A 57,671-nucleotide genomic window follows, 5' to 3' on the forward strand; every position below is an offset into this window, starting at 1 on the left:
CGTGGATGCCCACCACGATCCGCGGGCGTTACTTTTACTGGTACATGATGAAAGATGTCTACAGCCGCAAGCTGGTGGCCAACGAGGTGTGGGAGGTCGAATCGGGCGAGCACGCGAGCGCGTTGCTGACCAAAGGATGTCTGATTGAAGGCACGGCGGGTCGCCCGCTCGTGCTGCATTCGGACAACGGCAGCGTGATGAAGGATGCCCTGATGCGCGCAACCATGACCGAGTTGAGTGTGGAATCGTCGTTCAGTCGGCCGCGGGTGAGCAACGACAACGCGTACGCCGAGGCGCTGTTCCGCACGGCCAAGTACTGTCCGATGTGGCCCGAACGCCCGTTTGACACGGTCGAGCAGGCGCGTGTCTGGGTGCAGACGTTTGTGGCTTGGTACAACGATGAGCATTGTCACAGCGGGTTGAAGTACTTGACGCCGAACCAGCGTCACAACGGACACGCCGACGAGTTGCTGGTCAAACGGCGTGCTGTGTACGAGCTCGCCAAGGCGCAAAACCCCACCCGCTGGACTCGCGAGACCCGCAACTGGGATCTTGCAGACGCGGTTTATTTAAACCCTGAAAAGACCGACGAATCGGCTGCGCAATACAAAGAAGCTGCGTAGCGGTGCGCGCGACAACTTGTATGATTTCTTTGTGGCGGATCCGATGGTGTAAGGGGATCGGTTTCGCTCAGCAGTTCTTGGGGGGCACCCCAGGATCGAGCGGCTGGATGCCTGCGACAACTTTGGCCTTGAGCCAGCAAGGTAGATCTTTGCAGCAGCCGCTCACCCTCCGAAACAGATCGGACAGTATCTTTGGCCCGGCTTGGCCGGCAGCCCGCATTTACAAGGTAGATCATCAGAGGATGTTGCATGCAATCGTTTCATTGCGGAATTGACGTCGCCAAAGCCAAGCTCGACTGCGCGCTGCGCTTGGTAAACGGAAAGTACAAAAACAAAGTATTCGAGAATAATCAGAACGGCTTCAATGCATTAGTCGAGTGGCTGGACAAGCATGGAGCCTCGGATGCACATATGTGCATGGAGGCCACCGGCGTTTATTGGGAAGCGGTTGCCGAGTATCTGACCGCCAAAGACATGACGGTGAGCGTGACCAATCCTGCGCAAATCAAGGCATTCGGCGCCTCCCGCCTGGCACGCAGTAAGACAGATCGCGGCGATGCTCAATTGATTGCAGAATTCTGTTTCGAACGCCGTCCAACAACGTGGCAGGCTCCGTCACCTGCAGAACAGGCTTTGCGGGCCTCGGTGTTGCGCCTCGAGGCACTGCAAACCATGCGTACGCAAGAGAGCAACCGCCTTGAGGTGGCGCGTGATGTTGTTGCAGAAGACATTGTCGGCCATATTCAATGGCTCGATACCGAGATCAAGAAGCTGCTCAAAAAGATTCGTGATCAAATTGACGGCGACCCGGACATGAAAGGAAAGCAGATGCTACTCGATAGCATTCCAGGTTTGGGCGAGCGCACTATCGCGGTGCTGCTGGCCTTTTGTATGCACCCCGGACGCTTTGCCAACGCCCGGCAGGCGGCGGCCTTTGCCGGTCTCGATCCGCGACAGCATGAATCCGGCAGCAGCGTCAAAGGCAGGCCTCGTATGTCAAAAGTCGGTCACGCCTTTTTGCGTAAAGCGCTTTATATGCCTGCCATGACAACGCTCTATAAAACTCACTGGGGAAAGCGCTTTCGCGAACGTCTGGCGGCTTCCGGCAAGCCTGCCAAACTCATCATCGGTGCGATGATGCGCAAGCTCGTTCACGTCGCTTTCGGTGTTATCAGGTCAGGCAAGTGCTTCGATCCCAAACTGCAAAATGCTTGACGGGGATCACAGTATCTACCTTGACACACGCCGCTTTGGACAAAGAAACGACGTGCTGCCACGCACAGTGGCTAATAGTGATAAAAAATACAGCTAACTCCCGCAGACCACTAACACCGAAAGCAGCGCCCCGGCATAAACCCCCAACCACTACCCCTAAAACCGCCCAAACCCGTCCACCGGCGCGAGCGAACCCTTAGTTGTTGCATCGTTCCTCGAGCGCATCGATAAACGCGCGGTCCCACTTGCCCTCTCTCATGGCCTGCATGGTGCGCGCTTCAGCCGCCAGCACCGCGTGCGCCTTTTCGATCACCGTTGCGGCGTCTTCCTGAGGAATCGCGAGCACGCCGTCCTGGTCGCCGACCACGATATCACCGGGATTCACCACCATGCCGCCGACGGAGACCGTCACATTGATCTCGCCCGGACCGTCCTTATACGGGCCACGGTGCGTAACGCCCCGGGCATAGACCGGAAACACGCGACTGCGGATTTCGGCCACATCACGGATGGCGCCGTCGATCACAATACCCGCCAGGCCAATACTCGCCGCATAGAACGAGAGAATGCCGCCGACGACCGCGTTGTTCAGGTCGCCGCCCGCGTCGATGACCAGCACGTCGCCCGCGCGGCAAAACTCAAGGGCGCGCAAATACGTCAGGTTATCGCCGCCGCGGGAGCGCACGGTGACGGCTGTTCCGGCCATCGTCTGCGAGACCGGTTGATGGTAGGGCGTAAGACCCGTCGTGCCGATATTGCGATGCATGTTGTCGCTCAATGCCGACACGGGAATGTCGCGCAACGACTCGATGATGGCGGCATCAGCCTGGCTGGCTGAAGGATTCTTGCGGATGGCTTTGTAAGTGGACATGACTTGATCGATGAAAACGGTTGAATGGTTCGCCGACGTCGCTTAGCTCAGTGCCTTTACTGCGGTAGCAATGCGGCGACAGCCTTCCTCGAGCACATCGAGCGACGTCGCGATTGAAAGCCGGAAGTAGGGCGACAAGCCGTAAGCCACGCCCGCGACGACCGCGACGCCGACACTGTCGAGCAGATACATCACCACGTCAGTGTCATTGGCAATGACCTTGCCTTCAGGCGTGCTCTTGCCGAGCAACGCCGCACAGTTGATGTAGAGATAGAACGCACCGTCGGGTTGACGGCAGCTCAAGCCCGGAATGGCGTTGATCATTTCGAGCGTCACGTCACGCCGTTTTTTATAGACCGCCGTGCTTTCGGTCACGAAGCTTTGATCGCCGTTGAGCGCGGCCGTCGCAGCGGCCTGGCTGATCGAGCAGCAATTACCGGAGGACTGGGAAAGCAGCGTGTCGAGCGCGACGATCAGGTCTCGCGGGCCCGCCACGTAGCCAATTCGCCAGCCTGTCATGGCATAAGTCTTCGACACGCCGTTGATCGCGAGCGTCCGGTCGCGCAGTTCCGGCGCGGCCTGCAGGAAGTGGGGCGTGCTTTTGCCGTCGTAGCGCAGGTGCTCGTAGATGTCGTCCGTCATGACGAGCACGTGAGGATGGCCGGCCAGTACATCGGCCAAAGCGCGGTACTCGGCGAGCGTGTAGCTGGCCCCGGTCGGGTTGCTCGGCGAGTTGATCAACAGCCAGCGAGTGCGGGGCGTGATTGCAGCCTCGAGTTGCGAAGGCGTGATCTTGAAGCCGTTTTCTTCCGGGCATGCAACTGTTACCGGCGTCCCGTCGCAGGCGAGCACCATGTCAGGGTATGAGACCCAGTAGGGCGCCGGCACGATGACTTCATCGCCGGGTTCGAGCGTGATGGAAAATGCGCTATAGATCGCGCTTTTCGCGCCATTCGTGACAATGATTTCGTTCGGCGCATAGGTCAGGCCGTTTTCGCGAGCCAGCTTCGCCACAATGGCTTCACGAAGTTCGAGCTTGCCGGCCATCAGCGTGTACCGGGTGTCGCCTTTGTCCATGGCGGCAGCGGCGGCTTCGCGAATATGTTTCGGGGTATCGAAATCGGGTTCACCGACCACGAGATTGACGATTGACTTGCCCTGGCGACGCAATTCGTTGGCGCGGTCTGCCGCGGACGTGCTCGGAGACGGCTTGATGCGCCGCACCCGGGCGGCGATTCGGGAGGTGCTCACGGAATTCCTTGCAGCGGCTGTGGGATTACCCATAACAGTAGAAGCGAAGGAAAATTTAAGCCAAGACGGTTTTGGTCTCGCGTGAGAAGAAACGCTTATGGCATGGTTCGATCCGGTCACCCGCCTAGCCTGTAATGTGGTACTCGATAAATAGATTCGATGGCACAAGACGGCTGATTCGTTGATCGGTTGAGCGCCCCGGCTCCTACAATTGGCTCTGGCAACGGCTGAATAACGGTGAGCGGGAAATGGCGAAAAAATCAATGCTGGTGGTCAGCGCGCACAGCGCCGACTTTGTCTGGCGAGCAGGTGGCGCGATCGCGCTGCACAAACAAAACGGATATCGGGTCAAGGTGGTATGTCTGTCCTTTGGTGAGCGCGGAGAGTCGGCGAAGCTCTGGCGCAAGGGCGAGATGACCGTGGAAAAGGTCAAGGCGGCGCGCCAGGAGGAGTCGGAGCGCGCGGCAGACATCCTTGGCGCCGAAGTGGACTTTTTTGATCTTGGCGATTATCCGTTGCGCGTGTCGGACGAAGCGCTAATGCGGCTTGTCGATGTTTATCGGGAAGTGCAGCCGGCATTCGTGCTGAGTCACTCTCCAAAAGACCCCTACAATTTCGATCATCCGCTCGCGATGCATGTCGCGCAGGAAGCCCGAATCATCGCGCAGGCCGAGGGCCACAATCCTGGGCAGAAGATCGTCGGCGCACCACCGGTATACGCTTTCGAGCCCCATCAGACGGAACAATGCGAGTGGACGCCCAACACGTTCCTCGACATCACCGAGGTGTGGGACGTCAAACGGCGTGCAATCGAATGCATGGCCGGTCAGGAGCACCTGTGGGACTACTACACGCGGGTTGCACTGCAGCGCGGTGTGCAGGCCAAGCGCAACATTGGCATTACGGCGACCCTCGACATCAAATACGCTGAAGGCTATATGCGACTGACGCCCGCAGTGACGGGAGACCTGGCATGAAACGCGGCGTGGTGGTGACAAACATTGCGCGCGCCGATGCGCACGACATCGCGGTGCTGCAACAGGCAGGCGCTGCGACCGTGCACGAAGCACAAAGCCGGCTCGGCCTGCTGGCCTCGTATATGCGTCCGATTTACCCAGGCGCGACCATCGCCGGATCAGCCATCACCGTGCTCGTGCCGCCATCGGACAACTGGATGCTGCACGTCGCAGTCGAGCAGTGTCGTGAGGGCGATGTGCTGGTTGTCGCGCCCACATCGCCCTGCGAAGACGGATACTTCGGAGAGCTACTTGCTACCTCGCTGGTGGCGCGCGGGGTGCGCGGTCTCATCATCGATGCCGGGTGTCGCGACGTGCGCGCATTGAAAGAGATGAATTTCCCGGTCTGGTCTAAAGCGGTCTCCGCGCAAGGCACGGTCAAGGAAACGCTTGGTTCGGTCAACATCCCGTTGGTGTGCGCACAGCAGATCGTGCATCCGGGCGACGTGATCGTGGCCGATGACGACGGCGTCGTGGTGGTCCCGTTCGCCACGGTGCCGCGCGTGGCCGAGGCTTCGCAAGCACGCTTGGCCAAGGAAGAGAAAACGCGTGCTGTGCTAGCCGGCGGCACGCTTGGGCTCGACTATTACGCCATGCGCGAGCGGCTTGCGGAGAAAGGCCTGCGCTACGTCGAGTCCGCGTCGGACGCTTGAAGGAAGGAGGGTACCGATGTCCGCAACGGCACTTAGCAGCCAGGCCCGCATTCCATGCATGATGATGCGCGGCGGCACGTCAAAGGGCGCCTATTTTCTCGCCTCGGACCTGCCCGCCGATCCCGCCGCACGTGATCGCGTGCTGCTTGCCGTAATGGGCTCGCCCGACCCGCGTCAGATCGATGGTATCGGCGGTGCCGATCCTTTGACGAGCAAGGTTGCGATCGTCTCTCGTTCTACGCGCAACGACGCCGACGTCGACTACCTGTTCGCCCAGGTCGTAGTCAATGAAGCGCGGGTCGACTTCGGGCAGAACTGCGGCAATATTCTGGCGGGTGTCGGTCCCTTTGCGATCGAGCGCGGGCTCGTCGATGCGAGGCAGGCAAGCACGCAGGTTGCAATCCATATGCTGAACACAGGGCAGATCGCAGTGGCGACTGTGCCGACGCCCGACGGCCGCGTGATGTACGAAGGGGACGCGAGGATCGACGGCGTGCCAGGCACCGCTGCCGCCATCCCGCTCAAGTTCCGGGATACCGCAGGCTCGACTTGCGGTTCCTTGCTGCCGACAGGACGTCTGATGGACACAATCAATGGTGTCGACGTGACCTGCATCGATAACGGTATGCCGCTTGTGCTAATGCGCGCAAGCGATCTGGGCCGCACCGGCTACGAGACACGCGAGCAGCTCGACGCGGATGACGAGTTGAAGGCGCGTATCGAGGCAATTCGCCTTGTGGTTGGGCCGCTGATGAATCTCGGTGACGTAAGCGGGCGCACGGTGCCGAAGATGTGCCTCGTCGCCGCACCGCGCAACGAGGGAACAATTTGCACGCGCAGCTTCATTCCGCACCGGTGCCACGCATCGATCGGCGTATTGGGTGCAGTAAGCGTCGCGACGGCTGCCGTGCTGCCCGGCACAGTCTGCGAAGGCATTGCCAATGTGAAACCGGAGGGCGAGCACCTGCGGGTATCCGTCGAACATCCGACCGGTGAGTTCACGGTGGAGCTTGTGCTCGGTGGCGATACCATGAAGCCTGAAGTGCTGAGCGCAGCCCTGCTTCGCACCGCCCGATGGCTGTTCGATGGAGTCGTGGGTATTCCCCCCTCCGCGTTCAACGGCCAGTCCTCTCAAACGGCTTGATGCGGCTCCGCGCGCCGGGATAAATGTCCCGCGGTTTGGGTTGCGCGAGCCACGTCGGCTACCGCCAGCCGGATTGCATCGATTAACGCACGCGCCGCAGGAGAGGGCGTGCCCTCTGCGCGCACGATGAGCCCGATATCACGCCGCGTGTTGTGCAACGCAATGTCGAGGGCAGTGAGCTGACCCGACTCGCACTCGTAATACAACTGCTGGGCCGACAGTGCTGCCACCATGTCTGTCCCCGACAGCAACCCGCGAATGATCGCGAGGTCCGCCGTTTCGACGGTCGGCATGGGCGGCTTCAGCTTCGCGCGCCGGAACTGGGCTTCGAAGAGACCGCGTGCGGGAGCCTGACTGCGAGGCAGAATCCATTGAGCATTGCGCAAGTCAGCGATCGTCAGTCCACGCACATTCGCGAGGGGATGATCGCGGCGAGCGAGCACAACCATGTCTTCCGACATCAGCCGCTCGTTCTGCAGGCCGCTCGCTGCGTCGTTGCTGCGCAATGCGCCCAGGATGAAATCGATATCCCCCGCTCGCAGACCGGCCACGAGCGTTTCATAGGCACTCTCGTCGGTCACCACGCGCACGCCGGGATGCTGCGCGCTCATGCGGGCGATCGCGTCGGGAAGGATCAGTGTCCGGCCGAGCGGCAGCGCGCCGACCGTCACCGCACCCTGGATATTTCCGTGCTGCGCGGCAATGTCGTCCGGCACATGGCGCAATTCATTCAATGCACGACGCACATGCAGCAAGAAGCTTTCACCTTCGGTGGTAAGCAGGATGCCGCGCGGGCTGCGATGGAAAAGGCCCAGGCCCGACCCGCTTTCGAGAACGCGGATAGCGCTGCTGACGGCCGGCTGGCTGATGCCAAACGCACTCGCAGCCGTCGGCATGTGGCGGTGGCGCGCTAGCGCGACGAACATCTGGAGCCGTCGTGTATTGAGCAGATAGGCCGGCAGTGAGCCTTCCGCAAGGGCACGCCGGCGTACCTGCCTTACCGCGCACCACTGCGCGAGTTCTTCGAGTTCAGCAAAGATTCGCTCGCAACGCTCAAGTACGGCGCGGCCGGTCGGTGTGGGCAACATGCCGGACGGTTTGCGCTCGAAGAGGGATTCACCAAGCGCAGATTCGAGTTCCTGCACGGAACGCGTGACCGCGGATTGCGCGCGAAAGAGCTCAGCGGCGGCACGTGTCGCGCTGCCTGTATCGGCCACGAGTTTGAACGCCCGCAGATGGGCGAGGTTGAGAAGTTCGCTGTTGCTCACAGATGGAGTCGTGGTGAATGGCGCGCGATGGTTGAGAGGGGGCATGAGGCCGGCGTCATGCTGCCCCGGCAATCAGATGAAGCCTGGAAGACGAGAAGTTGAGGCTTTCCTTCGAAATATTCGTATGCTCCTTCATCAAGGCTTCCACCCGCGCACCTTCACCATTCAAAAGTGCTCCCACGATCGCATGATGCTGACGGTGCGCGTACATCAGCATCACGAACTGACGCTCTCTCGCAGTTTCGTCGAAGACGACCGTGGATGGAGAGACGAACGGAATCCTGTCATTCAGCCTGAGCGCAGCGCTGGCTGCGGTATTCTGCGCAGCATCGACGATGAGCTGGTGGAAGCGTCCATTCATTGCCGCATATCGCGTTTCATCGTCATCCCTCAGGCGGCCGGCGCTGAAAATTGCGTCGCCTTCCCGCAGGCATTCTTCAAGCGCTCGCGCAAGTTCAGTGTCGACCCCTCGTTCGGCAACGCAACGGGCGGCGAGTCCTTCGAGCGCTCCGCGCACATCGATTGCATCCAGGACGTCGCGTACGCCAAAGCGCCGCACGACGTAGCCGCGCGCGCCTGACCGTTCAAGCAGTCCTTCAGATGACAGCACGCTGAGCGCGTAACGCAGCGGCGTGCGCGACACGCCGAGCCATTGCGCAGCCTGCGCTTCCACGAGGCGCTGCCCCGGTTCCAGCTCGCCGGAAAGGATCTTTTCGCGCAGCGTCTGAACAATTGCCTGCTGGGTGGTTTCGTTCATGTCTACCTGTCTCACTTGCCAGAAGTATAGGGGCATGCGAACCGCCGCACAACGCGCGCAGAGGGGATTGCGAGTTTGTTATTTTGCCATCTGATTAGGTTATGACCTGTAGATTGATCAGTGCGACGAACACGTCTCTGTCGCGGATTCGGGATACCAAATAGTCCTTACGCAACGTGGCTTTCGGGCGGCTTCAATTCCAGAAATAGAACGAAAAATAGCTGTAGGATGCGATTTCATCAAGTTATGTCAGGTTAACCCGTACTTTTTGAAAGCATCACTTTTATATATCTTCGTATCCCAACAGGCCTCTGATCGTACCCTATGTAAGTAGGCGGCCTATTCAATCTACGCGCTCGAAAAAACGGGCGGAAGCAACCGAAGGCATCGATATGGCAAGGATAGTAGGCGGGATCGGCACGTCCCACGTACCCACGATAGGCATGGCGTACGACAAGGGAAAGCAGAACGATCCCGCATGGGCGCCTCTCTTCAAAGGCTACGAACCGGTGGCGAAGTGGCTGGCGGAGCGCAAGCCGGACGTGATGGTGATGTTCTACAACGATCACGCAAACAGCTTCTTCTTCGACTGCTATCCGACGTTCGCACTGGGTGTTTCTCCGAACCACGAATTCGCGGACGAGGGCGCGGGCAAACGTCCACTGCCGGACATCGCCGGCCACCCGGATCTCGCGATCCACATCGCCGAGCAACTGGTCTCGGACGAGTTCGACCTGACGATCTTTCAGGACCGGCCGCTGGACCATGGCTGCAACTCGCCGCTGTCGCTGATGTTGCCGCACGAGGGCGGTTGGCCATTGGCGCTCGTGCCGCTTGAAGTCAACGTTCTGCAATATCCGCTGCCGACCGCGAACCGCTGCTATCGCCTTGGTCAGGCGTTGCGCCGCGCGATCGAGTCGTATGAGCAGGATCTCGATGTGGTGGTGGTCGGTACCGGAGGTCTGTCGCACCAGGTTCATGGAGAGCGAAGCGGCTTCAACAACACGGACTGGGACACGGAGTTCCTTGACCTGATCGTCCATGATCCCCAGCGGCTGGCGGCAATGAAGCACGTCGACTATGTGCGCCTCGGTGGCGCCGAGAGCGTCGAAACCATCATGTGGCTGGCGATGCGCGGCGCACTGGGACCCAGGGTCCGCGAACTTCATCGCAGCTACTACCTCGCGACCAGTACCGCGATGGCGGTGACGATCTATGAAGACGAGGTGACGCAATGAACCCTCAACTGATCGGCATCGAAGAACTGACCGGTACCTATCCGTTCGATATTCGCCAGAGCATCAAGGCGATGCGTCTGAACCGCTTTTTCTGGCAGATGCGCGAGCCGCAGCCGCGAGCGCTCTGGCTCGAAGACCGCGCATCTGCATACGACGCAGCAGGCTTGACCGAGGAGGAGCGGGCACTGGTCGACAACACAGACTGGCTTGGCCTAATCCGCTACGGTGTGTGCTTCTTCGTGCTCGAGAAATTTGCCCGGGTGGTGAAGATTACGAACCTGGGCATGTACGCCAGCATGCGGGGAGAGACGCTCGAAGCGTTTCTCAAGACACGCAGGGTGCCAGGGGCGGTTTGACGTTATGAAGCTGACGGGTTAGCCGTTAGCTGCTTTTCTCTTGCATGGAAATATAACCCCGGAGTCGACAGAACCCGGGGCGGGGAATCTTTTTTCTGGAGACGCGTATGAAACTTGCAGAATCGGTCGACATCAAGGCGTTCATCGACGCACGCAAGATGTCGGGGTATCAGTGGCTGGTACTCGTTCTATGTTTTCTCATCGTCATGATGGACGGTCTGGACACCGCCGTGATGGGTTTCGTGGCGCCCCTCGTCATGCATGACTGGAGCGTGAGCCGTGCTGCGTTCGGTCCTGTGATGAGTGCCGCAATGTTCGGGCTGGCGATCGGCGCGCTCGTCGCGGGGCCCGCTGCCGACCGCATAGGACGCAAGAAAGTCCTTATCGGGTCGGTATTCTGCTTCGGGCTGTTCAGCCTGTTGTGCGCATTTGCCGAATCTCCCACCCAACTGATGATTCTGCGCTTCCTGACGGGTCTTGGGCTTGGCGCCGCCATGCCGAATTCGACGACCTTGCTGTCCGAATATGTGCCGTCGCGCAGCCGCTCGCTGCTGGTCACGATCATGTTCACCGGCTTTAACTTCGGGTCCGGCGGCGGAGGTTTTGTTGCAGCTGCCCTGATTCCTCATTTCGGCTGGCGCGCCGTGTTCATGGTCGGCGGCATCCTGCCGCTCCTGAGTGTGCCATTGCTTCTGTGGCTTCTCCCGGAATCCGCCCGCCTGATGCTTGTGCGCAAGGTGGCAGACACCCGTATCGCCAAGACCCTGGGGCGGGTTTGCGGCCACGCCTTTGATCGCGATGTGAGGTTTACCGCGCCGGAGCCGGTGGTTTCTGCCAAGGCGCCCGTACGGATGCTGTTCGCGGATGGTTACGCCTTCAGTACGCTCATGCTTTGGCTCACGTACTTCATGGGACTGCTGATCATCTATCTGCTGACCGGCTGGTTGCCGACGCTGATCAAGGACGCAGGCTTGCCCGTTGAACGGGCGGCGGCGATCACCGGGATGTTCCAGCTTGGCGGCACGGTGGGTGCGATCGTGGTCGGGTTTGCGATGGACCGGATGGACCGCAACGGAGTGATCGGCGCTGCTTATTTGCTGGGAGGCGTGTTTATCTTTGCGCTGGGAATGGGCACGCTCAAGTCGAGTCTTCTCCCGATCCTCGTGACTTGCGCGGGCTTTTTCATGAGCGGCGCCCAGACCGGTCTGAACGCACTTGCCCCCACTTGTTATCCGACGCGCGCCCGGGCAACCGGCGTGAGCTGGATGCTGGGGTTCGGCCGGCTCGGAGGCATTCTCGGTTCGCTCGTCGGCGGTGCGTTGTTGTCCCTTGGGTTTAGTTTTTCCGTCGTGTTCTCAGTGCTCGCGGTTCCGGCAATCATCGCTGCGGTGGCCATCGTGATGAATCGCCTCGCGTTGCGGTTCATTACCAGTCCGATGGCCGATGCGTGAGCTCGTTCAAAGCAGTCTTGCACGTCAAGTGGTGTGGTCCATCAGCGTCATATGAGGTTTTTTGAGGAGAGAGACATGGGCAGCAATATAAGCATGAGCGATAAAGATCTCGACAACGGATTGACGTCCGGGGTTTCCGACAAACCGAGTCGCGAAGCGATCATTCGCGCAGGAGTGGCCGGAGGACTGGCTGGAGCCTTGATCATCTGGATTTACGAGGCCCTTATTTGGGTAGGGGCGCAACACCTGATGCCCTTGGCGGGCATCCCACGCAACGCAACGGGCCTGGTATTCGGCAAGGGTGTGCAAGAGTCGATCGGGATATGGGCGTATGTCGTGGGCACGGGGATCCACTTCGTCTTCGCGATTGGGTGGGGCATTCTCTTCGCCACAATTTGGCCCTACTTTCGCCGGCGCGGGTACGAGGCCACTTTCGTGGCGTTGTTCTACGCCATATTGGCGTGGATCGTGATGCATGTGGCGATCATGATCGCCTCCGACAACCACCCGAATTATTACGATCCTGTCGTGATCATTGGCGGGTTCATGTCTCACTTCTGCTTTACCGTTCCGCTTGCCCTGATTGTGAAGAGAATGCTGGCTTCACAACCGGGACGTTGATCCGGCCGATTTTTATCCGATTGGTTTAACGACAGGGAGATGAGGTGAAAAAAGTGAATGATAAAAATAAAGCATTACTAATGATTTCGGTTATTACAGCGATCGGCGCGGGACAGGCGCACGCGCAGTCATCGGTGACCATGTACGGGATTCTCGACGTTTTTGGGGGCTATCAGTCGGCGAAAACCGGAGGGAAAAATACATCACTGTATGTGCTCGGGAATAACGGGGAGCTTACGAGCCGTTGGGGCTTGCGCGGAACCGAGGATCTTGGAGGCGGGTACCGCACCACGTTCGCTCTGGAGAGCGGATTTGATCCGGGAACAGGCAAGCAGCAGAATTCCTACCGCTTTTTTGACCGGCAAGCTTGGGTTGGAATTGCTGCGCCGTATGGTGAAGTGAGGTTCGGCCGCCAGAATACGCCGATGTTCGGATGGAGCGGAAATATGGATGCGTTCGGCGCCGCAACGTATGGGTCCGGCTATAACAATTTCGCCAACTGGCTTGCGCGCGTTGATAACGACATCAGCTACATCTCTCCGAAAGTGGCGAACACTCAGCTCGAAGTTCACTATTCGGTCGGAGGGCAACCCGGGACGCTGGTTGGAAATGCCGTCTATCAGGCCGGGGTGCAAACGAACCAGGGTCCGGTTTATTTCGCGCTGGCATACCTGAATGCGGCCAATGCCACGAACACCGTCCGTGTTCAGGAGATCATGGCAGGCGGGAACTATGACTATGGCCGGGGAAAGATCTATATCGGCTTTTTCAGGGCCAATGACGTGATCTCGTCCACGACAGGGAATGCATTGAGCAATCCTGCTGGAAAATACGACCCGACAGTCGGTCCGGTAGGTAACCTGGCTGGCAATTACCACAGCACCTGGTCGTTTTCCGCCGATTACAAGTTCAGTCCTGCCCTGAGCGCCGGCGCCGGATATGCGTTCATCAAGGATAGTTCGTCCCTTGGCAATAACGCTCGCCAGATGAGCGCGATCATGAACTACGACTTGTCGAAGAGAACGCGAGTGTATGGCGTGGTCTCGCGGCTGAACAATTCCAACACTGCGCAGTTCAAGATGGCGGGGGCCAGCATCACAACAGGCTCGTTCCTGACACCGGACAAAGGTCAGAGCGAAACCGGCGTGCAGATCGGCATTCGTCACCTGTTCTGATGGTTCATTGCCGCCCGGGTAACTGCGGGCCATTATTCGGGTGGCGATCGATGCCCCGGGCCCGCGTCTCGCTTCACAGGTTCCCACCCTGCCAAGGCCGTGCACGAAGGCGGTCTTGTGCCCCCCGGCGCCCGGAACGATTGGCAGCACCGGCACCGTTTTATTGCTTCACACGCTAAACACACACAAAACGGAACGGGTGGGACGGCAAATAGTGGGAAACAAGCGCGAGATGCATTTGCTCAGACACTAGGGAATGCCTACGCTTGAGCCCCTGCCGTGCAGCGTCGTAGAATCGTGGCACATCGGTTTTGGGGGCCCAGGAATGCACCTGGCTTCTCGTTGCGATTTCAGCCGCGATACCCGGCCACGCCCGGCGCTTTTTCGATCCGCTTCTCGCGATGAGACCAGCGGCCGTCGCGGAATTGTCATTCAATCCGCGCCGTGATCCCGCTCATTTCCGTCAAAAGGCTCAGCAAGAGCTTTCCCGGCGTGAGGGCGCTTCACGAGGTCCAGCTTGAGCTCATGGCGGGTGAAGTCCACACGGTCATGGGCGAGAATGGCGCCGGCAAGTCGACGCTGATGAAAATCCTCGCCGGCGTGTACACCCGGGATTCCGGCGAAATCCTCTATGACGGCCAGCCCGTCGACTTCTCAAGCCCGCGCGAGGCGCAGGCCATGGGCGTCTGCATCATTCATCAGGAACTCCAGCTGATGAATCATCTGAGCGTCGCCCAGAATATGTTCATTGGCCGCGAGCCGCGCGGACGCCTCGGCCTGTTCCTCGACGAAGACAAGCTCAACGCGCAAGCGCGCGACATTCTTGCCCGCATGCATGTGATTCTCGACCCGCGCGCGGTTGTCGGCACGCTCACCGTCGCCAGCCAGCAGATGGTCGAGATCGCCAAGGCCTTGTCCTTCGATTCGCGCGTCCTGATCATGGACGAGCCCACCTCGGCGCTCAATGACGCCGAGATCGCCGAGCTCTTCCGCATCATCCGGGAGCTGAAGAGCCGGGGAGTGGGAATCATCTATATCTCCCACAAGATGGACGAGCTGAAGCAGATTTCCGACCGCGTCACCGTGTTGCGTGACGGGGAATATGTGGCCACCGTCACCGCCGGGGACACCAGCGTCGAAGCGATCATCGGCATGATGGTCGGCCGGACTTTGACCGACGCAGCGCCTTCTGAGAGCGTCGCAGGCGCAGGCGAGGTCGCACTCGAAGTTAAAAATCTGAACGCCGGCCCGCTGGTCAGGGACGTGAGCTTCATGCTGCGCAAAGGCGAGATACTGGGCTTTGCGGGCTTGATGGGCGCCGGTCGAACCGAGGTCGCGCGAGCGGTGTTCGGCGCCGACCCGGTCGAATCTGGCGAAATTCTGGTGAGAGGCGCGAAGGCGACGATCAGGAGCCCGAGCGATGCGGTGGCGCGCGGTATCGGCTATCTCTCGGAAGACCGCAAGCGCTTCGGCCTTGCGACCGGAATGGACGTCGAATCGAACATCGTGATGTCCAATTTGGGCAAGTTCCTGTCGCTCAACTTTTTCTTGCGCCGCGCTCAGATACGCCGGACAGCCAGCCATTTCATCAATCTGCTCGCCATTCGCACGCCCTCAGCGACGCAGCCGGTGCGGCTTCTCTCGGGTGGCAATCAGCAGAAAATTGTCATTGCGAAATGGCTGGAGCGCGACTGCGACGTGCTCTTCTTCGACGAACCGACGCGCGGCATCGACGTCGGCGCCAAGAGCGAAATCTACAAGCTCTTGCGCTCGCTCGCGAACGAAGGCAAGGCGATCGTGATGATCTCGTCGGAACTGCCGGAAATCTTGCGCATGAGCGACCGCATTGTCGTGATGTGCGAGGGCCGCATTACTGGCGAGCTCTCAGCCACGGAGGCGACGCAAGAGCGCATCATGCAATTGGCGACGCAGCGTGAAACCTTGAAAGCGGCGTGAGTCTCTAGAGGAGAGGTCCGTTTTATGACACTGCCATCGGATGCTTCGGCGCTGGCCAATGGGGGACGGTTGTCCGGCTTGAGAGCTCGCCTCTTTACGCCGACCGCTCTGCAAAAGCTGCTCGCCTTCGGGAGCCTGGTCCTGCTGCTGGTTTTTTTCAGCTTCGCCTCGCCCGCTTTCATGCAGACGGACAATATTCTCGGGATTCTGCAGGCGACGGCGGTCAACGGCGTTCTGGCGATCGCCTGCACGTTCGTCATCGTCACAGGAGGCATTGATTTGTCCGTTGGCACGTTGATGACCTTCACGGCGGTCATTTGCGGCGTGTTTCTGACCTATTGGCATTTGCCGATGTGGATCGGCGTGGTTGCTGCGATCGGGACGGGCGCGATCTGCGGGACCATTTCGGGAACCCTCACGGCGAAGATGAAAATACCGCCGTTCATTGCCACCTTGGGAATGATGCTTCTGCTGAAAGGGTTGTCGCTCGTCGTCTCGGCCGACAAGCCGATCTATTTCACCGACACCGAAAACTTCTACCGGATCTCTCAGGATTCCTTGATCGGCTATGTACTGCCGAGCCTTCCTATTCCGAACGCGGTCCTGATCCTGTTTTTCCTTGCGATCGTGAGTTCGATCACGCTGAATCGCACGGCGCTTGGCCGCTACACCTTTGCGCTCGGCAGCAACGAAGAAGCCGTGCGGCTTTCCGGCGTGAATGTCGACAGGTGGAAGATCGCCATTTATGGCCTGAGCGGGGCAATTTGCGGCGTCGCAGGGCTGCTCATTGCCTCGCGCCTGAATTCGGCCCAGCCGGCGCTGGGCCAGGGTTACGAACTCGAAGCGATCGCCGCCGTGGTCATCGGCGGAACCTCGCTCAGCGGCGGTTCGGGCACGATCCTGGGCACGATCATCGGCGCCTTCATCATGAGCGTGCTGACCAACGGCCTGCGCATCATGTCCGTCGCTCAGGAATGGCAGATCGTGGTGACGGGTCTCATCATCATTCTCGCGGTCTATGCCGATATTTTGCGGCGCAAGAAAGGCTGACGAAAGCTGACGAAAGTCGACGCTGCGCAGGACAAGATCAAGAAAGGGAGCGCCAAAGGCTCCCACAACGGCTGAAGGTTAATGGCCCACCTTAGGAGGAGAACCACCATGTTGAAAAGAAGACTAATCGGTGTCGTGGTCGGCGTTGGCGCGCTCATTGGCGGGACGAGTCTTGCGCGCGCGGACGAAGCCTACATTCCGCTCATATCGAAAGGCTTTCAGCACCAGTTCTGGCAGGCCGTCAAAGCCGGCGCAGAACAGTCGGCAAAGGAGCATAAGGTCAGGATCTCCTTCGAGGGTCCGGAAACCGAGGCCATGGTCGACAAGCAGATCGACATGCTCTCGGCCGCGCTCGCCAAGAAGCCCCAGGCGCTCGGCATCGCTGCGCTCGACAGCAAAGCGGCCATTCCCCTGTTGAAGCGGGCGCAGGCCGCCAAAATACCGGTCATCGCTTTCGACTCCGGCGTCGACAGCGACATTGCGCTGACGACGTGCGCGACGGACAACATCGCCGCGGCCGCGCTCGCCGCCGACAAGATGGCCGAGGCGATCGGCGATTCCGGTGAGGTCGGCGTGATCGTGCACGACCAGACCAGCCGCACCGGCATCGATCGCCGCGACGGCTTCCTCAATGAGATGAAGACGAAGCATGCGAACGTCAAGATTGTCTCGGTCCAGTATGGAGGCGGCGACCATCTGAAGTCGGCGGAAATCGCCAAGACGATGATCCAGGCCAATCCCAATCTCAAGGGCATTTTCGGCGCGAATGAAGGCTCGGCGGAAGGTGCGGCGATCGGCGTCAAGGAATCGGGCAAGAAGCTCGTCCTGATTGGCTACGACTCCGGCAAGGAGCAAAAGGAGGACATCAATTCGGGGCTGATGGTCGGCGCTATCACGCAGAACCCGGTCGGTATCGGCAAATGCGTCGTCGACTCCGCGGTGAAGGCGCTGAAGGGCGAGAAGCTGCCGAAGAAAGTCGACACGGGCTTCTACTGGTATGACAAGAGCAATATGAACGATCCCAAGATCGCTGCCGTGCTCTATGACTGACGGTCGCCGCTAGGGCGCGACGAAAGAGGAAGGGTCGCGGCGCCTTTTGACGCCACGGCCCTCTTTGCTTATTGGAAGGCGATAACTGTCGCCCAGGAGAGTGTTCAGATGCCCACGATCACAAAGCTGTCTGTCCGGGACATTCGGTTTCCGACCTCGCGTTCACTCGACGGCTCCGATGCGATGAACGCCGCGCCGGATTACTCCGCCACCTACGTGACGCTCGAAACCGATTCGCCGGAGACGCTCACAGGCCATGGCCTCACATTTACCATTGGGCGCGGCAACGAGATCTGCGTGAGTGCGGTACAGGCACTTGCCCCGCTGGTCGTCGGCAAGACGCTCGAGGATATCGCTGCGAACATGGGCGCTTTCTGGCGCGCGCTGACGTCGGACAGCCAGTTGCGCTGGATCGGCCCGGACAAGGGGGCCATTCATCTGGCGACGGCGGCTGTCGTGAACGCGGCCTGGGACCTGTGGGCCAAAGCGGAAGGCAAGCCGGTGTGGAAGCTGCTCGTCGACATGAGTCCGGAAGAGCTCGTGCGCTGCCTCGACTTTCGCTATGTGACCGATGCGATCACGCCGCAGGAAGCCATCGCCATGCTGCACCGCCATGCAAAGACCAGGGGCGAGCGCGAAAAGGAGATGCTGGCGCAGGGCTATCCGGCCTACACGACGTCAGCCGGCTGGCTCGGCTATGACGACGACAAGATCCGCCGGCTCGCCCGTGAAGGCGTCGCGCAAGGCTGGACGCACTTCAAGCAGAAGGTGGGCGGCAATCTCGAAGAAGATATGCGCCGGGCCCGCATCCTGCGTGAAGAAATCGGTGAAAACCGCAAGCTGATGATGGATGCGAACCAGGTGTGGGATGTCGATGAAGCAGTCGCGAACATGCGGCGCCTGGCGCAATTCGATCCGTGGTGGATCGAGGAACCCACGAGTCCCGACGATATTCTCGGTCATGCGGCCATCCGCCAGCGGATTCGACCGATTGGCGTAGCCACGGGCGAGCACTGTCATAACCGCGTGATGTTCAAGCAGTTGCTGCAGGCGCAGGCAATCGATTTCTGTCAGGTCGATAGCTGCCGCTTGGGCGGTCTGAACGAGGTGATCGTCGTCCTGCTGATGGCGGCGAAATTCGGTGTACCCGTGTGCCCGCACGCGGGCGGCGTCGGTTTATGCGAGTACGTCCAGCACATTTCACTGTTCGACTATATCTGCGTGTCGGCGTCGCTGGAGAACCGGGTGCTCGAGTACGTGGATCATCTGCATGAGCATTTTGTCGATCCTGTCGTGATTCGAAACGGCCGGTATATGCCGCCGCAACGTCCCGGCTACAGCATCGAAATGCACGCGGCGTCGCTCGATCAGTATGACTTTCCTGAGGGGCCGGCTTGGAGGGATTGAGATGGGATGCGTGGGGCCCTTGTATTTGACACACATACCGGGGCAATCGGGATGCGCGGCTGGAGTTCGCGCCCGGTCAAGTTACGGCGCGCTTTTTCCTACACTTGGACATCGGCAGAGTGGAGGTCTGCTGGGTACCTGTAAGATCAAACTCAACTCGACCGCTTCTTTCAGCATGTGAATAAATAGCGACCTAGGAAGGCTGCTTCGGATTGAACTCAGTCGAAGGTGTCAGGCCGGGCGCATCAGGCAGAAAGCGGCCATCTTCTACGTTGAGGCACGCCTTCACGCGGACGTTCGAAGGTCCGCTCTGCCCATAGAACGGACCTTCTTGCGTGAATGAAGTCAGTCGCGTCGTCGAGCTTTCCCGTCATTCACGCTTGCCCAAGGCAACCTTTCATCGATGGCCACCGCCGAGCAAATCGACCGGGCGCCATCGACCGTTCTTGGCCACGAAGTTCGCAAACTCCGGTGGAGCCTGTGATAGATCACAGGCTCCACTCTTCCAGGAGCGCGCGCGACATCCTGCAAAAGGTCATTCGCGCGAAGAGTCGCTTAAGTTCCAAACAGAACGCAACACTGCACTAGATGTGCGCCCCCGTTCGCGGGGTGTCACGAACAGCCCCCCGAAAGGGGCTGTGACCTGAGCGAAGGAGCGGCCGCCGGACTTACTGCGCTGCGAGGAAGTTCTGCACCGCGGCGATCGTCGCCGCGGGTGCTTCCTCCATCAGCCAGTGGCCGGCGTTCGGCACGATGACTTCCTGCACGTTCGTCGCCGCGTTGCGCATGACGATCGCCACGTTGGCGCCGAAGGCCTTCTCGGCGCCGATGGCGAGCACCGGAATCGTCAGCTTCGTCTGCATCGCCTTGAGGTTGTCGGCCTCGTCCTTCTGGTCGATCGCGAGGAACTGGGCGAACGCGGAATGCATCGCGCCGGGCCTGGCGTAGATCGCGGCGTAGTGGCGGCGGGTCGCTTCGTCGATCTTCGACGGGTCGCCGGCGAACTCGTCCCAGAAGCGGTCGAGGTAGATGCGCTCGCGGCCGGCGACCAGGCGCTCGGCGTCCGGGCCGCCGAAGTTGAAGTGCCACAACGCGGGCATGCGCACGATCTGGTTCCACGGCGGGATGCCGGGTATCGGCGAATCTATCACGACTAGGCGGCTTGTCTTGTCCGGATAGCGCGCCGCGTAGGCATACGCGACCATCACGCCGATGTCGTGGCCCACGATGTCGGCGCGGTCGATGCCGAGCTTGTCGAGGACGGCGCGGATGTCGCCGGCCTGCGTCCACTTGTCGTAGCCGCCGGTGGGGTGCGATGACAGGCCCATGCCGCGCAGGTCGGGCACGACGACGGTGTGGTCCTTCTCGAGCGCGGCGGCCAACGGCGACCACATGTCGCCGGTCTCGCCGAAGCCGTGAATCAGCACGACCGCGGGCCCGTGGCCGCCGACGCGGACGTTGATCGTCGCGTCGGCGTTCACCACCTGCGAGCTGCGGAAGTCGGCCGGGAAGGGAGTGGGCGCAGCGTGCGCCGAAAGGACTCCCAGCGCCAGGCTGGCGACGAGGCCGGCCGCGACTCGGCGGAAGCCACGGGAAAACGTGGACCAAACGGTTGCGGACATCTTCGGTTCCTTAGTCATGTGGTCTTCTATGAGTGCGCTCGCCAGATGACCCCACATGCCGCCCGTGGTGCCGAAGCTGTGCAGCATGACGACCGCTGGATCATGACCGCCGACCCGCGCATGGATGGATGTACCGTTGGTTTCGATCGTCCGCGTCCGCATCACAGCCGGGAAGGGATAAATTCCATCTACATGGGCATGCTCGCTCATCTGCGTACTCCAGGTTTGTTTCTGGTTGGGGGGATTGGCGACTCGCTGCGCGGCATCGCTCCTACGCATTTTATGACGGTCGTCAGAAAACGCGCAACAGATTTTTGTGACGATCGTGATAAAATGCGGCCTTGAGTTATTCGCTCTCACCACTTTCACCATTGACCGAAGGATCCAGATGGCCAGGCCCAGGGAATTCGATGAAGACACGGTGCTCGAAGCCGCAATGCAACGTTTCTGGAATAACGGCTATGAGGCGACATCGATGCGCGACCTCGCCGAGCGCACCGGAATGACTACGCCAAGCCTTTACAATGCGTTCGGTGATAAGAGAGCCATCTACCGTCTCGTGCTCGATCGGTATATCCGTCTGGCGCTCGAAACCTGCTCGGCGATCTTCGGAGGCGATGACCCGCCCTTACGCGCATTGGAGCGGTACTTCGATGCAACCGTTGAAGAAGCGCTCGCCGACATGCTTCACAAGGGGTGTTTTGTCGTGAACACGGCGTTGGAGGTGGCGGCGCACGACCAAGACTTCCGAGATGTTGTAACTGAGGTCTTTGATGAAATCGAAAAATGTGTCCGCGACTGTGTCGCGGCCGGGCAGCGCGACGGATCAATCCTTACCTCGCAACCTCCAGCCGACATCGCGCGGCTCGCTCTGAGCACCATCCTGGGCCTCCGGGTTCTGGCCCGCACCAATCCCGACCGTGAACTGCTGACCGGGGTCGTTCGGCCGTTTTTCGTGCTGCTAAGGACACGGTGAAAAAGCTTGAACGACACGCACCGCGGCGCCGGGCGATTGGTTATCCAGGTGCACTCTGATCTCCAAGGTAGGCATGCGTCAGCGCAATCCAGTACGACATGCCGAGAGGCAGCAGCGCGTCATTGAAGTCATAGCTTGTGCTGTGCAACTGACACAAGCCATCCGATTGCCCAGGCAAACGCGTCGAACCATCGCCGTTACCAATGAACGCATAGGCGCCTGGCTTGTGTAGCATGTAGAACGCAAAGTCCTCCGACGTCATCGCGCGCTCCACGTTTTCGTCGACGTTCGCGGCTCCGGCGAGGTTGCGCATTACGCTGCCGGCGAGGGCGGCTTCGGCCGCGTGATTGACGAGTGGCGGATAGATGCGCGAGAAACTGAACACGAGTTCGACCTCGAATGCTGAGGCGATGCCCTCCGCTATTGTCCGCATGCGGCTTTCAATCATGTCGAGCACATCGACGCTGAAACTTCGCACGGTACCGTTGAGCATCGCGTGCTCCGGGATCACGTTCACTGCGCTACCCGCGTGAATTTGCGTGACCGACAACACAGCCGAATCGTTTGGATCGACATTGCGCGACACGATCGTCTGCCAGGCCTGCGTGATCTGGACCGCGACCATGACGGGGTCCGCACTCCGATGCGGCTGCCCGGCGTGCGAACCACGTCCGCCTATAGTTACTTCGAAGGTGTTGCTCGACGCCATCAACGCGTCAGGTCGGATACCGAAGTTCCCCACCGGCATTCCTGGCCAGTTGTGAATGCCAAAGACGGCGTCCATCGGGCATCGAACGAAAAGGCCGTCCTCGATCATCAGGCGCGCGCCACAGCCGCCTTCCTCAGCAGGCTGGAAGATGAAATTCACGACGCCGTCGAAATCTCGATGTTTCGCCAAATGACGCGCGGCGCCGAGCAGCATCGCCGTGTGTCCGTCGTGGCCGCACGCGTGCATCTTGCCCGCGTGACGCGATGCATGCCCGAAGGTGTTCGCTTCGTGCATCGGCAGCGCGTCCATGTCGGCGCGCAAACCGACGGAGCGGTTGCTCTTTCCGTGACGCAGAACACCGACAAGCCCATGTCCACCGATGCCCCGAACAACCGGTATGTCCCAGTCGCCGAGAAGGCTCGCGATGTAGTCGGAAGTCTGCTGTTCTTCGAAACGAAGTTCGGGGTTTGCATGGAGGTGTCGCCTGATGCGGATGAGTTCGGGTTCGAAGGCGATAATTGATTCGTCGTAAATCATTCTCTGGTCCGGTTGGTTTTGAAGCGTGTCACTGGACGATGCAACTATTCGAGTTGTGTCATGGCCGTGTCCGGTTCCGGCCTGCCGTTGCCTTTAGTCATGAGCAGCACTGGCACGCAACTGATCAACGCCGCGGCCGCGAGGTAATACCCAATCACAAGGCGGTCGCCGGTGAAGCCAATCAATGTCGTCACCGCGACCGGCGTAAAGCCGCCGAACACCGTCACGCCGATTGCATACGCAAAGCCGACACCGGTTGCGCGAAACTCCGTCGGGAAGACCGAGCCAAGCACGGTCGATGCGCAAGCGGCATAGCAGGCAAGCAGGATCGCAATGGTTACCTGGATCAACACCAGCGTGGCGCGCCCGGGATACTGCGAAAGCAGCATGAAGAGGGGGTAGGCCGCCGCGGCCGTAAGCGCTGCACCGAACAGCATGGGAGTACGGGCACCGATCCGGTCCGACAAGTGACCGATGACCGGACACATCACCATCATCGCAATGCCATAGCTGACCTGTCCGACGTAACTGTCGAAAAGACTCAGATGTACTTCGCGAACCGCGTAGGTCGTGAAGTAATTCGACACATAAGTTGCGATGGTCCAGAACACCATGATCGCTACGCCCGTCAGCACACGGCCCTTGTATTCGAACAATTGCGGCACCAAGGCTCGGCGTGGCAGGCGCTGCGATTGTTCGAAGACTGGTGTTTCATTGACAGAGCGCCGGATGTACCAGCCGACCGGACCGATGAGCAAACCGAAGGCAAAAGCCAGACGCCACGCTCCAGCGAATATCTGCTGTTGTGTGAAGATGCTCGTCAGCGCCAGTCCGACGAGTCCGGCTATCAGCGTGCCGCCGCCTTGCGACATCTGCTGGAAAGAGCCGAACAGTCCTTTACGCGACGACGGCGCGTTCTCGATCAGCATTGCGACCGTGCCGCCGATCTCGCCGCCTGCCGAAAAGCCCTGGATCAATCTGCCAAGCACGATGACAAGCGGCGCCGCAATGCCGATGCTCGCGAACGAGGGACACACGGCTGGGACGACTGTGCCGGCCGCCATCAACAGCAAGGTGAGGCTTAGCGCCTTCTTGCGGCCGGCCCGATCCGCATATCGGCCAAGCACGAGTGCACCAACCGGGCGTACAAGGAAGCCTACCGCAAAGGTAATGAACGTCAGGATCAGTGCGGCGAAATCGGAGCTTGCCGGGAAAAACGTCTTGGATATGGGGACCGCGAAAATGCCGTATGCGATGAAATCGTAAATCTCGAGAACATTACCGACCGATGCCGCCGCGACCGCGCGACGGTTGGGCGCGGTCATCACGCCTGGTCGATGACCGACCGCTTTGAAACTCGCCATTTTGTCTTCTCACGTGTAGTCATGCGTGTCAGTACACTAAACGCGAGGCACGCGGCGGCACCCATACTCTTCAAAAATGGCAGCTATACTTTTAAGGCATAGGCATGCCGAACCAGATAAAACATGGAACTTCGACACTTTCGATATTTCCTCGCCGTCGCGGACTGCGGCAGCGTGGCGGAGGCCGCGCGACGACTTCACATCGTCCAGCCTGCATTGAGCCGACAAATCCGCGATCTTGAAGAGGAGCTGGGCAGCGACCTGTTTCATCGCAACGCCAAGGGCGTGCAACTGACCACGGCGGGCGCGCAATTTTCAATCGATGCGAGGCGGGTACTGAACGACGTGGATTCGGCGTGCGAGCGATTCGTACGCATCGCGAGAGGCCAGTCTGGCGCATTGAGGATCGGCCTTGCGCCGAACTACAGCTGGCATCCGGCTACGCTCAAGCCGGTTCACGACTTCAAGCTTTCTCATCCCGATGTCACGATCATGCTCGAACCCGCGTTGGCCGCGAAGCAGCTCGTCAAGATTGCCGACGGTAGCCTTGACGGCGGCTTTCTCGCCTGGCGCGACCCGCGCGATCCGACTTTCTTGGCATGTCATCTGTTCGATTGCCGTCTCAAGCTCGCGATGCCGCGCGGCAACGGAGAGTCGCCGCCGGTTGCGCCGAAACGGTTAGCCGACCTCAAGGATGAGCCCTGCATGTGGTTCGAGAGGGACGTAGCGCCGGCTTACTACGACTTCCTGATTCATCAGTGTCAGCTCGCAGGATTTTCGCCGCGGATTGTGACAATCGGGGGGGATGTATCGACTATTCTCGGTCTGGTGGCGGCCGGAATGGGATACGCGATCGTGCCCGAGGCGTCCATCTATAGCTGTCCGGGTCAGGTCGTGTTGCTGGATCATGCTGACTTGACCCTGTCATATCCAGTCGAGTTTGTCTGGCGGGCCGATGTTGTCAATCCGGTATTGGAAGAGTTTATTAAGGCCGTGGCGCGGGCGGGGTGAATTGATGCGGCGAAGCTTGGGCTGGTGCTTTCGGGCATTGGCGGAGCGGGCGACTGTCCCGTGTTCATCGATATCCGGACGGTCGAAAAATGTATCCGGCAGTAAAAGTTGCACTGTGGCACTGAAGCGCGTCGTCAAGGCACAGGACGCGCCGCGGCTTGCGCCAATTGCTTCAGAATCCTGGCAGCTTGTTGCGTATCACCGCCCGAGGTCGGGTCGGACAAGCCGGCACGCGGGCGTCCACACCGGGACCAATTCCCATCGAGTAGATCCGCTCCGAAGCCGATCGGCACCCGATAGCCCCAGTCGCCAGGGATCTCCTGCTTGGCTTGGGCCGGACCCGCAAGGACCTGGGGATCGCACAGCGCGCGCCCAATCATGTCAGCCAGTGACTTGAGCTTTGCCGTGTCCGATGGCGAGTCGCGATAACCCAACGCGTCGCGCGCGTCGCGCAGCATGAGCGTCGCCGAAAATGAGAACATATGATAGATGAGCGCCCTCTGGCCGCGCGCCAGCTCAGCGTCGATCATGCCGTCGTCATGAATCGCCGTCATGGCCTCGTGCCAGACTCGGTCCTGGAAGTCGAGCGTCTGGGAGTCTCGTTGCAATAGAGAGAAGAGCGCAGCCGCCGCTGCCGACCAGATGCGCAAATTGCCTCGATTGCTGGCCTTTTCATAGAAATCCATGTTCTCGTGATTCAGCGTACGCAGCCAGGTGATGATCGTCGGATCGAGTGTGTATCCGGCCGCTTTGAACTTCAGTGCCAGTATGTTGAGACCGATCTGATACTCGCCGCGCTTCACCGTGCCGTCCCGGTTATAGGGTTTCGGTTCGACGGTCAGGGCACCGGCTGTGGCCCATTTCTTGAAGTTCTCAAAGGCACAATCCGCTGCAGGATCACCGCGATGGACGTCAGGCCGGTCGAGCGCCTGTTCGATCGAGCGCAAGAACTGGTCGACCCCGGTGGTCAGGTCGCTGTTCTTCTTTTCTGCCGCCGCGTCGGGGACGGATTGCCTTGCATCGGTGTAGATGCCGACCAGATGGAGCGATAAGACAGGTGGGAAATCGGGACAAGACGGGACCGCTGCCTGGGCCGTGATTGGAGCGGTTGTCGTCAGCAGCAATAATCCGAGGAGACCGCAGAAAGTTGTTCGAGCCGAATTCCACACCATAGAGCCTCCTCCCATCGAGAGCGATTAACTATGTGAAAGTGCACTGTTGCAGAGAGCGGGCGTGGCAGAAATGTCACGTGCTTTAGATTCTCGCGACCAACTTTCGTACTTACATCTCGCCATTGCGAATCAACGGGTTGATATCGGCTCGATCGCCACTCGGCCACTTTCCGTCAGTGCGCCACAGCGATAGACATCGAACGGCGGATCACCGATCCAGGAATAATAGATAAGCGCTGTGAGACGCCTCTCATGGATAAGTTGACCGAAGTCTCCCATCATCATTTCTTGCACGAGTACCGGAGATTAACTCACTCGGCATTGCGACTTTGTGTCTGCCGACCGCGAATGTCCGTTCTGTAGAAAGTTGAAAGGCCGCAGCGGGTCGCCTACCGCCGATCGCCAACACGCGCAGACCGGCCATCAAAAGACATCGACGGTGCGCCGTTGAACGACCGCTTCCAGCGAGCGATAAAGCAGTCACAAACGCACCGTTTCACACCGTCCCAAGCCCGAGCATTGCCGATGTCGCCCGCTAACGTTCGGTGGTCTGAAAGCTCCAGCTCATCCCGCTCGCCGTGGCCCCGTCGATGCGCGCACAACGAGTTGCGGCGGCGGAGCAAGGACCATCGACGGCTGCAGTGAGGGCGCCTCGATCAGGCGGATAAGCCGATCGATTGACAACTCCGCGATGGCGGCGGTCTGGATCGCGACGGTCGTCAACGCGGGATGCACCTGATGCGCCAGTTGGATGTCGGTAATACCGATGACCGACACGTCGCCGGGCACCGCGCGGCCAAGCGTGATCAAAGCCTGCGCCGCGCCGATCGCAAGCAGGTCGTTGGTCGCGAAAATGGCGGTCAGATGCGGCCGGTTTGCCATCAATTGCATGCAGGCGGCGTAGCCGGCGTCGATCGAGTCGCGTATTTGCAGCACCGCGCCCGCGTCTGTTTCGACCCCGGCCTTGTGCATCGCCGCGCGAAATCCATTCGAACGCGCATCCTGCAAGCCGCCGCAACCGTCACCGATCAGCATGCCGATATCGCGGTGGCCAAGTTCGAGAAGATGCCCGGCGGCCAGTGCGCCCGCCTGCGCAAAATCCACGGCGATGCAAGGCAGCGCGGGCGGCGTCTCCGGGTGCTCCCACATGGCGAGCAGGATCGGCGCGTTGTGCGTGGCCGATGCGCACAGGTCGTTGATGGCGATATCCGTGTTCATCACGAGGACACCGTCCGCCAGCGTTCCTGCGATCTGGTTCAGATACGCACGGCCGATCTCCGCATCATCGTCAGTATTGCAAACCATCAGGAAGTGACCCGCTTTGCGCGCCGCGCGCTCGGCTGCCAACACGAACTCGGGGTAGAACGGGTTTGAGATGTTCGACAGCATCAAGGCCAAGGTCGACGAGCGGCCCTCGGCCAGCGCACGCGCGTTCAGATTGGGCCGGTAGCCGAGATCGGCGATCGCCTTCAGCACGCGGTCAGCGGTTTCCGGGCGGACCTTTTCGCGATTGCGCAGAACGTTGGAAACGGTTGCGGCGGTGACGTGCGCGCGCTTCGCAACTTCGGACAGGGTGACCATTTTTCTATTTATCCCACATTCAGGGAATGCGCTTCAAATGTTGCAAGCGGTCGGCGACGTTGATAACTTCTGGAAAACACAACGGAGACGCCCACCATGAATTTTCCCGCGAAACTCGAATTTAAGCGATTAAATGCCTGCGGCACAAGGGTTGGTCGTTTATTTTTTTTGAAAATTTAAGCGGTTAAATCCGGGAGGCAGCATGGCGACGATTCGTCTTACGAACGTGCAGAAGTCGTACGGTGACCATCCGCCGGTCATCCGGCGCGTGAATCTCGATATCGCGCAGCATGAGTTCTGCGTTTTTCTAGGGCCATCGGGTTGCGGCAAGTCGACCCTGCTCAGAATGATCGCCGGACTCGAAGACCTGAGCGAAGGCGAGCTGCACATCGGCGGCCGTTTCATGAACGATGTTCCCGCTGCCGGGCGCGGAGTCGCGATGGTGTTCCAGAGCTACGCGTTGTTTCCGCACATGACCGTGTTCGACAACATGGCGTTCGGCCTGAAAATCGCGAAGCAGCCCAAGGACGTCATCGACAGGAAGGTGCGTGAAGCCGCACGCATTCTGCAGTTGGACAGCTTCCTCGACCGCTTTCCAAAAGCACTGTCGGGCGGCCAGCGGCAGCGCGTGGCGATCGGCCGGGCCATCGTGCGCGAACCGGGCGTGTTTCTGTTCGATGAACCGCTGTCGAATCTCGACGCCGCGCTGCGCGGACAGACGCGTGTCGAAATCGCTCGCCTGCACCAGCGCTTTGCGAATGCGAGCGTCGTCTATGTGACCCACGATCAGGTCGAAGCGATGACGCTCGCCGACAGGATCGTGTTGTTGCACGAAGGTGCGGATACGGAGCGTTTCGGAAGCATCGCGCAGACCGGCGCACCGCTCGATCTGTATCACCATCCGAAGTCGCGGTTTGTTGCGGGCTTCATCGGTTCGCCGAGAATGAATTTCGTCGATGCCGTCGTCGATTCGATCGGCGCGGGCCGTGTAACGGTCACGCTGGCGAAAAGCGGCGAACGGCTGGTCGCTTATGTCGACGGCCAGCACCTGCAGCGCGGTCAGCCAGTCACGCTCGGCGTGCGACCGGAACATCTGTGTCTCGATGTTGAAGGGCAGGCCATTCAGTGCGTCACGGTGCTATCGGAACGGCTCGGCGAGCACAGCTACATTCACGCGGATCACGCGGCGGGCACGCTCGTCGCGAAAGCCCCAGGCGATACGCTGGTCGGTTCGGGCGAGCGCATCCGCGTTCATGTTCCACCTTCCGCATGTCACGTGTTCGACGCAGATGGAATTGCACTGCGGCGCAGCCCGCTCGAGCCTGAGCGAGCTGCGGCGTAAAGCACAGCCGCACAGCCGAATTCACAAAGCCGAATTCCGCCACAGAGCGGTTAACTCGCCTGGCAGCTGCGTGCTGCCGGCCAACAAAGTAGTCAAGGAGACAAAAGATGATTGCTCTTCGCCTTCGCCGTCTGGCGCATGTGTCGATTGCGGCCGCGGTGGTTGCCGGCGCGCTCGGTTGCGCCACGGCCGATGCCGCCACGCTTACCGTCAATGTATCGGCGCGCGGTAATCAACGTTCGACCTGGCAGGACGCGTTCGACAAGTTTAAGAAAGCCAATCCCGACGTCGACCTCAAGGTGACCTACATCACCGAAGAGGCCTACAAGGTGCAGATGGGCGGCTGGCTCGCCACCGATCCGCCTGACATCGTGTCGTGGCACGACGGCGAACGGATGGCGTATTACGCGCAACGCGGTCTGCTCGAGGATCTGTCGACGGACTGGAGCAAGAACGGCTGGTCGCAACAGTACGCGTCGGTCAAGGAGGCGTCGACGTACAAGGGCAAGCAGTACGCTGCGCCCCTTGGTTACGACGCATACGGTTTCTTCTATCGCAAGGATCTGTTTGAAAGGGCCGGCGTCAAGGGCGAGCCGAAAACGTGGGATGAATTTCTCGATGCCTGCAAGAAGCTGAAGGCAAGCGGCGTTGCACCGATTGCCGTTGCCGCGCGCGATAGCTGGACGCTTGCAGCATGGTTCGACTATCTTGACCTGCGCATCAACGGCAACGCATTTCATCAGCAATTGATGGCGGGCGAAATTCCGTACACCGATCCGCGCGTGAAAAAAGTCTATGCGGCGTGGAAAACGCTGATCGACGATCACTACTTTATCGACGATGCGTTGTCCTACGATCTCGACTCGATTGCGCCTTTCCTGGCGAACGGCAAGGCATCGATGATGCTGATGGGCACGTTTTTCTCGGCGAGCATTCCGGCGTCCATAAGACCGCAGACCGGCTTCTTCCGTTTCCCGGTGGTCGACGCGAATGTACCGACCGCCGAAGACGGTCCGGTCAACGTCCTGCTGATTCCGGCGAAGGCAAAAAACAAGGCCGACGCCCACAGGCTGCTGGCCTTCATGGAGCAGCCGCAGATCAACGCGGATCTTGCGAAGGGCTGGGGTCAACTGCCGTCGAACAGCCAGTCGGCCGAACCTGAAGACGAGATTTCGAAGGTCGGTTTCCAGACGCTGGCGAACACCAAGGGTGGCATTGCCCAGTTCTACGATCGCGACATGACGAAGGAAATGGCCGACGAAGGGATGAAAGCAATGCAGCAATTCTATAGCGATCCGTCGCAGCTCGACGCCGTGCTCGTGCGCCTCGAAGCGACGCGCAAGCGCATCTACAAGAAGTAAGCCCCGGAGCGCCAGCGGCGTATCAACGGCTGGCGCTCGCCTTCGATCACCGACAAGGCCCGATCATGTCTCATTCCGCAGCGCGCCGATTACCGGCGGCCCGGCACCGGCACGTCTCGACGACGCGGCGTCATCAGCACCGCGCCGCGTTTTTTTTCCTGTTGCCGGGCTGTGCGTTATTTTGCCTGTGCGTGGTCTACCCGATCATCAGCAGCATCTCGCTCAGCTTCTACAACTGGGATGGAATGACACCGAAGACGTTCGCAGGCTTCGATAACTACATCGAGCTGTTCCACTCGGACACGTTCTACACGGCGCTGAAAAACAATCTGATCTGGCTCGCGTTTTTCCTGTTGGCGCCGCCCCTCGGCCTCGCGTTCGCGCTATATCTGAACCAGCAGATGCGCGGCATGCGGGTCGTGAAGTCGCTGTTCTTCGCGCCGTTCGTACTTTCGGGCGTGGTCGTCGGACTCGTGTTCAGCTGGTTCTACGATCCGACCTTCGGCCTGCTGCGCCTGTTCGTTGGTCACGGAATTCCGGTGCTCGGCGATCCCCATACCGCGACCTTGGGCATCATCTTCGCCGCACTCTGGCCGCAGACGCCTTTCTGCATGGTGCTTTACCTCACGGGCCTGACCTCGATCAATCCAGAAGTCGTGGAAGCGGCGCGCATGGAGGGGGCGAGGGGCGTGCGTCTGTTGTGGCACGTGATCCTGCCGCAATTGCGGCCCGCTACCTTCATGGCGGTGGTGCTGACCGTGATCGGCGCGCTGCGCAGCTTCGATCTGATTGCCGTGATGAGCGGCGGCGGTCCGTTCGACAGCTCCACCGTGCTTGCCTATTACATGTACGACCAGGCGATCAAGTACTACCGCGAAGGCTATTCCGCGGCGATCGCCGTCGTGCTGTTCGCCATCATGCTCGTCTACATCGTGTTCCATCTGCGCCGCATGCTGCGCGAAGAACGCTGATTTCCAGGAGTCACGTGTCATGTATCCGCTTCCCGTTGAACGCTGGAAACCGCTCAATCGCGCGCTGTACAAAGCGTCGCTGCCACTCGCGTTGCTGGTGTGGCTATTGCCTATGCTGGCCGTACTAGTTACGTCGATCCGTTCTTCGGACGAACTGTCGCAAGGCGACTACTGGGGCTGGCCGAAGCATTTCGCGCTGATCGAAAACTACGGCACCGCGCTCACGCAAACGCCGATGCTTCATTACTTCGCCAACAGTGTGCTGATCACGGTGCCGTCGGTGCTAGGCGCGATCCTGCTGGCGTCGATGGCGGGTTTTGCTTTGGCCACCTACCGGTTCCCGGGCAACACCGCCGTGCTGTTCGCATTCGTCGCCGGCAACTTCGTACCGATCCAGATCCTGATGATCCCGGTACGCGACATGGCGCTGAAAGTGGGCCTGTTCAATAGCGTGTGGGCGTTGGTGATTTTCCATGTGTCGTTTCAGACCGGCTTTTGCACGCTGTTTCTGCGCAATTTCATCAAGCAGTTGCCATTCGAGATGATCGAGGCCGCGCGCGTGGAAGGCGCGAGCGAATGGGCCATCTACTTGCGTATCGTGCTGCCGCTGATCCGGCCCGCACTCGCGGCGCTCGGCATCCTCGTGTTCACGTTTGTCTGGAACGACTACTTCTGGGCGCTGTGCCTTACGCAAGGCGACGAGGCCGCGCCGATCACAGTAGGAGTCGCCGCGCTCAAAGGGCAATGGACGACCGCGTGGAACCTGGTCGCCGCCGGCTCGGTGCTGGCCGCGCTGCCCTCCGTGCTGATGTTCTTCGCGATGCAAAAGCATTTCGTCGCAGGCCTTACTTTCGGTGCAAGCAAGGGCTGATCGCCCGTTTGCCGTCATCTATTAGCGAGACTCTCTCATGCAACTTGGTGTGTGTTATTACCCGGAACAATGGCCACGTTCGATGTGGGCCGACGATGCAAGGCGTATGGCCGAACTCGGCATTACGCATGTGCGGATCGCTGAATTCGCGTGGAGCCGGATGGAACCGCGCGCCGGAGAATTCGTCTGGGAATGGCTCGATGAAGCCATCGATACGCTGGCGGCTGCGGGACTGAAACTCGTGCTGGGCACACCGACCGCGTCACCGCCGAAATGGTTGATCGACGCGCACCCGGACGTGTTGCCGGTGCGTGCGGACGGCGTGCGCTGGAATTTCGGCTCGCGCCGCCACTACGACATTTCCAGCGAAACCTATCGGCGCGAGTGCGTGCGTTTCGTCACCGCGATGGCAGAGCGCTATGGACGGCATCCCTCCATTGTCGCGTGGCAGACCGATAACGAACTCGGCTGTCACGATACCGTGCCGAGTTATTCGAACGCCGCACTCACGCGCTTTCACGCGTGGCTCAAGCGCCGTTACGAGAACGTCGATGCGCTGAACGACACGTGGGGCAATGTGTTCTGGAGCATGGAGTATGCGTCATTCGAGGCGACCGGCTTGCCGAACCTCACGCCCACCGACGCCAATCCGATCCATCTGCTCGACTTCCGCCGCTTCATGTCGGATGAGGTGGCAAGCTTCCATCGCGAGCAGATCGAGGTGCTGCGGCGCCATGCGCCCGCGGCCGACCTGCTGCATAACTTCATGGGCTTTTTCACGACCTTCGATCATTACCGGTTTGCCGAAGACAACGCACTCGATGTGGCCGCATGGGACAGCTATCCGATCGCGCGAACCGAATCGATCGCGCTGCCCGAAGAACAGAAGGCCCGTTACGCACGCACCGCGCATCCCGATGTCTCTGCATTCGATCACGATCGCTACCGGGCGATTGGCGCGGGACGCTTCTGGGTGATGGAGCAGCAGGCAGGACCGGTGAACTGGGCGTCGTGGAATCCGGTGCCGGCGAAGGGCATGGTCAGGCTCTGGGCCTACGAGGCGTTCGCGCACGGCGCGGAACTGGTGTCGTACTTCCGCTGGCGCCAATGCCCGTATGCGCAGGAGCAGATGCATTCCGGGCTCAATCTGCCGAACAACGATTTGTCGCCGGGTGGCCTCGAGGTACAGCAGGCGGCCCGCGAGATTGCGGAATCGGCGGCGCTGTCCGGACTCGGTGCGCCGGCCCGCGCAGCCACCGCCGTTGTGTTCGACTACGAGACGCAGTGGATGTTCGAGATTCAGCGTCATGGCAAAACCTTCGACTACCAGACACTGGTGTTCGACTACTACGAGGCGTTGCGCGAACTCGGCCTCGATGTCGATATTGTCCCGAGCAAAGCTGATCTGACGCAGTACCGGCTGGTGGTCGTGCCGAGTATCGCCGTGATCGACGACGTGCTCGTCGACCAGATCGAACGGAGTTCAGCGCAATGGGTATTCGGGCCGAGGAGCGGCTCGAAGACAACTGCATTCGCGATTCCTTCCAGCCTCCCGCCCGGCGCGCTGCAACGCGTATTGCCGATGCAGGTGCTCGAGGTGGAAACGCTGCGCCCGACGCTTGGGCCCCCGGTTTGTATCGGTGGGACGCATGGTGTTGCGATGCATTGGCGCGAACACGTCCGTGCGAATGGCGATACGCGTGTCGATGCGCATTTCAACGACGCATGGCCGACGATCCTCGCCAGCGGACGGGTTCGCTATGTGGCGGCGTGGTTGTCGCACGCGTTGCATCGCGCGGTTTTGGAGCAGGCGGCGAAGGATGCAGGCGTCGAGGTGCAACTGCTGGCTGAGGGTTTGCGCATTCGCCGGCGCAGCGATCTGACCTTCGCGTTCAACTTCGGAGCGGAGCAAGTGCAAGCTCCCGCGCCAGCCAATGCGACTTTTGTGCTCGGGCAGCCGCAGCTTGCAACTGGCGAGGTCTGCGCGTGGAGGGACGCAAAAACGAGCTGAATATCAGCAGGAGAAGGGTGCTGTCGGAGCCAGGAATTTAAGCGCTTCAACCCGGAGCAGGCGGCCCTTTTGGAGAGCCGCCCTTCAATAAATGGAGGATGACAGATGAACAGAAGAGAGATGATGGGATGGCTGGCGTCTGCTGCTGCGCTCGGCGTTGGCGCGGCCGTCGGCGCACCGGCCGTGGCGGGTGAACTGGAGTTGTCCGGCCGCGACAACCGGTTTGCGAAGGGCGCGGACGTGTCGACGCTGCTGGAACTGGAAGCACACGGAGCGAAGTTTTACGAGCACAGCGTGCCGCTCGACTGTCTGTTGATTCTGAAGAGCCACGGGGTCGACTCGATCCGCATCAAGGTGTGGAACGACCCTGGCAATCCGAACTTCTATCCGGCCGACCAGAGCCCCGCTGCCGGTTATAACAATGCCGAACACGTGCGTGTGCTGGCTCGCCGTGCCGCCGCGCTCGGCATGCGCGTGCTGATCGACTTCCACTACAGCGACTGGTGGGCCGATCCGGGCAAGCAGTATCCACCTCATGATTGGGCCGGCAAGGATCTCGTGCAAACGTGTACAGCGTTGTCCGAATACACATCGAATGTCCTTGAGATGCTGAAGCGGGACGGCGTGCATCCCGAGTGGGTTCAGGTCGGCAACGAAATCACCGGCGGGATGCTGTGGCCGCTCGGCAAGTACGACCAGTGGGATAACCTCGCGCAGTTGCTCAAGGCTGGGCACGACGCGGTCAAATCGGTCGATGAGCGCATCAAGGTCATGCTGCACCTCGACAGCGGCGGCAACAATGCGACGAGCCGCTGGTGGTTCGACAGCGCGACACAGCGCGGCGTCACGTTCGATGTGATCGGCCTGTCCTACTACCCGCAGTGGCAAGGTTCGCTAAGCGACCTGCAGAACAATGCGAACGATCTTGCGACACGCTACGACAAGGATGTGATGGTCGTCGAAACCGCGTATCCGTGGACGACCAGCGACGGCGATTCGGAACCCAACGCGATGACCAATACCGGCTCGTCCACTTTCCCGCCAACGCCCGCCGGCCAGGCGCAATTTCTCGGTGCGGTGACGGACATCGTGGCGGCGATACCCAGCGGCCACGGCAAAGGCGTGTTCTGGTGGGAGCCCGAATGGATACCGACTCCGAACGTCGGATGGAAAGTCGGCGCCGGCGATCAGTGGGACAACAACACGTTGTTCGATTTTCACGGAAACGCGTTGCCTTCGCTGGATGCGTTTCGGAGGCGCTAGCTAAATATACAGAGCGTCACTGCCGAGAGCAGTGACGCAGGCTGGAAAGATTTTTAGAACTTCTGCCGAATGCCGGTGACGGCCAAGAACTGAGTGTGACTGCTCGACGCGCCCGATGTTCCTTCAATCGCAGCAACCGCGCCGCTCGCGCGTTGATAGATCAAATCGATATACACATCAGTCCGCTTCGACAGGAAATACTGCAAGGCGCTTGTGGTCTGCCAGTAGTGCCAGCTCGCAGGCTTGGTATTCGCCGACACCTCGGTATACGTCTCGCCGAGCGCAGCCCTGAGCGCGGGCGTGATCTGATAGCGAATGCTGGCTTCCGCGTTCTGATACGTCTGGTGATGCGTGGCCGGTGTCAGATCGAAGGTTGTGCTCGTGTACATCAGGCCGACACTTGCTTTGCCAAAATCGTAGAGACCGCCTGCACCATAGATCTGCTGCTTCGTCACACCTTTGATGAACGTAAAATAGTTATCCGAAGGAATTGCACCGGTAGTGTCGACCGCCGGATTGTCGAGACGAACGTACGCCGCGCCAAGACGCCATTGGCCGCCCACGTAGGACGCACCCACGCTGTATGAACGGTTCGTCGCAAAGTTGCCGGCGTTGTTGCTAAAGCCATACATGGAATTGATCTGCAAACCATGAAACATCGGCGTTACGTACTTCACGGAGTTATCCGTGCGGAACGTATTATTCAGATCGTCGGTGTCGAACGGATGGGTGCCGTATTGTGAGGTGTCCGCCGAGACTTGCAACGGCTCGAGCGAGTCCTGTGCCGCGTTGTACTGACGCCCGAACGTCACTGCACCCCATTTGTCGCTGGACAACCCAACCCACGCCTGGCGCCCGAACATGCGGCCATTTGCGCTTGCCACGCCAGTCTGCAAATTGAAGCCGTTTTCAAGCCGGAAGATCGCCGCGTTGCCGCCGCCCAGATCTTCCTTGCCGAGCAGACCCCAGCGCGAACCCTGTTCGCTTCCGGCAGTCGCCTGGTAATTACTTTTGCCACCCTGGTTACTCGTATAAGTAAATCCTCCATCGACAATGCCATATAACGTCACCGTCGACTGAGCGTGTGCGGTCGTCGCGATGAAGCCGAGTCCTACCGACGCGGCTAATATTGCACGCGAAGTGTGCTTGTGCATGATCCTTCCTCTGTAGTTGATTGCTTTGAGTTTTGCTGCTGGTTTGATGCATGAAAGAATTCGGGCGACAGTTGTCCCTGACGCCCGATGGAACGGGCACCGCTGGACAGGCTTCAAGAGCTTGCCGGCGACTACCGGCTTACCTGCAGGGTTAGTGGCCGGCGAGCGCCTCCAGGCCTCTGAGCGCGTTGACAGGCACTATCGGGAGGACCAGGTGCGAAGGATTGTCCGTTCCCAGGTACACGGTATTCACGGCAATTCGCGGAGCGCGCGCCAGGGCAGGTGATTCGCCGCTATTCGGATTGACATCGAAATGGGGGAAATTACTGCTCGATATATCCAGTCGAATCCGGTGCCCGCGTTTGAATAAATTCGCGGTCGCAAAGGGTTCGATTTTTATTTCACATATGCGGCCCGATTCGAGAAACTCGGGTTCGCTCCACGACTTATGAAAACGGCAGCGGAAAATACCGTCGGTCAGGTTCATTGCGAAGCCTTCCGGATAATCGCTGTTGGGCGGACACATATCGATCAGCTTGGCGGTGAAATCGGTATCGGGCGCATCCGACGAGATCCACAACCTCACGATGACCGGCCCCACGACCGCCATGTCTTCCTCTAGCGGCGGCGTTTCGAATACAACAATGTCATTACGCGCGGCGAGCGGGACGCCCGGATTGCGCGTGCCGAAGAATCGTTCATCTTCGCGCTGGTCGAACGCGCCACCTTCAAAGACCGGTGCACCCGATGTCAGTGCTCCACCGATTGTAGGGACGGGATTCGACGGATCGAACGCATACGAAACAGATGCGTCCGCTTCTGCAGGTGGTTGCTCCGACAAGACGCCGCCTTCGCGCAAGTAAAAACACGTGAAGCGCGTGTCGGCCAGTGGCCATTGCGATGACTCGATCCACGCGCCGCCATGTTGCATGCGTCCTTCTGCGTTGCGGGCGCCACTGCCTCCGCCCATCAGGAAGATCCTTGCAACGGGATCGGGCCGCGTGACTTCTGACGTGGCCGGCTTCAGCCACCGGACGAACCATTGCGCGCGAAACGCAAGCCAGTCCTCCGCAATCTGCCCTTCGATCATGGCGGCAGGCCCAAAATCCACGTCACCGCTGAACGGCACATTGCGATCACCATGCAACCACGATCCCATGATCAGATAGGTCGGTGCAGCAACGGGATCGAGCTTCGACAAAGCCGCGAAGTTGTCCATGGTCGAGCGTACATACGCGTCGTACCAGCTCGACATCAGGACGGTCGGAACGCGCGCCATGGTGTCATAGAACCCTTCTGCGTAAATGCCAGGCTGCTGCCAGAATTCATCGAAGGTTTCGTGTGTCCATTGATCGAACAGATAGCGCTCGTATTCAGGCACAAAGCGCAACGGCGACTGACCCGGCCGCCATGGCATGCGTGAAAACCATTCCTTCAGATCCTGCGCATCGAGTGCTGCCTTGAGCAACGGATCGTTCAATACTGTCTGGCTTCCCTTTGCCTGGTTCACCGCCCAGGTCGCCTGCTTGAGTTCGAAGGCGCCGCCTTGCCGGATGCCACATTGATAGCTGTTGGCAAAGCCGCCCGAGTCGATCACCATGCACACGAGGCCCGGCGGATTCATGCACGCAGCGGCCATTTGCGTGTGTGCTGCATAAGAGAGACCCATGGTGCCGACGCGGCCCGTCGACCAGTCCTGCTGTGTGATCCATTCGAGCGTGTCATAACCGTCCGGTCCTTCGGAAAGGTACTTGGTGAATTCACCCTCCGATGCGTGACGCCCGCGACAATCCTGGAACACGACCGCGAAGCCGCGGGCAACGAAGTACGCGGCAATATCGCCACGACGCGCTGCCGGCTTTCCACGGTTGATCTCCGAACGCGATACTTCACGCTTGCCATAAGGCGTGCGCTCGAGAATCGTTGGCAAGGGCGCGTCGATACCCGGACGAAAACCGGCGGGCAGATGAACGTCGGTGGCGAGGCGCACGCCATCGCGCATGGGGATCATGAACTCGGTGCACGTTGCACCCTGTCCGGTCGCTGCGTCTAAATTATCCTTGTGAATCATATCGATCATTTTTCTTGAATTCCTACATAAGTGGCCGTGGTGTATTCAGCCTTGTTCGGGTGAAACGTGACACCATTGCGCGTCGCCCAAAAGTTCTCGGGGAAATACAACGGGACAATACCGAGATCGCGGAATCCCGCTTCTGCCGCTTGTTCAAGCAAGCGCTCGCGCTGCTCAGGGTCGAAGCTGGCCCCGGCCGCGGCGAGCGCGTGATCGAGCACGGGATTCGAGTAGCGTGCGCGATTGAACGCGCCTTTTCCCGCACTTCGCGAATAGGTCGCCATGACGTTGGAGAGCGCGATGGTGGAGTCGCTTGACGTGTTTCCGAAGCTGAAGATGAAGGCGCTATAGCTTTGCTTGGCTGCGGCGCCCGCATAGACGTTGTAGGGCTGCGTCACCACGTTTGCGATCCTGATGCCACCGCGAGCCAGCATTTGTCCGACTGCCTGGGCGACGTCGCCATCGGAGGAAAAGCGGTCGTTGGATGAATGGATCGTCAGCGTGAAGCCTCGCGGATAACCCGCTTGCGCAAGCAGTTTTTTCGCTCCGGCGGGATCGTAGGCGTCGGCTTGCAACGCCGGCGAGTAACCTCCCATTCCTTGCGGCACGATCTGGCCGGCCGGAACACCCGCGCCGTTCAGAAGATATCGCGTAATGGCGGTCCGGTCGATCATCTTCGATATAGCCTGCCGCACGCGGAGATCGCGTAGCGGATTGCTTTGCAGCGGCTCGCCGTCCGGTCCGGTCACGAACGGCGACTGCTTGCGGCTCGAGTCCAGTGCGAGATAAATCAACCGCGCCGACGGTCCCGAGTAAAGCGTCACAGCTGGCTCGCGCTTGAGTCGCGGCACATTGATCGGCGGGACGTTATCGATCAGGTCGACGGAACCGGAAAGCAGCGCGGACATGCGCGCGGCGTCGTTGGCGACGAAGCGGACCGTGATGGTTTCGAATGGCGGCTTGGGACCCCAGTAGTCGTCATTGCGCGCGAGGTCGAGATGATCGCCCGGAACCCAGCGCGTGAGTTTGTACGGACCGGTCCCGACCGCTACAGCCGGCGACACGTACTGGTTGCTTTGATGACCTTCTGCCGCATGCCGCGACACGATGAACAGCATGCCGATCTGCTCGAGAAAACCCGGTGCGGGCGACTTCGTATGAATGCGCAGCGTGAGCGGATCGGGTATGTCGATGGACGCTATATTTGCCACCGCGCCGGAGAAGGGCGCGGGACTGTTCGGCACGTTCGACGCGCGTTTCACAGAGTACACCACGTCGTCTGCGGTGAACGGCGTACCATCTTGAAAGCGAACATTGGGGCGCAGCTTGAATTCCCATGTAGTCGGATCCACGACTCGCCACCCCACCGCGAGACCGGGTTGAATTTGAAGGTTCTCATCACGCGCGATCAAGCGCTCGAAGATGTTTTCCACTTGCTGATTGTTCTGCGTGCGGGAGAACAGCGGGTCCATCGACGAAGGCTCGGCGGCAACGGCCATGGTCAGCGCGCGGGCGGACACGTTCGGCGGGACGCTGCATGCAGCGATCAGAGCGCACGCAGCTGCCATCCGGAGGCGGTTCATTTCGCCTCCGTGAACAGGTGACATGCGACCCGGTGATTGCTCGCCGCTTGCGTTAATTCCGGGCGCTCGACGCTGCAACGCGGCATCGCGCGCGGACAGCGAGGATGAAAATGGCAACCCTTCGGCGGCGCAAGCGGCGACGGAATCTCGCCCTTGATCGATTCAAACGCGCGCTTTCTATTCGATAAACGCGGCACCTGATCCAACAGCGCAACCGTGTACGGATGCAGCGGCCTTGCAAACAAATCAGCCGTAGGCGCGGTCTCGACAATCCGTCCCAGATACATGATCGCGACGCGGTCGCTGATATGTTCCACCACCCCGAGATCGTGGCTGATAAAAAGATACGTCAATCCCAGATCACGGCGCAGCCGCATGAACAGGTTGATGATCTGCGCCTGGATCGAGACGTCGAGCGCCGCGATCGATTCGTCGCAGATCAGGAAATCAGGCTTCACCGCCAACGCTCGCCCAATGCTGATGCGCTGCCTTTGCCCGCCGGAAAACTGATGCGGATAGCGCTGCCTGACATCGGGATTCAAGCCGACGCGCTCCATCACATCGACAACGAAATCATCCAGATCACACCGCTTCACCATGCCATGCACAAGCGGCGCTTCACCGATGATCTCGCGCACCCGCTTGCGCGGGTTGAGCGACGACATAGGGTCCTGAAAGATCATTTGCGTCGCGAGCCTGTGGGCAAGCCTGCCGCGCGAGCCAAGCACGGTTGCGTCCGCACCGCTGGCATTGCTTACCTGAATGGTCCCGGACGAAGGCGGCACCACGCCCGCCAGCATGCGGCCGAACGTCGACTTGCCGCAGCCGGACTCACCGACCAGCCCGACTACTTCTCCGCGATGAATCTCCAGGTTCACGGTGTCCACCGCATGGACCGTGTGCGACACGGGCTTGGCGCCCAGCATCTGCGCAATGCGCTCCGCGTAGCTCGAGCGCTTCACGAAACGGCGCGATACCTGATCGGCCCTGATAAGAACTTGCGTGCTCATACTGCGACTCGCTCAACGGGATGAAAACATCGGTGGGAATGATTGCCGCCCGCAACGAACACCGGCGGCTTTTGCGTTCGGCAGGTATCGGTGACGTACGTGCATCGCGGCGAGAAGGCGCAACCCGCAGGCAACGCAAGCGCTGAAGGGGCAACGCCCGGAACCTGCATCAGCGGCTCGCCGCGCTTCACGTTCTCGGGCACGGAGCCCAGCAAGCCGATCGTGTAGGGATGTTGCGGGCGCTCCAGGATCGTGTCGACATCGCCGGTCTCGACCACGCGTCCCGCATACATCACGCAGATGCGATCGGCCAGTCCTGCCACCACCGCGAGATCGTGGCTGACCCAGACCATCGCGGTGTTCGAGCGCGCACACAGTTTCTGCATTTGCGCGAGGATCTGCGCCTGGATGGTGACGTCGAGCGCGGTCGTGGGTTCGTCGGCAATGATCAGGTCCGGCTTGTGCAGCATCGCAATCGCGATCGCCACGCGCTGCCGCATGCCGCCCGACAACTGATGCGGATACGCCTTGAGCCGTTCGTCAGGCGCGGGAATGCCGACCGCTGCGAGCGCCTCGCGCGCCTGTTCGCGAGCGGCCTGTTTCGACACCGATGCATGAGCGCGCACGGTTTCGATCATCTGGGTATCGATGCGAAGAACGGGATTCAACGTCATCATCGGATCCTGGAAGATCATCGCGATACGATTTCCACGCAGTTGCCGCAACGCCTCCGGACCGTAGCTTGTCAGATCCACGCCCTTGAACAGGACACGTCCGCCAACAATGCGTCCCGGCGCATCGATCAAACCGAGGATCGAAAAGCCGGTCATCGATTTCCCCGATCCCGACTCACCGACAAGGCCGACGACCTCGCCGGGATAGACATCGAAGCTCACGTCGTCAACAGCTTTGGCAACGCCCGCTGCCGTAAAGAAATGGGTCTGCAATCTCTCGACCGATAAAGTAGGAATGGCTGGAGACATGAGGTTTTCCTATTTCTGCAGGCGCGGATTGAGCGCCTCGCGCAACCCGTCGCCGACCATGTTCATGCTGAAGACGAGTACGACCAGCAGCACACCGGGGAACACGCTGATCCAGTAGAAGCCGGCAAGCAATTGCTGGTAGCCGTTCGCGATCAACAAGCCGAGAGACGGTTGCGTCACTGGCAATCCGATCCCGAGGAAACTCAGCGTTGCCTCGGCGGAGATGGCGGCGGCAACCTGCACCATCGCAATCACAATGACCGGCGCGAGGCAGTTGGGCAGCAACTGGCTGAAGAGCGCGCGCCGATGACTGAAACCCAGGCACAACGCCGCCTCCATGTACTCCTTCTTGCTTTCGACGGCCGCGACCGCGCGCACCGTGCGGGCGAAGTACGCCCATTGCACGATCACGAGCGCGAGGATCACCTTGCTCACGCCCTGGCCGAGAATGGCGAGCGTCATCAACGCAACGAGGATGGTCGGGAAGCCGAGCATCAGGTCGACCGTGCGCATGATCAGCGTGTCGATCCAGCCGCCAAAATATGCCGCCACAAGTCCAAGCGTGGTGCCCACGGTCAGCGCAAATGCGCCACTGGAAATGCCGACGCCAAGACTGGTGCGAAGTCCGAACATCATGGCGGCGAACATATCGCGGCCGAGTGCGTCGCTGCCCAGCAAGAACAAATGTCCGAGATGGCCGCGCGCGCCGGGAGGCAGCCTGCCATCGACAATATCGAGCACGGCCAGGTCGTATGGATTCTGCGGCGCGAGCCATGGCGCGAAGATCGCCACGATGATCAGCGCAATGCAGGTCAGCGACGCGAGCGCAACGGCGGGACGGCCGAACAAACCACGCAATGCCTGCCCTGTGCGCGTATCGCGGTTCGTGGTCCAGCGTGGAAGGATGTTCGAGAGCGTGCTCATGTCAGGCACCTCCCAGACGCACGCGCGGATCGAGCAGCGAATAGATGATGTCGACCAGCAGGTTCAGCAGCGTGAACATGGCGACCACGATCAGCAGATACGCCACGACCACGGGACGATCGAGCCGCATGATGCTGTCGATGATCAGCTTGCCCACGCCTGGCCACGCGAAGATGGTTTCGGTGACCGTAGCGAACGCGATCAGCGAGCCGAACTCCATGCCGACCACGGTGACGATCGGGATCATGATGTTCTTCAGCACGTGAACAAAAATGATCCGGCGCTCGCGCACACCTTTGGCGCGGGCAAATTTCACGTAGTCGAGAGGCAACGTTTCCCGGACACCGGCGCGCGTCAAGCGGGTGACGAGCGACATCTTGAAGAGTGAGAGATTCAGCGCCGGAAGGATCAGGTGAATCAATCCATCGCGGGTCGCGAGGCTCGTGTTGATGCCGAGCAGGGTTCCAAGATGACCTCGCCCCGCCGAAGGCAACCAGCCCAGCGTCACCGAGAAAATCAGCACCAGCATGATGCCCTGCCAGAAGTTCGGGAGGCTGAAGCCAAGGATCGAGCCGCTCATGATTACGCGGTCGACGGGCGAATTGGCCTTCATGCCGGCCAGCAATCCAAGCGGCAGCCCAATCATCAACGCCAGGACGAGCGCCACGACTGCCAGTTCGAGCGTGGCCGGCAGGCGCTCCATGATGAGTTGGATCGATGGCTGGTTGAACACGAACGAGCGGCCAAGATCGCCATGCAGCGCGTGTTCTATAAACAGCATGTATTGCCTCCACATCGGCTGGTCCAGACCCAGCGAGTGCACTGCTTGCGCCATTTCCGCCGGGCTTGCGTCGGCGGGCACTAGTATCTGGATCGGGTCGCCAATGGCGAACACGCCGCAGAAAACAAGCACCGAGGTCAGCATCAGGATGCCGATGCTCTGTACGAACCGATGGATGATGAAACCGATCATTGCGTCACAACCTCGAGCGTTAAGTTTCGCGAACCCTGTGATCTTGCCGGGCCAGACGCCCCGGCAAATCTCGTTCAGTTTCGCGATAATTAGGCCGACAATTTTTGGATGCAACACTATGCTGAATCTGCATACTCTTATGTACGAGGAAGGATGAACCTCAAACAGATCGAAGCGTTCGAAGCGGTGGCAAGCCTTGGGACCACCACAGCCGCGGCTCAGCGCCTGGAAATCTCGCAATCGGTTGTCAGCAGGCTGCTTGCGCAACTGGAAGAAGACCTCGGACTCAGACTTTTTGTGCGGGAACAAGGCAGGCTTACCCTGACGCGCGAAGGCGCCGCTTTAGTCGATGAAGTGAGGACTTTGCTCGACGGCTCGCATTGCTTGCGGCGTCATGCGCAGCAACTGCGGCTTGGCGGAATGCAGCGAAAACTGGTTCGCGCGATGGTGCCGAACACGTTCGCCCAGCACGCCATGCCGCAAATCATGGAAATGTTCTGCAAGGCGCACGAGGATGCCGTGCTCGAGGTTTTGTCAGGCACTTATGGACAAGGCGAGCGCGCTCTCTTAAGCCGGGAAGTCGATCTGGCTTTCGTACAAATGCCAGAACGCCTGCCCGGTTTGCGAGTTCATCGCGTGTTTCCTTCGCAGTCCGCCTGCGTCGTGCCCATCAATCATCCGCTAGCCGGGATCGACAAAATCAGCGCGCTGGATCTCGAACTCGTGCCGCTGATCTTGCTCGGGCGGCAAAGCCAGCACAGGCGTGAAGTCGATATGGCTTTCCGCCGCGCCCGCATCACGCCGCGCGTACTGGCAGAAGTCCATTCGGTTGGCGTGGCCTGCGCCATGGTTGCACGAGGCATGGGCGTGACGATCGTCACCCAGGTACTCGCGGCGTGCTGTCCGTCGGAAGGATTTGCTATCAAGCCATTCGAACCCGCGCTGCCGTTTGAGATAGGTCTGGCGACGCTGCAGGAGACCCCGAAGAGCTCGATGACTGTCGCGTTGCTGGATTGCATTGGCGACACGTTGGCGGACCTTAACGCCTGACCCGCGGCTGTAGAGTTCCATGCCGATTCAGCATTCCGGCGGCAGCTTCGCCGGCGCTAAACGATCAGGGGCGTTCGTCATTCACCTCTCCGTGGAGAGGTCAATCGAGGGGGACCGTGAGCCGGTCGATCACGGCCCGCGTCTGAGGGCGCACGCCACGCCACCAAGCGAAGGCTTCTGCCGCCTGCTCGACCAGCATGCCCACGCCGTCCGCGACACTCCGTACGCCCGCGTTGCGGGCCAGCCGCAGGAAGGGCGTCAACCTCTTGCCGTAGGCAAGTTCGTATGCCGCGCCCTCCGGGCTGAAGACGCCCGGGGGCACGGGCGGCAGGTCGCCAGTAAGACTGGCCGACGTGGCGTTGACCACCAGGTCGAAATGCCCCATCGCTTCGAGATCGCCGTAGCCGCGGGCGAGCAACGAACCGCGCGCTCCGACTTGGGCCACCAGCGCCTGGCCCTTGATGACGTCCCTGTTAGCGATAACCAGCTCGGCGGGCTGCGCCGTGAGGAAGGGCAGCAAGGCCCCGCGCACAGCTCCGCCCGCACCGAGTATCAGCACGCGCTTTCCGGCCATCGGCAGACCCAGGTTGACCTCGATATCGCGCACCAGTCCGAGCCCATCGAAGTTCTCGGCCACGATTCGTCTGTCTTCAAACCTCAGGGCGTTCGCGGCGCCGGCGAGTTCAGCGCGCTCACTGCGTTCATCGGCTATCGCGAAGGCCTTCAGTTTGAAGGGCGCCGTCACATTCATCCCCTTGCCGCCCGCAGCGCCGAAAGCCCGCACTGTCCCGGCAAAGGCATCCTGCGGCTCCACGGGGCCCTCGATGGCCGTATAGGACATGTCCTGCTGGGTCTCCTGCGCAAAGAGACCGTGGATCAACGGAGATTTCGTGTGTCCGATCGGGTTGCCGATCACCGCGTACTGGTCAGTCATCATGGCCTCACTTTGAAAAAAGAACGCCATCGGTTTGCATGGCGTCAATTTCGGCCGGGTCGAAGCCCAGCGACTGCGCCACTTCGGCGTTGTGCTGACCGAGGTCCGGCGCGACCTCGCGGATCGTCGTATCGCAGTCCGAGAAGCGAAACGGCAGGTTCGGCAAGCGCAGCGTCCCATAGCGCGGATGGTGCTGCTCAATCACCATGCCCCGCGCGACAATCTGCGGATCGGCGAGCACTTCGTCGATGCGCTGCACCTTGGCGCAAGGCACATCGATGCCGTCCAGCAGTTCCAGCACCTGCGCCACCGGGCGGGCGGCAACCCACGGCTTGACCACTGACAGGATCTCCAGGCGGTTCGCATTGCGTCCCGCCAAATCGTGGAAGCGTGTGTCGGTGCCGAAACCAGCGGGTCCTCCGTGCGCCTCGACCAGGGCGGCGAAGCGCTTCCACGCGTCGTCCACCTGTGCCGCGATCACGAGGTCGGCATCGGCAGCGCGGAACACGCCATAGAGCGTCGACGTCGGCATGTCGTGACCGGTCTGCTCGGGCAGCACGCCTTGCATCGTGTAGCACTGAACCGCATATTCATGCATCGATACCAGTGTGTCGTACAGCGCCATGTCGATGTGCTGACCCCGGCCACTTTTCACCCGGCCCAGCAGCGCGGCGTTGATGGCCGCCACCGCATGGATGCCGGTGTACATGTCGCCCAGCGAGATGCGCAGCAGTGGCGGTGGTTCACCCGGTGTTCCGACCATCTGCATGATGCCGCTTTTGGCTTCAGCAATCAGCCCGAAACCGGCGCGGTGTGCATCAGGCCCGGTATGGCCGTATGCCGAGATCGAGCAATAGACCAGTTTCGGATTTCGCGCCGACAGCTCGGCATAGCCCAGTCCCAGCTTGTCCAGCGCGCCCGGCCGGTAGTTCTCGATGAACACGTCCGCCGAGTCGCACAGGCGTTGCATGAAGTCCTTGCCGCGCGGATCCTTCATGTTGACGCTGACCCCACGCTTGCCCATATTGAGCTGCAGGAAGTAGCCGCTTTGCTGGTCATCGAGCACGCAGGCGTGCTGGCGCCCAGCGTCGCCACTGCCGGGGCGCTCGACCTTGATGACTTCGGCGCCGAGCGCCGCCAGGCAGCGCCCTACGTATGGACCCGCCAAAAAGTGGCTGTAGTCGACGACGCGAATACCTTCGAGAGGACGGGCCTGCATCAGAATGCTCCCGGTCGGCGCGGCACCATCAGGCGATGCTCGCCATGCTGGACGACCTGGCCGTTCTGATTGATCAGCCCGGACGGTAGTACGACGATCCCCCAGTCGGGACGGCTCTTGCTTGCCCGCATGGCACCCACGCGGAATTTCACTTGCAGCACGTCATTGACCTTGATGGGCAAAAGGAAGTCCCAGGTCCAGCCCAGCGACATGCCCGGCAGGAAGCGGTAGTCGCTCTGTGTCTTGAGACCATCGGCTATCGATAGCCCGAATAGGCCATGCGCCACGATTGAGCCGAAGTGGCTCGCGTTCGCATACGCCTCGTCCACATGGACCGGCGTGTGGTCGCCCGTGAGGTCGGCGTAGGCCAGAATGCGCTCTTTGGTCACGGTGTAGCTTGGGCTCACGCACTCGTCGCCTTCGCGGGCGTCGTCCCAGTATTTGTCGATGATCGTCATGTTCACACCTCCGCACGAGGGTTGATCGCCAGCGCCTGCGCAACGCATGCAGCGGGCTTGGCCTGAATCAGTTCGACGGCGAGGCCGTCCGGCAGGCGCAGCCAGTTGCGCCCCTGCGGCATTTCGCTGACGCCGTACCGTTGCGCCGCGGTTAACGCCGCGTCCAGGTCTTCGCACATCACGCCCAGATGGGCGAGCCGGCCTTCGCTACCTTCATGGCGCGGGTTACGGATGAATTGCAGGCCGCCGAGCGTCCAGTACTGACGGGGTTCCTCGCGGGTGCCGTCCACCTCGCGCATGGTCATACCAAGGACGTCCTCGAAAAAGCGGATGTGCCACTGGATGTCCTTCACCCAGATGGCGACATGCTCCAGATATGCCCTGGTGGCGTTCATGCGGTTGTCTCCTTGTGTTGTCGGTCGGTCATGGCACGCTCAATGCCCTTGATGCAGGCGACCAGCGTCGTGTTGACCGGGGTCGGCACGCCGTGCCGTTGTCCCCAGCGCACGACTGCGCCGTTGATGAAGTCGATCTCGGTGACAGAGCCTTTCTCCAGGCTCTGCAGCATTGATGTCTTGAAGGCCGGAGAGAGTCCTTCGCCGGCGAGTGTCCAGGCCTGTTCGGGATGGGTCGTGGCGAGCTTCACGCCAGCGGCCCGGGCGACGGCCATCGCCTCGGCAACCGCCGCCAGTGCGGTCGTCTTCAACAGCGGCTCGTCGTAGAGCTGCCCGTAGGTCAGGCCAGTGACGCTCGTCAGCGCACCTGTGGCGACATTGACCAGCAGCTTGTCCCACATCGTGCCGACGATGTTGTCGCTGACCGTGGTGGCCAGCCCGGCAGTATTGAAGGTTTCGGCAATCGCCATCACACGGGGCGTAAGCCGGCCGTCGAGTTCGCCGATGTAGGTGGTTTTACCGGCAACCCCGGACTCGATGTGCCCAGGGTTGCGCATCACCCCACCGACGTAGGTCTTGCCTGCCAGCACGCGCTCGTGGCCTACGATTTCGGCGAGGACATCCTCGTGCCCGAGGCCGTTCTGCAACGACAGAACCAGCGTTTCGGGCCCGAGCAGTTCCAGTGCGCCGCGTATCGCCGCATCGGTATGGAAAGACTTGACCAGCACTACGACCAGATCCATGGCGCCGGCCTCGGCGGCGTCTGTAGTGGCCCGGACCATGACGCGGCGGGATCCATTGGCATCGTCCACCCGCAGGCCGTCACGACGCATGGCCTCGACGTGCGTTGCCGAGCGGTTCAGCAGCCAAACCTCTTGACCGGCTTCAGTGAGTGTTGCGCCGACGGCGCAGCCCAGTGCGCCGGCACCCAAAATCGCAATCTTCAATGGTTTCTCCTCGATATGGAGTTGAAGATACGAGTTGGTGTTCATATCGACAATGCAATGAATACAATGACCTCATTGCACTGGACAATAAACCAATGAACTCAACGGACCTCCCTGATCTGAAGCTGCTGCAGCTCTTCGACCTTCTCTACGATATCCGCAGCGTCACCCGCGTCGCGGAGCAGCTCGGGCAGAGTCAGCCGACGATCAGCATCTGGCTAGGGCGTTTGCGGGAACACCTGCAGGATCAGTTGTTTGTCCGTACGCTTGGCGGCATGGCGCCAACGCCGCAAGCCGACGCGTTGATCGGGCCGTGCCGGGAGATTCTCGAATCGCTGCGGCGCTTCGCTGCATGGGAGATCGCGTTCGACCCCGCCACCGCGCAGCGGCGTTTCCGCATCTGTATGACAGATGCGAGCCACATTACGCTTCTTCCTCGAATGCTGGCGCACGTGCGTGCGCAGGCGCCGGGGATCCGCCTGGAGGCGGCGAGGATCGACGGCAATACCGAACGGGCACTGGAATCCGGCGAGGCTGACCTTGCAATCGGCCATGTGCCCTGGCTGGGCGGCGGGATTTACCAGCAGCAGTTGTATACGCAGGACTGGGTGTGCCTGACCAACCGGCATCACCCACGAGTGCGTGCCCGGCTCGGAGTGAAGCAATACCGCGCGGAGGCGCATGTCGCCATTGCTGCGGGGACGGGAGCACAACTGCTCGAACAGGCGCTGGTGCGCGAGCACATCGAGCGAGATGTGGTTCTGGAGTTGCCGGGCTTCCTTGGACTGGGGGCGATCATCCAGACCACCGACCTGATCGCCACGCTGCCTCGACATATTGGCGAGACACTGGCAAAGGTCAATGACCTCGCAATCCATCCCTGCCCGATTCCTGTAGAGGGCTTTGCCGTTCGACAGCACTGGCATGCCAGATATCACCACGAAGCCGGGAATCGTTGGTTGCGCGGTCTGGTGGCTCAGTTGTTTAGCAGCGCACGCTGACCGATCGCATACCAGGACGGAGTTCGAGTTGAAAGAGTACCGATGAATTACGTCACCCCCGGGTGCCTTTCAACCGCGCCGTCGGCATGATTTGCGAAAACCTTCATAGTGCAAACCAAGCCTGACATACCTGGTTTAAGAACCGCCGCCGAAGGAGCGAATCTCACATGCCGTCCGAAGTCTTGCGCTCGGGCAAAGAACGTTGCCGAGAGTTTTTTGCGGAGCGTCAAATACGATAGAAAGGCATCCGAAATATAGACGCCACAAATCCTTCACGGAGCGCCACGCAAGCGAGTTGTACGATAGCAGGTCAGCGGCCACGGGAAAAGATCATGCCTGATCTCATGTTTCCTCAGACAAGTGCGGTCAGTGAGCGCACCCGTAACGCGAGTTTGGCGATTTTCCTTCTGATCATCGCGATTGGCGTCGCCTTCGTCGCCGTCCATCTGGTAATAGACCTCGAGCCGGTACAACAAAGCTCGGTATTTCCCTACGTCCTGCTCGGTTTCGCGATGCTGATCGCGCTCGGCTTCGAGTTCGTCAATGGTTTTCACGACACCGCGAATGCCGTGGCCACCGTTATCTACACGCACTCGCTGACGCCGAATCTCGCCGTGCTCTGGTCGGGCGCATGGAACTTTGCGGGGGTATTGGTCTCTAGCGGCGCGGTGGCATTCGGCATTCTCCAGTTGCTCCCGGTTGAACTGATTTTGCAAGTGGGTGGCCACGCAGGTTTCGCCATGGTATTCGCGCTGCTGATAGCGGCAATCACCTGGAACCTGGCAACCTGGTACTTCGGACTACCATCCTCCAGCTCGCATACGTTGATTGGTTCGATCATTGGCGTTGGTCTGATGAATCAACTGATGCGCGGCCCATCCGGTACCAGCGGCGTCGACTGGACACAGGCGCTCGGCGTCGGCAAATCACTGCTGTTCTCGCCAATCGTCGGTTTCTTAGGCGCCGGCCTGCTCCTGTTGATCCTGAAAGCCGTGGTCCGTGTCCCCGCGCTCTACACTGAACCGGTCGGCAACAAGCCACCGCCGCTCTGGATTCGCAGCCTGCTGATTCTGACCTGTACAGGCGTCTCTTTTGCACACGGATCGAACGACGGGCAGAAGGGGATGGGGCTGATCATGCTGATTCTGATAGGCACGGTGCCGACAGCATATGCCCTGAACAAGGCGGTAACACCAGCTCAGACAGAGGCGTTCGTGACTGTCGCGCATCAGGCGTCGGCCGTGTTCGGCAGGTACGCTTCCGGCTCGCCCGATTCCGTAAGTCCTCGCGCAGATGTTGAAGCGTACGTGCGAACCCGCCAGATGACGCCGGCAACGCTGCCAGCGGTAAAGCAACTCACCGATACTGTCGCACAGCAAGTCACGGCAGCGGGGTCGATCAGCACCGTGCCGCCAAGTCTGGTCGACAATGTCCGCAATAGCATGTATCTGGTATCTGAGGCGATTCGCCTGATGGAGAAGTCGAAGCAGCCTGCCTTCACGGCCGATGACAGGGCTGTTATCGACAGCTACATGCAGCAACTCAATCACGCGACCAAGTTCATCCCGACATGGGTCAAGGTCGCAGTTGCCATTGCGCTGGGACTGGGCACGATGGTCGGCTGGAAGCGGATTGTCGTGACGGTCGGAGAGAAAATTGGCAAGCAGCACCTGACCTACGGCCAAGGTGCATCTGCAGAGGTGGTCGCGATGCTGACCATCGGGGCGGCGGATCTATACGGACTCCCGGTATCGACTACGCACATACTGACCTCAGGCGTCGCCGGTACGATGGCGGCGAATGGCTCAGGCCTGCAATGGAACACCCTGCGAAGCCTGGTGCTGGCCTGGGTGCTCACGCTTCCGGCATCCATTGCGTTGGCTGCCGCGCTCTATTGGCTTTTTCGCGTGATGTCCTGAGCGTTGCGTGCCAGTCGACACGTCTCGAACAGATAGGCACGTCACGCCTTTAGGCTCGGCAACACAAAGTGGCGCAGCACTTCGTCCGGCACTTGCCAGTCCTTCGGGTCGTTGTAATTTCCGGCTGTGACAACCACCACAAGCGCGCGTGCCGGAACGATAGCCAGCAGCTGTCCGCCATTACCCAAACCCATCACATAGCGCTCGCCCCGGATTCCGGTCTTGCTCGGATAGGCGATTTCGCCGACGCGCCACAGGTAGCCGTATGACTGTCCGTCACGCACTGTCGCGGCAGGCCTGAAGCTCGCTTCGAGCCAGGCCGCGGGGACGATGGTACGACCTTCCCATTGGCCGCGCGCGAGCACCATCTGGCCGATACGCGCGAGCTCACGCGGTGTCAGACGCAAGCCAGATGCAGCAATCGCCTCTCCATCCGTGCCTTTCGCCCACGCGAATTTGTCGATGCCAAGCGGTTCGAAAAGAGCCGATCGCGCGTAGTCCGCGAGCGGTTGCCCCGTGCCCTTCTCGATGAGACGGCCAATCAGCGCAACGGCACCACCGTTGTAGATCCATACCTCGCCCGGTGCTGCGACGATCGGCCGCTCGAGCACGTAGCGGTAGCGATCCGGCGCAGCGTCCATTGCCGTTTCGCTGTTGGCCGGATCTCTATACGAAAGACGCTCGTTCCACTGCATGCCGAGCGTCATGGTCAGCACATTGGCGATCGTGAGACCTGCCCGTTGCGGATCGCGGGCGAGGTCCGGGTATTCCGGGAACTGTGCCATGAGCAACTGATCGGTCGGCGGGACGCGCTTGTCCGCGAGCGCGATGCCGTAGAGCAACGACACAAGGCTCTTGGTGACAGAGCGCAGATCGTGCTGCGTGTCGGGACCGAAGACGACCTCTCCGGCCGGTTGGCCCCGGGTTTCATCGAGACCTACAAAATAGCGTTCGAAGGCGATGTTCCCTTCTTGCAGAACGACGACGCTGTGCAGGTTGCGCAGAGACGTGGTGGTGCGAAAGGCCTCGAAGCGGGCATCGAGATCGGGTGCGAAGCCGGAACCCACAGTGGGCCTCGTTGCCCACGAGGCGGCTTCGGCAAAGGGCAGCATCTGGGTCGCTATCATTGCGGCTCCAGTGAGTTTGAAGAAATCGCGTCGGCTAACAATCTTGGTCATCTGCGTCTCCTTGAAGGGCACGGCGTGCGATGTCGTCAGGGCACGTTCTCAATGCGGCCGCTGCCCGATACGACCGAATGCACCTGCGTCGGATGACCGTGCAGCTTCACGACACTGCTTCCAGCGAGGACGATGTTGGCGGTGTCTTGCGCCGCGACCTGCACTTCGCCGCTGCCGTGGACCACGATCTCCGCAGATCTGGCTGAGAGGCCTTGCAGTTCCGCCTTGCCGGAGCCAGCGACATTGAGCGCGACAACCTGCACCGCCCCACTCGCGACGACATGGCCGCTCCCCATGATGCGCAGTTGCAGCTTCTGCTGGTCGATACCCGAAAGAACGAGGTCGCCGTCGCCTCTGATTCCCCAGGCTGCGATCGACGGGGCCGTCAGCCGAACCGAGACATGCGTGACTGGGGCGCAGTCGATCTCGCTATCGAAGCCGAGCCGGCCATCGGCAATGCGCACATGGCTCACAAGAGAGGGATCGCCAGTCACGGTCGCTTCGGCCTTGGGGCCGGGCTGGTAGCTGACGGAGGCAGGCAGATCGATATCGATGCTGTTGTTCGCCTCGAATGGGAACGTAACGGAGGCAGGGGAGGTCACGGTTGGGTTCGCGGCATCGACACCGCTTGCGATCCGCGCGCTTGCAGGCGCACGGTCGAACCAGGTCGGCCCACAACGCCATCCCCCATCCCGCCACCAGGATCCACCGCCAACTCGATGCGATCCGGCGAGCGAATTGCCGAGCGCAAGGAGAGAGGCGACGGTCAACCCTGCGACTACAAACAATGCCAGTCTTTTGGTCAGGTTCCACTTCTGCGTCGGAATGTCCTCGCCCAGGTCCCGCGTCCCGTCCTGATCGGGCTCGAGCACGTGATAATGCAGCCGCACATAGCGTCCGAGCATCCGCACGCCCGCGCCGAGCCCCAGCAGCAGCAGCGTGCCACCGGCGACAAGGCAGGCGATCAGCCCGATGCCGACCACGAGGCGGATCACCGCGCCAAGGATCGAGCCACCGTGCCCAAAGAAGACGACGGTGAAGATCATGTGGGCTCCGACAGCACCGAGAGCCGCGAGGCCGACGCCGATGCCGAGCGCGACGGCTGCCACGATGAGCAGCAGCGGCATCAGGAAGAAGATGTCGACCGCCGCGAGGCCCGCCAGCGCAAGCATGGCCGTGACGAGATTGGCAAAGCTGCGATGGGCCTCAAATCGCCGCAGGCCGGTTTCGGCACGTAGCTCCCGGGCGAGCCGCGCCGGATCTCCGAGGGCGTCGGCGACCTCCGCCTCGCTGCGACCCGACGCGCGCGCTTCGGCAAAATGCGCTGCGTAGTCCGCGATGATCTCCTCGACCTCCCGCTTTGACAGGCCGGCGAGCCCGGCTCGCAGAGTGCGCAAGAATGCTTCACTGTTCACGTCTGGTCTCCGAGAAGTTGATCGACCGCGGCCACGAAGGCCCGCCAGTCACGCCGATGCGCCTCAAGCGCGTCATGGCCCATCGGCGTGAGCCGATAATATTTGCGCGAAGGCCCGCTGCTCGATTCGACCAGGCGGGTGGCGACCAGCCCGTCGTTTTGCATGCGACGCATCAGCGGATAGATCGTGCCTTCGCCCATGCCGACTGCACTGGCGAGTGTGCTGGCGATCTCGTAGCCATAGCTCTCCCCGCGTGCCAATAGGGCGAGCACACACAGATCGAGCGCACCTTTTTTCAGTTGAACCTGGATCGATTCGGTCATGTACGAACTCGGTGGATAGCTAAAACATATAACACGCTACCTGTTTATGCAAGATAGTTGATTGATATTTAGCGCGGCGCCCGATCAAGCTATCGCCAATCCAAGGCTGGGGAAACGGTTGATTTCCTGTTACGAGCCCACCTTCATCAGAGCCGCTATTTGCAACCGCAGGAATTTCTGATCGCGAAGGTCGGGTTCAGCCGGATGGTCTCGGTTTTTTCGGTTGCGACATCGATTCTTCGCTTGAGCAGTGTCGCCGCCATCCGGCCAATCTCGTGGCAGGGCTGAACCATGGCGGTGAGGCGAGGCTCGAACGCATCGGCCCAATCGAAATCGTCGAAACCCGCTACCGCGAGATCGGCGGGCACCCGCATGCCGCAATCCTGCGCTGCAAGCATGATGCCGATCGTCGTCAGGTTGTTACCTCCGATCAGCGCGGTGACAGGTTCGGTCGCGGTAAGAAGGCGCGTGGCGGCGTCTCTGGCCGTCGCCAGGTCGGTGTGACCGATGGAAATGCGCGCCTCGTCGACGGGAAGCCCATGCTCGCGTAGTCCGTCGCGAAAGCCATCCGCTCGCTCCAGCGCAGTCGTGAAATTGGACTGGCCTGCCAGGAAGCCGATCCGCTTGTGTCCATGGCCAACCATGTGGGCCACCATCGCCGCAAGCGACTGCCGGTTCTCCACACCGACACCGTCGAGGGCGACATCGGGAAGACGATCAACCATCACCGAAGGAATGCGCTGCTCGCGCAGGTAGGTCAGCGCGCTGTTGTTGAGACCGCAAGAGGGCGCGATGATGATCCCGTCAACGCGTCTTTGGTGAAGGGCAGCAACCATTTCGAATTCACACTCCGGATCGTCCCGGGTATTCGCAAGAAGCACCATCATTCCCAGCTTCGAACACTCTTCCTCGATGGCGTTGATCACATCGGAAAAGTACCGGTTTCTCGTCGACGATATGGCAAGCCCAATCGTGTTTGTGGTCGAACGTGCCAAGGCTCGCGCCACGGTGTTGGGCGCGTAACCGAGTGCGCGTACCGCCTCGCGAACCGCGCTGGTTGTTTCAGCGCTGACGAACCGCGTGCCATTGAGAACGTGGGAAACGGTTGACGTCGCGACCCCTGCAAGCCGTGCGACATCAGCAATGGTTGCCATCTCGTCCTCTCTCGATCTGTGGATACGGAATCGCCGCGATATGACGATTCGACGATTCGCGGCCCGATATTAAGCGTTCTCTGAATGACGCGCCACGAGCTTACCTTTGTAGCGATATTCCAGAATATGAGGGTAAACAACGAAAGGCAAGCGCTTGCGCAAGCGCTTGCCTTTGAATAAGCTTTGATCCGAACTAGAACAAGAGAAGAGAAAAATAGATCAAGACAGGAGAAGAGATGGTCGTGTTCATTCGGCAAACCGGGTTTGGCGCGTTATGACCACGCGCCTCCTCGAATTGCGAGGAATCCAGAAACGTTTCGGCGGCGTGCATGCGCTGAAGGGCGTGGATTTTGATCTCGAGGCCGGCGAGGTGCACGTGCTGCTCGGAGAAAACGGCGCGGGGAAATCGACCTTGATGGGTGTGCTTTCGGGGGCGGTCGTGCCCGACGAAGGCGTCATCATGCTTGACGGCAACCCCATGCGTTTTGTTGCCCCCCGCGACGCCCATACCGCGGGGATCGCAATGATCCCGCAGGAACTCGACCTCGTTCCGGGTCTCGATATCGCGGCCAATCTGTTCCTCGGCAACGAGATCACCAACAAGGGTGTGCTGGCCGGCGCCGCCATGCGGAACCAAGCCCAGAATCTGCTGGCGCGTGCAGGCGTATCGCTTGATGCAAGTCTTCCAGTCGCCAGTCTGCGCATGGGCGAGCGTCAGCTCGTGGCCATTGCCAAAGCCTTGTCGGCCAAGGCACGCATCCTGATCATGGACGAGCCGACCGCGGCCTTGTCGGCCGTCGAGGCGGACCACCTCTTTACTGTGGTGAAAGAGCTTTCCGGGCGTGGCGTTGGAATTGTCTATATCTCTCACCGGCTCGAGGAAGTGACGCGCATCGCGGATCGCGTGACGGTGATGCGTGATGGCGCCGTGGTCGGAACCACGTCGCCTGACGCACCGCAAGCAACGCTCGTCCAGCTTCTTGTCGGGCGCCCGTTTTCCGATTTATTCCCGGCACGAGCCGAGAAGGTCGGAGCGCCTATCCTGCGGCTCGATCATGCCGCATTCGATCCGGACATCCCGCGCGCC

51 protein-coding genes (1 of these 51 running past the window's edge) are annotated in these 57,671 nt (G+C 60.5%); 26 read left to right on the plus strand and 25 right to left on the minus strand.

Going from position 1 to position 57,671, the window contains the following annotated elements; translation table 11 throughout:
* Together M0D69_RS20225 and M0D69_RS20230 are read left to right on the plus strand one after the other, a co-directional pair.
* On the plus strand, positions 1-623 hold a 623-nt coding region (locus M0D69_RS20225; protein WP_301783726.1), incomplete at its 5' end, for an integrase core domain-containing protein.
* 249 nt (positions 624-872) lie between these two features.
* Positions 873-1,838, plus strand: coding sequence for an IS110 family transposase (locus M0D69_RS20230; RefSeq protein WP_301783727.1), 966 nt, complete (start codon positions 873-875; stop codon positions 1,836-1,838).
* Between the two features lie 196 nt (positions 1,839-2,034).
* On the opposite strand, the gene M0D69_RS20235 is transcribed toward M0D69_RS20230, so the two are convergent.
* The gene (locus tag M0D69_RS20235; RefSeq protein WP_301783728.1) at positions 2,035-2,709 is read right to left on the minus strand and encodes an RraA family protein; all 675 of its coding nucleotides are present in this window, start codon (positions 2,707-2,709) and stop codon (positions 2,035-2,037) included.
* Between the two features lie 42 nt (positions 2,710-2,751).
* Positions 2,752-3,960, minus strand: a complete 1,209-nt coding sequence (locus M0D69_RS20240; RefSeq protein ID WP_301783729.1) for an aspartate transaminase — start codon at positions 3,958-3,960, stop codon at positions 2,752-2,754.
* Between the two features lie 248 nt (positions 3,961-4,208).
* Between M0D69_RS20240 and M0D69_RS20245 the strand changes: the two genes are divergently transcribed.
* The 3 genes from M0D69_RS20245 to M0D69_RS20255 are packed head-to-tail and all read left to right on the plus strand — an operon-like array spanning position 4,209 to position 6,773.
* Positions 4,209-4,937, plus strand: coding sequence for a PIG-L deacetylase family protein (locus tag M0D69_RS20245; RefSeq protein ID WP_301783730.1), 729 nt, complete (start codon positions 4,209-4,211; stop codon positions 4,935-4,937).
* Positions 4,934-5,629, plus strand: coding sequence for a 4-carboxy-4-hydroxy-2-oxoadipate aldolase/oxaloacetate decarboxylase (locus M0D69_RS20250; RefSeq protein WP_301783731.1), 696 nt, complete (start codon positions 4,934-4,936; stop codon positions 5,627-5,629). Before M0D69_RS20245 ends, M0D69_RS20250 begins: the two co-directional genes overlap by 4 nt.
* A 16-nt stretch (positions 5,630-5,645) precedes the next feature.
* A complete protein-coding gene (locus tag M0D69_RS20255) occupies positions 5,646-6,773 on the plus strand; it encodes a 4-oxalomesaconate tautomerase (RefSeq protein ID WP_301783732.1) in 1,128 nt (375 codons plus the stop codon).
* On the opposite strand, the gene M0D69_RS20260 is transcribed toward M0D69_RS20255, so the two are convergent.
* Entirely contained in the window at positions 6,761-8,041 is a 1,281-nt protein-coding gene (locus tag M0D69_RS20260) for a LysR substrate-binding domain-containing protein (RefSeq protein WP_301783733.1), read from the minus strand. The genes M0D69_RS20255 and M0D69_RS20260 overlap by 13 nt on opposite strands.
* 55 nt (positions 8,042-8,096) lie before the next feature.
* Positions 8,097-8,798, minus strand: coding sequence for a GntR family transcriptional regulator (locus M0D69_RS20265; RefSeq protein ID WP_301783734.1), 702 nt, complete (start codon positions 8,796-8,798; stop codon positions 8,097-8,099).
* Between the two features lie 392 nt (positions 8,799-9,190).
* Between M0D69_RS20265 and M0D69_RS20270 the strand changes: the two genes are divergently transcribed.
* The 9 genes from M0D69_RS20270 (at position 9,191) to M0D69_RS20310 (ending at position 19,102) form a co-directional block, all read left to right on the plus strand.
* Positions 9,191-10,036 carry a gallate dioxygenase gene (locus M0D69_RS20270; protein WP_301783735.1) on the plus strand — a complete coding sequence of 282 codons (846 nt, stop codon included), beginning with the start codon at positions 9,191-9,193 and terminating at the stop codon, positions 10,034-10,036.
* The gene (locus tag M0D69_RS20275; RefSeq protein WP_301783736.1) at positions 10,033-10,392 is read left to right on the plus strand and encodes a protocatechuate 3,4-dioxygenase; all 360 of its coding nucleotides are present in this window, start codon (positions 10,033-10,035) and stop codon (positions 10,390-10,392) included. The genes M0D69_RS20270 and M0D69_RS20275 overlap by 4 nt, the downstream gene beginning before the upstream one ends.
* Before the next feature lie 107 nt (positions 10,393-10,499).
* Positions 10,500-11,843 (plus strand): aromatic acid/H+ symport family MFS transporter, encoded by a 1,344-nt coding sequence (locus M0D69_RS20280; RefSeq protein WP_301783737.1) that lies wholly within the window; start codon positions 10,500-10,502, stop codon positions 11,841-11,843.
* A gap of 75 nt (positions 11,844-11,918) precedes the next feature.
* A complete protein-coding gene (locus M0D69_RS20285; RefSeq protein ID WP_301783738.1) occupies positions 11,919-12,464 on the plus strand; it encodes a hypothetical protein in 546 nt (181 codons plus the stop codon).
* Positions 12,465-12,508: 44 nt separating this feature from the next.
* On the plus strand, positions 12,509-13,639 hold the full coding sequence (locus M0D69_RS20290) for a porin (protein ID WP_301783739.1): 1,131 nt from the start codon (positions 12,509-12,511) through the stop codon (positions 13,637-13,639).
* Between the two features lie 444 nt (positions 13,640-14,083).
* Complete coding sequence (locus M0D69_RS20295) at positions 14,084-15,595, plus strand: sugar ABC transporter ATP-binding protein (RefSeq protein WP_301783740.1); 1,512 nt, start codon at positions 14,084-14,086, stop codon at positions 15,593-15,595.
* Positions 15,596-15,619: 24 nt separating this feature from the next.
* Positions 15,620-16,645: an ABC transporter permease gene (locus M0D69_RS20300; RefSeq protein ID WP_301783741.1), complete on the plus strand. Its 1,026-nt coding sequence runs from the start codon at positions 15,620-15,622 to the stop codon at positions 16,643-16,645.
* A 108-nt stretch (positions 16,646-16,753) separates the two neighbouring features.
* On the plus strand, positions 16,754-17,695 hold the full coding sequence (locus tag M0D69_RS20305; RefSeq protein ID WP_301783742.1) for an ABC transporter substrate-binding protein: 942 nt from the start codon (positions 16,754-16,756) through the stop codon (positions 17,693-17,695).
* Between the two features lie 108 nt (positions 17,696-17,803).
* On the plus strand, positions 17,804-19,102 hold the full coding sequence (locus tag M0D69_RS20310) for an L-fuconate dehydratase (protein ID WP_301783743.1): 1,299 nt from the start codon (positions 17,804-17,806) through the stop codon (positions 19,100-19,102).
* Positions 19,103-19,770: 668 nt separating this feature from the next.
* Here M0D69_RS20310 and M0D69_RS20315 read toward each other — a convergent pair.
* The gene (locus tag M0D69_RS20315; RefSeq protein WP_301783815.1) at positions 19,771-20,724 is read right to left on the minus strand and encodes an alpha/beta fold hydrolase; all 954 of its coding nucleotides are present in this window, start codon (positions 20,722-20,724) and stop codon (positions 19,771-19,773) included.
* A gap of 388 nt (positions 20,725-21,112) precedes the next feature.
* On the opposite strand from M0D69_RS20315, the gene M0D69_RS20320 reads away from it, so the two are divergent.
* A complete protein-coding gene (locus M0D69_RS20320; protein ID WP_301783744.1) occupies positions 21,113-21,700 on the plus strand; it encodes a TetR/AcrR family transcriptional regulator in 588 nt (195 codons plus the stop codon).
* A 40-nt stretch (positions 21,701-21,740) separates the two neighbouring features.
* Here M0D69_RS20320 and M0D69_RS20325 read toward each other — a convergent pair whose 3' ends face one another.
* The gene (locus M0D69_RS20325; RefSeq protein WP_301783745.1) at positions 21,741-22,946 is read right to left on the minus strand and encodes a M20 aminoacylase family protein; all 1,206 of its coding nucleotides are present in this window, start codon (positions 22,944-22,946) and stop codon (positions 21,741-21,743) included.
* 44 nt (positions 22,947-22,990) lie between these two features.
* On the minus strand, positions 22,991-24,310 hold the full coding sequence (locus M0D69_RS20330) for an MFS transporter (protein WP_301783746.1): 1,320 nt from the start codon (positions 24,308-24,310) through the stop codon (positions 22,991-22,993).
* Between the two features lie 123 nt (positions 24,311-24,433).
* On the opposite strand from M0D69_RS20330, the gene M0D69_RS20335 reads away from it, so the two are divergent.
* Positions 24,434-25,321 carry a LysR family transcriptional regulator gene (locus M0D69_RS20335; protein WP_301783747.1) on the plus strand — a complete coding sequence of 296 codons (888 nt, stop codon included), beginning with the start codon at positions 24,434-24,436 and terminating at the stop codon, positions 25,319-25,321.
* Positions 25,322-25,455: 134 nt separating this feature from the next.
* Here the strand turns inward: M0D69_RS20335 and M0D69_RS20340 are convergent, their stop codons facing one another.
* Positions 25,456-26,493 (minus strand): alginate lyase family protein, encoded by a 1,038-nt coding sequence (locus M0D69_RS20340; protein ID WP_301783748.1) that lies wholly within the window; start codon positions 26,491-26,493, stop codon positions 25,456-25,458.
* A 564-nt stretch (positions 26,494-27,057) separates the two neighbouring features.
* Complete coding sequence (locus tag M0D69_RS20345; RefSeq protein ID WP_301783749.1) at positions 27,058-28,074, minus strand: LacI family DNA-binding transcriptional regulator; 1,017 nt, start codon at positions 28,072-28,074, stop codon at positions 27,058-27,060.
* Positions 28,075-28,276: 202 nt separating this feature from the next.
* Between M0D69_RS20345 and M0D69_RS20350 the strand changes: the two genes are divergently transcribed.
* The 6 genes from M0D69_RS20350 (at position 28,277) to M0D69_RS20375 (ending at position 35,893) form a co-directional block, all read left to right on the plus strand.
* Positions 28,277-29,416 carry an ABC transporter ATP-binding protein gene (locus M0D69_RS20350; RefSeq protein WP_301783750.1) on the plus strand — a complete coding sequence of 380 codons (1,140 nt, stop codon included), beginning with the start codon at positions 28,277-28,279 and terminating at the stop codon, positions 29,414-29,416.
* A gap of 107 nt (positions 29,417-29,523) precedes the next feature.
* The gene (locus M0D69_RS20355; protein ID WP_301783751.1) at positions 29,524-30,777 is read left to right on the plus strand and encodes an ABC transporter substrate-binding protein; all 1,254 of its coding nucleotides are present in this window, start codon (positions 29,524-29,526) and stop codon (positions 30,775-30,777) included.
* 65 nt (positions 30,778-30,842) lie between these two features.
* Positions 30,843-31,748, plus strand: a complete 906-nt coding sequence (locus M0D69_RS20360) for a carbohydrate ABC transporter permease (protein WP_301783752.1) — start codon at positions 30,843-30,845, stop codon at positions 31,746-31,748.
* Between the two features lie 19 nt (positions 31,749-31,767).
* Complete coding sequence (locus tag M0D69_RS20365; protein WP_301783753.1) at positions 31,768-32,619, plus strand: carbohydrate ABC transporter permease; 852 nt, start codon at positions 31,768-31,770, stop codon at positions 32,617-32,619.
* A gap of 37 nt (positions 32,620-32,656) precedes the next feature.
* Positions 32,657-34,630, plus strand: a complete 1,974-nt coding sequence (locus M0D69_RS20370) for a beta-galactosidase (RefSeq protein ID WP_301783754.1) — start codon at positions 32,657-32,659, stop codon at positions 34,628-34,630.
* Positions 34,631-34,735: 105 nt separating this feature from the next.
* On the plus strand, positions 34,736-35,893 hold the full coding sequence (locus tag M0D69_RS20375; RefSeq protein WP_301783755.1) for an arabinogalactan endo-1,4-beta-galactosidase: 1,158 nt from the start codon (positions 34,736-34,738) through the stop codon (positions 35,891-35,893).
* Positions 35,894-35,946: 53 nt separating this feature from the next.
* On the opposite strand, the gene M0D69_RS20380 is transcribed toward M0D69_RS20375, so the two are convergent.
* From M0D69_RS20380 to M0D69_RS20410, 7 genes are all read right to left on the minus strand, one after another.
* Positions 35,947-37,047, minus strand: a complete 1,101-nt coding sequence (locus M0D69_RS20380; RefSeq protein ID WP_301783756.1) for a porin — start codon at positions 37,045-37,047, stop codon at positions 35,947-35,949.
* Between the two features lie 151 nt (positions 37,048-37,198).
* A complete protein-coding gene (locus M0D69_RS20385; RefSeq protein WP_367619740.1) occupies positions 37,199-39,127 on the minus strand; it encodes a CocE/NonD family hydrolase in 1,929 nt (642 codons plus the stop codon).
* Positions 39,124-40,701 carry an ABC transporter substrate-binding protein gene (locus M0D69_RS20390; RefSeq protein WP_301783757.1) on the minus strand — a complete coding sequence of 526 codons (1,578 nt, stop codon included), beginning with the start codon at positions 40,699-40,701 and terminating at the stop codon, positions 39,124-39,126. Before M0D69_RS20390 ends, M0D69_RS20385 begins: the two co-directional genes overlap by 4 nt.
* Complete coding sequence (locus tag M0D69_RS20395; protein WP_301783758.1) at positions 40,698-41,711, minus strand: ABC transporter ATP-binding protein; 1,014 nt, start codon at positions 41,709-41,711, stop codon at positions 40,698-40,700. The genes M0D69_RS20390 and M0D69_RS20395 overlap by 4 nt, the downstream gene beginning before the upstream one ends.
* A complete protein-coding gene (locus tag M0D69_RS20400) occupies positions 41,708-42,694 on the minus strand; it encodes an ABC transporter ATP-binding protein (RefSeq protein WP_301783759.1) in 987 nt (328 codons plus the stop codon). The genes M0D69_RS20395 and M0D69_RS20400 overlap by 4 nt, the downstream gene beginning before the upstream one ends.
* A 9-nt stretch (positions 42,695-42,703) precedes the next feature.
* Positions 42,704-43,618, minus strand: coding sequence for an ABC transporter permease (locus tag M0D69_RS20405; protein WP_301783760.1), 915 nt, complete (start codon positions 43,616-43,618; stop codon positions 42,704-42,706).
* A gap of 1 nt (position 43,619) precedes the next feature.
* On the minus strand, positions 43,620-44,591 hold the full coding sequence (locus M0D69_RS20410; protein WP_301783761.1) for an ABC transporter permease: 972 nt from the start codon (positions 44,589-44,591) through the stop codon (positions 43,620-43,622).
* A 153-nt stretch (positions 44,592-44,744) separates the two neighbouring features.
* Here M0D69_RS20410 and M0D69_RS20415 point away from each other — a divergent pair, with 153 nt between their 5' ends.
* Entirely contained in the window at positions 44,745-45,641 is an 897-nt protein-coding gene (locus tag M0D69_RS20415) for a LysR family transcriptional regulator (protein ID WP_301783762.1), read from the plus strand.
* 100 nt (positions 45,642-45,741) lie between these two features.
* Here the strand turns inward: M0D69_RS20415 and aroE are convergent, their stop codons facing one another.
* The 5 genes from aroE to M0D69_RS20440 are packed head-to-tail and all read right to left on the minus strand — an operon-like array spanning position 45,742 to position 49,594.
* The gene (gene aroE, locus M0D69_RS20420) at positions 45,742-46,575 is read right to left on the minus strand and encodes a shikimate dehydrogenase (RefSeq protein ID WP_301783817.1); all 834 of its coding nucleotides are present in this window, start codon (positions 46,573-46,575) and stop codon (positions 45,742-45,744) included.
* Positions 46,576-46,582: 7 nt separating this feature from the next.
* Positions 46,583-47,794 carry a CaiB/BaiF CoA-transferase family protein gene (locus M0D69_RS20425; protein WP_301783763.1) on the minus strand — a complete coding sequence of 404 codons (1,212 nt, stop codon included), beginning with the start codon at positions 47,792-47,794 and terminating at the stop codon, positions 46,583-46,585.
* Positions 47,794-48,252 (minus strand): MaoC family dehydratase, encoded by a 459-nt coding sequence (locus M0D69_RS20430; protein WP_301783764.1) that lies wholly within the window; start codon positions 48,250-48,252, stop codon positions 47,794-47,796. Before M0D69_RS20430 ends, M0D69_RS20425 begins: the two co-directional genes overlap by 1 nt.
* A 2-nt stretch (positions 48,253-48,254) precedes the next feature.
* Positions 48,255-48,647 (minus strand): VOC family protein, encoded by a 393-nt coding sequence (locus M0D69_RS20435; RefSeq protein WP_301783765.1) that lies wholly within the window; start codon positions 48,645-48,647, stop codon positions 48,255-48,257.
* On the minus strand, positions 48,644-49,594 hold the full coding sequence (locus tag M0D69_RS20440) for a ketopantoate reductase family protein (RefSeq protein WP_301783818.1): 951 nt from the start codon (positions 49,592-49,594) through the stop codon (positions 48,644-48,646). Before M0D69_RS20440 ends, M0D69_RS20435 begins: the two co-directional genes overlap by 4 nt.
* 95 nt (positions 49,595-49,689) lie before the next feature.
* Between M0D69_RS20440 and M0D69_RS20445 the strand changes: the two genes are divergently transcribed.
* Both M0D69_RS20445 and M0D69_RS20450 read left to right on the plus strand, forming a co-directional pair.
* The gene (locus M0D69_RS20445) at positions 49,690-50,595 is read left to right on the plus strand and encodes a LysR family transcriptional regulator (RefSeq protein WP_301783766.1); all 906 of its coding nucleotides are present in this window, start codon (positions 49,690-49,692) and stop codon (positions 50,593-50,595) included.
* A 332-nt stretch (positions 50,596-50,927) separates the two neighbouring features.
* Positions 50,928-52,514, plus strand: a complete 1,587-nt coding sequence (locus M0D69_RS20450) for an inorganic phosphate transporter (protein ID WP_301783767.1) — start codon at positions 50,928-50,930, stop codon at positions 52,512-52,514.
* Positions 52,515-52,555: 41 nt separating this feature from the next.
* Here the strand turns inward: M0D69_RS20450 and M0D69_RS20455 are convergent, their stop codons facing one another.
* From M0D69_RS20455 to M0D69_RS20470, 4 genes are all read right to left on the minus strand, one after another.
* Positions 52,556-53,692, minus strand: a complete 1,137-nt coding sequence (locus M0D69_RS20455) for a serine hydrolase (protein ID WP_301783768.1) — start codon at positions 53,690-53,692, stop codon at positions 52,556-52,558.
* A 35-nt stretch (positions 53,693-53,727) separates the two neighbouring features.
* Positions 53,728-55,107, minus strand: a complete 1,380-nt coding sequence (locus M0D69_RS20460; RefSeq protein ID WP_301783769.1) for a DUF1700 domain-containing protein — start codon at positions 55,105-55,107, stop codon at positions 53,728-53,730.
* Positions 55,104-55,418 (minus strand): PadR family transcriptional regulator, encoded by a 315-nt coding sequence (locus tag M0D69_RS20465; RefSeq protein WP_367619742.1) that lies wholly within the window; start codon positions 55,416-55,418, stop codon positions 55,104-55,106. The genes M0D69_RS20460 and M0D69_RS20465 overlap by 4 nt, the downstream gene beginning before the upstream one ends.
* Before the next feature lie 167 nt (positions 55,419-55,585).
* Positions 55,586-56,584, minus strand: coding sequence for a LacI family DNA-binding transcriptional regulator (locus M0D69_RS20470; protein ID WP_301783771.1), 999 nt, complete (start codon positions 56,582-56,584; stop codon positions 55,586-55,588).
* A gap of 274 nt (positions 56,585-56,858) precedes the next feature.
* On the opposite strand from M0D69_RS20470, the gene M0D69_RS20475 reads away from it, so the two are divergent.
* Positions 56,859-57,671 carry the 5' portion of a sugar ABC transporter ATP-binding protein gene (locus tag M0D69_RS20475; protein WP_301783772.1) on the plus strand. It continues 708 nt past the right edge of the window, so only the first 813 of its 1,521 coding nucleotides appear in the window; the start codon lies at positions 56,859-56,861; its stop codon lies off the right edge, out of view.

Origin of the sequence: Caballeronia sp. SEWSISQ10-4 2 (assembly GCF_030464885.1) — a bacterium.
Lineage (GTDB): Bacteria > Pseudomonadota > Gammaproteobacteria > Burkholderiales > Burkholderiaceae > Caballeronia.

Coding starts and splice junctions, on each gene's coding strand:
- M0D69_RS20230 (WP_301783727.1), top strand. CDS start 873: ATGCAATCGTTTCATTGCGGAATTGACGTCGCCAAAGCCAAGCTCGAC.
- M0D69_RS20235 (WP_301783728.1), bottom strand. CDS start 2,709: ATGTCCACTTACAAAGCCATCCGCAAGAATCCTTCAGCCAGCCAGGCT.
- M0D69_RS20245 (WP_301783730.1), top strand. CDS start 4,209: ATGGCGAAAAAATCAATGCTGGTGGTCAGCGCGCACAGCGCCGACTTT.
- M0D69_RS20250 (WP_301783731.1), top strand. CDS start 4,934: ATGAAACGCGGCGTGGTGGTGACAAACATTGCGCGCGCCGATGCGCAC.
- M0D69_RS20255 (WP_301783732.1), top strand. CDS start 5,646: ATGTCCGCAACGGCACTTAGCAGCCAGGCCCGCATTCCATGCATGATG.
- M0D69_RS20265 (WP_301783734.1), bottom strand. CDS start 8,798: ATGAACGAAACCACCCAGCAGGCAATTGTTCAGACGCTGCGCGAAAAG.
- M0D69_RS20270 (WP_301783735.1), top strand. CDS start 9,191: ATGGCAAGGATAGTAGGCGGGATCGGCACGTCCCACGTACCCACGATA.
- M0D69_RS20275 (WP_301783736.1), top strand. CDS start 10,033: ATGAACCCTCAACTGATCGGCATCGAAGAACTGACCGGTACCTATCCG.
- M0D69_RS20280 (WP_301783737.1), top strand. CDS start 10,500: ATGAAACTTGCAGAATCGGTCGACATCAAGGCGTTCATCGACGCACGC.
- M0D69_RS20285 (WP_301783738.1), top strand. CDS start 11,919: ATGGGCAGCAATATAAGCATGAGCGATAAAGATCTCGACAACGGATTG.
- M0D69_RS20300 (WP_301783741.1), top strand. CDS start 15,620: ATGACACTGCCATCGGATGCTTCGGCGCTGGCCAATGGGGGACGGTTG.
- M0D69_RS20305 (WP_301783742.1), top strand. CDS start 16,754: ATGTTGAAAAGAAGACTAATCGGTGTCGTGGTCGGCGTTGGCGCGCTC.
- M0D69_RS20310 (WP_301783743.1), top strand. CDS start 17,804: ATGCCCACGATCACAAAGCTGTCTGTCCGGGACATTCGGTTTCCGACC.
- M0D69_RS20315 (WP_301783815.1), bottom strand. CDS start 20,724: ATGTCCGCAACCGTTTGGTCCACGTTTTCCCGTGGCTTCCGCCGAGTC.
- M0D69_RS20320 (WP_301783744.1), top strand. CDS start 21,113: ATGGCCAGGCCCAGGGAATTCGATGAAGACACGGTGCTCGAAGCCGCA.
- M0D69_RS20325 (WP_301783745.1), bottom strand. CDS start 22,946: ATGATTTACGACGAATCAATTATCGCCTTCGAACCCGAACTCATCCGC.
- M0D69_RS20330 (WP_301783746.1), bottom strand. CDS start 24,310: ATGGCGAGTTTCAAAGCGGTCGGTCATCGACCAGGCGTGATGACCGCG.
- M0D69_RS20335 (WP_301783747.1), top strand. CDS start 24,434: ATGGAACTTCGACACTTTCGATATTTCCTCGCCGTCGCGGACTGCGGC.
- M0D69_RS20340 (WP_301783748.1), bottom strand. CDS start 26,493: ATGGTGTGGAATTCGGCTCGAACAACTTTCTGCGGTCTCCTCGGATTA.
- M0D69_RS20345 (WP_301783749.1), bottom strand. CDS start 28,074: ATGGTCACCCTGTCCGAAGTTGCGAAGCGCGCGCACGTCACCGCCGCA.
- M0D69_RS20350 (WP_301783750.1), top strand. CDS start 28,277: ATGGCGACGATTCGTCTTACGAACGTGCAGAAGTCGTACGGTGACCAT.
- M0D69_RS20355 (WP_301783751.1), top strand. CDS start 29,524: ATGATTGCTCTTCGCCTTCGCCGTCTGGCGCATGTGTCGATTGCGGCC.
- M0D69_RS20360 (WP_301783752.1), top strand. CDS start 30,843: ATGTCTCATTCCGCAGCGCGCCGATTACCGGCGGCCCGGCACCGGCAC.
- M0D69_RS20365 (WP_301783753.1), top strand. CDS start 31,768: ATGTATCCGCTTCCCGTTGAACGCTGGAAACCGCTCAATCGCGCGCTG.
- M0D69_RS20370 (WP_301783754.1), top strand. CDS start 32,657: ATGCAACTTGGTGTGTGTTATTACCCGGAACAATGGCCACGTTCGATG.
- M0D69_RS20375 (WP_301783755.1), top strand. CDS start 34,736: ATGAACAGAAGAGAGATGATGGGATGGCTGGCGTCTGCTGCTGCGCTC.
- M0D69_RS20380 (WP_301783756.1), bottom strand. CDS start 37,047: ATGCACAAGCACACTTCGCGTGCAATATTAGCCGCGTCGGTAGGACTC.
- M0D69_RS20385 (WP_367619740.1), bottom strand. CDS start 39,127: ATGATCGATATGATTCACAAGGATAATTTAGACGCAGCGACCGGACAG.
- M0D69_RS20390 (WP_301783757.1), bottom strand. CDS start 40,701: ATGAACCGCCTCCGGATGGCAGCTGCGTGCGCTCTGATCGCTGCATGC.
- M0D69_RS20395 (WP_301783758.1), bottom strand. CDS start 41,711: ATGAGCACGCAAGTTCTTATCAGGGCCGATCAGGTATCGCGCCGTTTC.
- M0D69_RS20400 (WP_301783759.1), bottom strand. CDS start 42,694: ATGTCTCCAGCCATTCCTACTTTATCGGTCGAGAGATTGCAGACCCAT.
- M0D69_RS20405 (WP_301783760.1), bottom strand. CDS start 43,618: ATGAGCACGCTCTCGAACATCCTTCCACGCTGGACCACGAACCGCGAT.
- M0D69_RS20410 (WP_301783761.1), bottom strand. CDS start 44,591: ATGATCGGTTTCATCATCCATCGGTTCGTACAGAGCATCGGCATCCTG.
- M0D69_RS20415 (WP_301783762.1), top strand. CDS start 44,745: ATGAACCTCAAACAGATCGAAGCGTTCGAAGCGGTGGCAAGCCTTGGG.
- aroE (WP_301783817.1), bottom strand. CDS start 46,575: ATGACTGACCAGTACGCGGTGATCGGCAACCCGATCGGACACACGAAA.
- M0D69_RS20425 (WP_301783763.1), bottom strand. CDS start 47,794: ATGCAGGCCCGTCCTCTCGAAGGTATTCGCGTCGTCGACTACAGCCAC.
- M0D69_RS20430 (WP_301783764.1), bottom strand. CDS start 48,252: ATGACGATCATCGACAAATACTGGGACGACGCCCGCGAAGGCGACGAG.
- M0D69_RS20435 (WP_301783765.1), bottom strand. CDS start 48,647: ATGAACGCCACCAGGGCATATCTGGAGCATGTCGCCATCTGGGTGAAG.
- M0D69_RS20445 (WP_301783766.1), top strand. CDS start 49,690: ATGAACTCAACGGACCTCCCTGATCTGAAGCTGCTGCAGCTCTTCGAC.
- M0D69_RS20450 (WP_301783767.1), top strand. CDS start 50,928: ATGCCTGATCTCATGTTTCCTCAGACAAGTGCGGTCAGTGAGCGCACC.
- M0D69_RS20455 (WP_301783768.1), bottom strand. CDS start 53,692: ATGACCAAGATTGTTAGCCGACGCGATTTCTTCAAACTCACTGGAGCC.
- M0D69_RS20470 (WP_301783771.1), bottom strand. CDS start 56,584: ATGGCAACCATTGCTGATGTCGCACGGCTTGCAGGGGTCGCGACGTCA.